We start from the raw sequence: 56,800 nt of genomic DNA on the forward strand, positions 1-56,800 counted from the left end.
GGACATCCGCGCCTTCTACCGGGCACTCTAGTAGGCAGTGTTTCAAAGTCCCGGCCCACGGTGCTCGCCTGGCGGCTGTGTTTCCAAAGCCCCGGTCACGGTGCTCGCCTGGCGGCTCGCACCGTGACCGTGCCTTGTGCGAGCGCGACATCGCTCCGCGATCTGCCCGGTGAGGCTCGCCCCCGGCATCGCCTCGCCGGCCAGGTAACGCGCTCGCGCGGTGGTTGAGGCCACTTTGAGACAGGCCCTAGGCAGAGGCGGCGCTGTCTGCTGAGGCCGGCGGGCGCTTGCTTTGACGTCAAGCTCAGTGACGATGCGATTCCTCGAAGGATGCCCCGGCCAGGCGTGCGGCGACCACGCTGCTGAGGCTGGGGCATTCGAGGATGTCTTCGTGCGGGCAGGCCAAGGCATGAGCGACGGCGGTGCGCGCCGCCTGGGCGTGGGCGATGCGCTGGTCCAGCTCGGTGAGCTTGCGTTGGATCAGTTCCCGCCGACCGTCGACGGCTGGTGTACGAGGGGCGAGGAACGCGCTGAGCTCGCGCAAGCTGAAACCGACGTCCCGCAAGGCCAGGATCACGCCGACCAGCTCAACGGCCGACCGCGGATAACGCCGCTGGCCCGAGACCCGTACCGGCGCCGGTAGCAGGCCGAACTCTTCCCAGTAGCGCAGGGCGGAGGTGGCGACGCCGGTACGGGTCGCCAGCTCGCCGATCGTCAACCGCTCTTCCGCCATCTTGACTTCAAGCGTACTTGAAGCCGTTCACTGGCGATCGTGACTGCCGATACGACTCTCAAGCAACGCGCGATCATGAAGCTGGTGCGCCAGTTCGGCCATCCCCGAGGCGGCGCTGGACGGCTCGTCGGTCGGGTCATGGCTCATCGCCGCTCCAACCGGCAGCGCAGCATCTGGGCGGTGTCGGTGCTGGAAATCCGGCCCACCGACCGGGTGCTCGAGATCGGCTTCGGTCCCGGCGTCGCCATCGCTGAACTCGCCCGCCGTGCCACCCAAGGGCAGGTGCACGGCATCGACCACTCCGAGGTCATGGTCCGGCAGGCGGGCCGGCGCAACGCCGCCGCCATCCGCGCCCACCGCGTTCGGCTCGCTCATGCCTCTGTGGACGAACCGCCGAGCTTCGACGAGCCGCTCGATGCCATCCTCGCCGTCAACTCCGTAGGGTTCTGGCCCGACCCGGTGGAACGGCTCCGCCGGCTACGCGGCCTGCTCCGTCCCGGAGGACGCATCGCCCTCGCCACCCAGCCTCGCTGCCCCGGCGCCACCCAGAGCACCACAGCCCGAGCCGCCCGCGAGCTCCAGGACATGCTCACCCAGGCAGGCTTCACAGAGATCCGAGTCGAAACCCTTGAACTCGACCCTCCGGTTGCATGTGTCGTGGCCGCCACTGCGAGTGCAGTGCCCGAGCAAGCCTGAGGCGTCAGTTGAATTCGCGGTCGGGGGCGGCTTCACCTGGGGCGGCAGCGTGGCAGTTGCCCGCCCCGGTGAGGTACGAGGAGCGGGGACCCTGCCGTTTCCGTAGCCTGCTTGCTCTCCGCCGCTCCGCGGCCTCCGCCGTGTTCCGGCCGAGGCGGGACTCGAACAGCAGGGCTCCCGTGAACACCACCACGATGAACGCGAGCAGTCCCACCGTCTGCAGTAATCCCTGCACCGTCTCGTTCACACGCGTCCCCAAAACGCCGATCCACGACCTTCCACTAGTACTTTCCCGATGTGCCTCTTCCCGTTCACGGCGATGGGCCTCGCGGTGATCAGCGTTCCGCGCCGACCTCGAACGGCGCGGGAACTCGCCCTAGCGACGCCAGGTTTCCAGGACGTCCTTCGCCGTCCAGACAACGTCGACCGCGCTGAGATCGGTGGCGGCCGCGGTACCGGACAAGGAGACGATGACGAGGCCGCTCGTACCCGGGTCGAAGCCCGGTACCTGGGCCGCTGAACGGCGGAGTTCCGCGAGGTCATGACCGTCGAAGGGGCTGGCGAGCCATTTGATCGAACCGGCGAAATGGATCCGCCGCGCGACGGGCCCGCGGTCCGCGCCGATCAGGTCGACCTCGGGCTCGAACGTCCGGTTCCACCATCCGCCGACCACCTCGGCCTCTGACCATGGCAGGGCTCCGGACAGCGCGGCTCGTTCCAATGCCTGGCGCACCAGCGGTTCGACGGCGCGCCCCCGCCAGGAGGACCAGCGGCGCTGGATCAGACGGAAACCGGCCTCGGGGTGGCCACGGCGTGCCTGTTCATGGGCACCGCGGAGGGCGGCCAGGTACAGGCGCAGGTTGCTGTCGGAGATGCGGTAGAGCGCCGGTTTGCCCGCTCTCGTGGACAGCGGCTCCTCCACCGAGAGGACGTGCTTGTCCGCTGTCAGGCGGCGCAGCAGCGGCGACAGGGTGCCCGATGGCAGCGACCCGTCGCGGCTGCCTGCCGTCGCCGCGATGTTGGCGTGGGTACGGTCGCCGGCGCCGACGGCTTCCAGGACCCGGCGGGACAGGTCAGGGTTCGGGAACTCGGCCATCAGCGCGGCCTCGGGTACACCGAAGACCGCGGCGGCCGGGTCCGCGGACTCGGCCTTCAAGAAGTCCAGTGCCGGCATCGCGTGCGGCCAGGTCCGTACGATCCCGGGAAGGCCACCGGACACCAGGTGCGCGTCGATCGCGTCCGCCGCGTCCAGCCCGAGGGCCTGCCCCGTGTCGGCCGGGTTCAGCGGACCGAGCACCATGTTGTCGGCACGTCCGTAGAACGGCCGGTCGTAGGCGGTCAGCCTCTCCATCATGTGCAGGTCGCTGCCCAGCAGGAGCAACAGGACCGGCTTGGACGACAGGAGCCGATCCCACCCGGTCTGCAGCGCACCGTCGAACGCCCCGTCCTGCTCGGCGAGCCACGGCAGTTCGTCCAGGACGACGATGCACGGCGTACCGGGCAGTGCTGACGCCAGGATCCGGAACGCGTCGGGCCAGCTGCCGTTCTCCAGAAGCGGCACCAACTCGTGGTCGGACGGCAGCACCGACTCCTTGAGGTCGTTCAGGAAGGTCGACACGGCCTCGACCGGCGAGGCGCCCTTCGTGGCCGCGGAGAAGACGTAGGGAACCCCGGCGCGATCACAGAATTCCTGGACGAGCCGCGACTTCCCCACCTGCCGCCGTCCGCGGAGGGCGACGGCAGCGCCCGAGCCGGTGGCGCGCACCCGTTCCAGCCGCTTCCTCAGGAGCGAGAGTTCCGCTTCCCGCCCGATGAACGCGGTCACCGGCCCCCCTAGGTGGATTGGATCTACGTAGATTGAGTCTACATAGAGTCCCTGCGCGTACAGGCGAGGCCCGCCGTCCCAGACGCGCCGGCCTGACCGAGCACCGCGCGCTTCACGCGAAGACGAACGAGAGGGTCAGTTGCCAGGAACGGTCGCTTGCAGAACGGCCTCGCTGAGTGCTTCCGTCCGGAAATGTGCCACGGCCTGAAAATCAGGGTCGGCGACCATCTGGGAGAACACCGCACGGGACGGATAGCGAACGAGGAGAACCGCGTCCCATGCCTGACCGTCCTCGGCCACCAGAGCGGTCGAGCCCTTGCCGTGGTAGAGGACCTCGGCGCCGTAGCGGTCGAGAATCGTCTCGCTCAGCGCCTTGGAGTAGCGCGCATAACTCTTCTGCCCGCCTTCGCGGAAGCGCAGCAGGTTCAGCATCACCACCGGACCGCCCGGGTCCTCGTCGAGAAACCGCTTGAGCCCCGTGCCGCTCGGATCGACCGCCATCGACCGCCTCCTCTTTCCGCCGTACGGGCATCACCTGTACGACGACAGTCCGGATACCGCGCGCGCATCCTACCCAGAGACCTCTTACCGGAGTGCGGGGCGCCACAGGGCTTGTGGGAGCCGATGCTGCAGGCAGTGACTGGCCCCACCTACGTCCGACGCGGACCAACCGCCTCTGACGAAACTCAACGAGAGTCAGGTGCTCCCACCGACCCAGCGGGTGAACGCCCTGTCAAAGAATGTGCCGCCCCTGGTCCTCCCGGCGCCTCTCGTTGCTCAACCGAGGATGAGGGCGAGCTGTCGGGCTTGGCAAACGTGGGTGCCGTCCGCGTCCCAGATGTCGAAGTCCTCTTCGAGGTAGCCGCCGAGTACCGTCCGGGTGGTGACCCGGCACGCGACCCAGCCGGGTGCCGGGCGGGCGCGAACATGGGTGGTGAGCGCGATCGTGACGGCCGGCGCGATGCCGAGTTCGAGCGCGGCCGGCGCCGCGGCGTCGACGAGCATGGGCAGGCTCATGGTGTCGGATGGCCGATCCCGAAAGCGCAACCAGAACTCCGCGGTCGCGTCCCCGGTGGGACGGCCCTCGAGCCAGCCGGGCGGCCTTGGATAGCGGAACTCGACCCGTTCGGTAATCGTCGCACCAGGGAACTCACGGCCGGCGCCCGGTTCACTCATGTCGGTCGGGTCCGGCAGTACGGGCGCCGGGGGCTGCGTGTCCCGCGCTTCCGGGTTCACGGCGCTGAGGTCGGCGAACGTGGCGGTGGTACGCGCCAGTTCTTTGCCGTCCTGGCGTAGGAGCGCCGTACCGGTCGAAGTGCGCCGTCCCGTCTTCGCCACATCGGTGCTGACCTCGATCGGACCGGGCTTGGCCGGTCGCAGGAACGAGGTGGACACGGCGAGCGGATCGGGGTGGCCCAGGACCTGCCGGAGGGACTGGAGCGCGCAGGCGACGACGTACCCGCCGTTGACCGCGCCGCCGAGCGAGTTCCACCGCCCGGTGAACGCACCGGTGAACGAACCGTCACCGACGGGTTCCATCCGAGTGTCGACATCGAAGGGGCGGTCGAGCGAGGCTTTCGCGCTTGCAGAGGGGAGTTGATCGCCCGCGTTGATCCGATCGAGCATTCGAGGACTCCTCGTTGAGGCATCCGGCGGCTCTCGCCAGAGCCATCCCATCCTCAGCACGACCGCATCGAATAGCGACTACCCGCCAGGTAACGCACGGGCGCCGAGCCTTCGGACTCTCGCCGGCCCGGCCGCCATCAAACCGTTCCACTCCGCGTCCTCGCCCAGAGCCACCGTCCCCGGCTACTGCGGTGACCGCCAAGATCCACCACACCGCCACCTACGTTGACTCGTGGCGTGTTCGCCTTCACAGGCGATGCCAGAGGCGAACACGCCACGAGTCAACGAGGAGAGCGCCGGCGAACCGGTTCGAGCTGATCGTGACCTCCGCTGGCCGTCAGGGCTGGATGTCGTGCGGCCGGTAATTGTCCCCCCGGGTCTCACCGGCCGCACGACCGGCGGACGAAATCCCAACCGCATTCGGCCAGGCTGCGCCCATTGCGGACACCGAGGACGTGCGTCAGACCAAACGCCTGATTTCACCGTAGGCACGGTAGAAGCCACCGCGGCCGGACGGTCGTACGCCCTCGACGACGTAACGGGCGCTGGGCTCGCGGATCTCCTTGGGGAACTGCACGTGCCATCCGGGCTCGTAGCCTTCGCTGATGACCCGTACCCGAAGCCGAGGCCCGTCCTGGTAGCACTCCAGGAGGACGGCATCCCCGGGCTGTGAAGCGGTCTCGAGCACCGTCACTGGCTCCGCCACAGGTAGCGACGCAGCGATCTTCACATCGACGGGCTTGGGGATGGTCCCTTGCTGCGCCGCCCGGATCGCCGTCTCGGACGCGTCGATGCACACCAGCGAGCCGTCGGTGGTGACGATGTAGAGCCGGTCGTCCACGAACTGCATCGAGTAGGCCGAGCCATAGCCGGTACCGAGCTTCCACAGCCGGGTCCCGGCTTCGTCGAAGCAGTAGACGGACGAATAATTGTCGCCGGCGAAGATATAGCGCCCATCAGACGAAGCGGCGCAGGAGAAGACCGCGGCATCGCAGCGATAGACCGCCTCGACCACACCGTTCGTCTTGGCCAGCCGGTAGACGTCGTTCCTGCCGGTCGCGGCGTATACCGACTGCTCTCCCTGCCAGCCGAAGAGTACGTTGCCGCCGACCTTGGTCTGCCAAATCGGCTTGCCGTCACCGGCCGCGTAGCAGCCCACGCCGCGCGAATGCCCGTGGAAGACGGTGCCGCCTTGGGCATCGCACCGCACCATCCAGGCCGAATCGCCATCGACATCGCGCGACCACTGGAACTCGTCCTCGTGGTCGACGGTCGTGAGGCGGCCGTTGCGGTCGGATACCCCGAGGACCGCGTCGTCGATGTCCAGCCAGTAGATGTCGACATCGGCGGAGATCTCGTACGCGACGTGCGGGACCTTGCCGCTCAGGTCGTACACCCTGCCGTCGTCACAGCCGGCGTAGATCCAGAAGTCGTCGGCGACGATGCACTTGACCCCGTCGGGCAGCCGGTAGCGGCTCGTCACCGCGCCGCCGGTGGTGATGGTGAAGACATCGCCGTTCTGGTTGCCGACCCAGCATCGGTCCTGGTCGACGAAGATGCCGAACGCGGCGGCCCCGCTCGCGAATCGCCAGAGCACCGGCGCCTGATTGGCGGTCGACCTGGCGCTGACGATGCTGCGCCTGCTGACGGGACGCGCCTGGCGCTGCCCCGGCACGGCCGGCGCGTAGCCCCTCCGGCTCTTTTCCGCGATCTTCTTGGCGGCCGCCGCCTCGGCCTTGGCCGGGGTCGCGAAGTCGGACACCTTCGTCTGGCCGGACGTACCGATGCGCCCGTAGGTGATCGTCACCCGCGTACCGGAACGGACCACGTTGTAGAACTTGTGCGCGCTGCCGGTGTCCTCGGACAACTCAAGGTACGTGCGGTGCTCCGCCATTCCGGCCTCTCTCGGTCCCCGAATCCGTGCTCGTCGCTCGGGCTATGCCGACCGTACGACTCGGGTCCGACAACCGAGAGAAGGAGGTGCATGCGTCCCACAGCGCCTAAGGCAGAGCCGTCCAGCAATCGGTAACGCCGGCGCCTTTGCTTTGGTGAGACGGCCGAAGGCGTTGAGGCTCGTCCAAAACCGGCCCGGCTTTGAGGCCCTCTCCCACCTAGGTTGCGCAGCGAGTCTGCTTTCCACGCCCCTGTCATCAACGCGATCCCGCTTCGGCCTCCCAGGCGGTGTGGCGGGAGCGCGCTTCGGTGAGAAGGAGCTTGCGCAGCCGTTCGCGGGTCTGGCCACGGGTCTTGATCGCGTGGCAGTTGGGGCATAGCGCGATCATCTGAATGGGATGGTCGCGGCCCCACGTCGAGCGGTCCTCGACGTGGTCGACTTCCAGGATGGGCTCGCCGTTGTCGGTGACGTCGTCAGGCTGGCCGGTGCACACAGGGTTCTCGCAGCGACCGCGCCCGCGCAGGAGCACGGCCCTGACCGCGGCTGCGGATCGTACGGGCCGTTCACTGGTCGTACGGGTGGTGCGGCCATGGTCGCCGCGCACCTCGGCGGCCTCGACGCTACGGCAAAGGCGCCGATAGGCCTCGAGGTCGTCGGACTCCTGCTGCGTGGGAAGGCTCATCTGTACGGGGTGGAGGCCGACATCGTCGAGCAGCGCCTGGGGGATCGCTCCTTCGAAGAAGCGTTGGCCGAGTTCCGCGATGGCCTCGGCGCGCGCATCTGCGGAAGAGGCTGCCAACTCGTACGCCCAGGCCTGCAGACCGCTGTACGGGTTGTGCTGCTCCATCCACCCAAAAGGCTCGCCGTGCGCGGTCGGGACGGCTCCAGCATGACCGTGCAGCTCCCACAAGTCGGTGTGGGCCAGGGCAAGAATGGGGAACTCCGGCCGAGGCCTCGACCGCGGCCGACCGTACTCACGCAGGAGCCCACGCAACTCGACCTGAGCCGCGTCCCAGGAAACGAGGCGCGGGGCGTGGTGAGCGGCGCGTCCCAGAGCCCACAGCAGGGTGATCGGCTGATGCCTGGCCGGTCCGTCGGCCGTACTGGCGACGCGCAGGCCCTTCAACTCCGCCAGAAGCCTTGGACCCGGTAGAAGCGGCTCGTCGATGACCACCTCGAACCCCAGTCGAGTAAGAAGGCGTCCGACGGTCTGGCGTCCGCCGGAGAACTCCCGAGCGGTCAGCGGCCGGCCGGCGACGGAACGATAGGCCACGCCCACGATGGCCTTGGAGTCGTAGTAGACGCCGTTGAAGTGCAGCAGGTATCGGCGCGCAGGGTCGAAGCCGTACTCCGCGAGGAAGCGGTCCCGGCCCAGGCGGTCGCACTCCGCGATCGCATCCAGCACCGCCTCACGCGTGATGGGCGAGAGATCCATAAATGGATGCTATGCCCGAGATTGCAAGGTCTGGTGGAGGCGCTGTCGACGGAGTACCACAGCCTGCGCGGGAACCTGGCGGCATTCACTCGTCACTTGAACACGCACTACGACAGCGACGCATGGCCGATGCGTGTCGTCGAGTCGAGCAGTGGCGCGATGCTCTATAGCCTCGATCCCGCAACGGCGGCACTCTGGAGATCCGTCCGCGGCTGACCGGCCGCCCGCACGCTTGGCCGGGCGAGTTCAGGGAGATCGCTGACAGTGGCGATGCGCGCGGTCCGGTTGCGGCTTAGGAGCCGAGGTAGGTCAGTACGGCCCGTACCCGCCGGTTGTCGTCGTCGGACAGAGGCAGGTCGAGCTTGGCGAAGATGCTCGTGGTGTGCTTGCCGACGGCCTTCTCGCTGATGAACAGGCGCTGGGCGATCGCGCTGTTGGACCGGCCTTCGGCCATGAGCTCGAGGACGGCGAGCTCCTTTTCGGAGAGCCGCGAGATGGGCAGATCCGGGCCTCGGCCGCCGAGCAGGTTGCGTACCACCTCGGGGTCGAGGACGGTGCCCCCGGCGGCCACCCGGCGGATCGCCTCGACGAACTGCTCCTCGTTGAACACCCGGTCCTTGAGCAGGTAACCCACCCCGCCCGCCTGGCTCGCCAGCAGTTCGCGGGCGTAGAGCTGCTCCACGTACTGCGACAGCACCAGGACCGGAAGGCCGGGCACCTGGGCCCGGGCCTCCAGTGCCGCGCGCAGCCCCTCGTCGGTGAACGACGGCGGCAGGCGGACGTCGACGACCGCGACGTCGGGACGGACCGTGACCAGCGCCCGCAGCGTTCCGGGGCCGTTGTCGACGACCTCCACGACGGCGAATCCGTGCGCTTCCAGCAGCCGGGTCAGTCCGTCTCTCATCAGGAACTGGTCCTCGGCTAGGACAACGCGCACGGCACCTCCAGAACGACCATGGTGGGCCCACCCGGCGGGCTGCTCACCGCGAGGATACCGTCGAAGGCCGAAAGCCTCCGTTCGATCCCGCGCAGGCCGGTGCCCCCGGACGGATCGGCGCCGCCGGCCCCGTCATCGGTCACCTCGGCGCGCAGCACTCCCCGTTCGTGCACCATGCGGATCCCGGCCCGGCTCGCCTGGGCGTGCTTGAGCACGTTGGTGAGCGACTCGGAGATGGCGAAGTAGACCGCGGACTCGACGGGAGCGGGCGGCCGTCCGGGTAGCCGGATGTCGACGTCGGTCCGCAGCGGCAGGTCCATCGCGAACGCGCGGACCGCGTCCGCGAGCCCGCGGTCGGCCAGGACGGGAGGGTGGATGCCGCGCACGAGGTCGCGGAGTTCGGTCAGGGCCTTGCCCGAGTTCTCCTTGGTCTCCAGCAGCAGCGCCTCGGCCGCTCCCGGGTCGTCGTGCATGAGGCGCTGGATGGCGTTCAGGTTCATGCCGAGTGAGAGCAGCCGTACCTGGACGCCGTCGTGCAGGTCGCGCTCGATCCGGCGCAGATCGGCGGCACTGGAGTCCACGGCCTCGCTGCGCGACTCGGTCACCCGTTCCAGCCGCCGCTCCAGCTGTCCCCGGGTGGGGCCGAGAAGGGCTTGCGTGAATCGTCCGTGCAGTTGCAGCAAGGCCGGTGTGCTCCACAGACCGAGGCCGATCACGACCATGCCCATGGGAACGGCGAGAAGGGTGCCGGTCGTGTTCGTGACCGACATGAAGAGGTAGTGGGTACCGGTGCCGGCCCGCTGGTCGATCAGCGGCCAGGTGACCGGCAGGATCACACCGCTCAGCCCGTACAGGACCAGTAGCGGGGCGAGCCCGGCCAGCGGCGCGCCGAGGACGAGGTTGAGTGGCAGCCAGGCCAGGTCGCGCCAGGTGGCTCGGTCGGTGACGATCCAGCGGGTCAGCGCCGCCTGCCGCAACGGCCAGGCGGGTGCCGGGTCGCCGAACCGCGGCCGGGGCAGGTACGGATCCGGTACGGCGCTGCCCAGCCGCCGGCGTGCCGCGCTCCGGTACCGTCCGGTCAGCTCCCTGACGGCGACCGTCACCAGCGGAATCACGAGCAGCCCCACACCGCCCGCCAGTGTGCTGGCGAAGGCGGCGACGCAACAGGCGAGCAGTATCGCTCCCGCGATCGCGCCTCCAGTGAGCGCCCCGGCGCGGCCGACATCCCGCCACCGCTCCACGAACCGTCCTCGCATGCCGGTCATCTTCCCTCTTCGCGCGCATGGTGCGACGTTCGCCGCTTCGGCTCGGTCCGTGTGGTGATCAGGTGAGACGGGTCTGCCGACATGGTGCGGCCATCCAGGTCTGCGGGCAACCGCGCGTACAGGGTGCGCAGCGGGGCGGGCGCCCACCAGTTGGCCCTGCCCAAAAGCGTCATCACCGCAGGCAGCAGCAGGCACCGCACCAGCGTGGCGTCGACCAGGACCGCGACGAACAGGCCGATACCCGTCTGCTCGATGTCGCCCATCGCGGCCGTACCGAACGCGCCGAAGACGATCAGCATGAGCAGCGCCGCGGAGGTGATGATCCGCCCGGTGTCCCGCAGCCCGTGCCCGATCGCGGTACGGGTGTCGCGGCCCATGCCGACGTGCTCGCGGATCCGGCCGATCAGGAAGATCTCGTAGTCCATCGAGAGCCCGAACGCGAAGGCGAAGATCACCGCCACCGAGAACGGCTCCAGCCCGCCCACGGTCAGCGTGTCCAGCGGACCCGAGAGCCATCCGTCCTGGAACACCAGAACCAGCGTCCCGAACGTGGCGCCCAGCGAGATCACCGCCATCGCCACCGCGGTCAGCGGCACCACCACCGAGCCGCTGAGCAGGAAGAGCAGCACCAGCATCGCGATGAGCACGATGCCCACGGCGAGCGGAAGCCCGTCGCGCAGCACCGTGCCGACGTCGGCGAGTTCGGCCGCCTGCCCCGCGACCCAGGACCGTACCTCCGGCGGCCGGTCGGCGCGTACCCGTCGCACCAGCGCGCGCGCCTCCGGGCTCTGCGGCTCACCGCGTACGGCGAGCACCACCGTGGAAAGCCCCGGGCCGCCGGTACGGGCGTCCTCGACCCCCGCGACCGCCGGATCGCCGTTCCACCGGAGCGCCCACTGGGACAGGGCGGCGGGATCGGTCCTGGCGACGACGATGACCGAGGGCCGTTCAGTACGCCCGTACTTGGTGGCGAGCACATTGGTGACCTGCACCGACTCCAGCTCAGGCGGCAGGATACGGGTGCCGGACAGCTGGATCCTCGCACCGAGAAGCGGAGCGCCCGCGCCCAGCAGCAAGGCGCCGATCACCAGCGCGATCGGCAGCGGCACCCGCTGGACGGCCCGGGTCATGCCGGTGAAGAACCCGCCCACGCGGTCGGTGCCTTGCAGCGCTCGCCTGGACGGGTGAATCCGTCCGCCGAAGACCCTCAACAGCGCCGCCACCATGGTCAGCGAGATGGCCATGGCCACCAGCGAGGCCGCGATACCGCCCGCCGCCACCGCCCGCAGATTCGTCGCGTCGAACGCGAGGAGACCGCTCAACGCCGCCGCCACCGTCAGCGCGCTGTACATGACGGTCCGGCCGGCCGTGGCCCAGGCGCGCTCGACCGCCGCGGCGCGGTCCGCGGGAGTGACCGTCCGCCGCCCGCCGGCCGCGGCCTCGCGGTACGCGGGGACCAGTTCCTCGCGGTAGCGGCCGACCAGCAGCAGACCGTAGTCGATCGAGAGCCCCAGGCCGAGCAGCGTCACCACCGTCGTGACGTTGCCGTCCAGCGGTACCGCCCGGGACAGCGCCAGCAGCACCGTGAACGCCCCGCCGACGCTGACGATCGTCGCGATCAACGGCACCCCGGCCGCGAGCACGCCGCCGAACACCACCACCAGCGCAGCGAAGGTCAGCGGCAGCGCGATGAGCTCCGCGTCCCGCATGTCCTTCTGAGCCGCCAGCCTGGTCTCGTACCGAAGCCAGGCGTCCCCTCCGATCCGGATCTTCGCGCCGGGCAGCTCGGCGCGGACCGTCCGGAGCCGGTCGGCGACGCGCTTCGCCGCGTCGTCCTCGCCTGATCGCGTGATCTCCACCGCGAGCAGGACCCCGCTGCGGTCGGTGGCGGTACGAGGCGGTTCCACGGCCGTGACGCCCGGCACCTTCCGAGCGTCGGCGGCCACCCGCCGCAGCGCCGTCCCCGTTCGGGCCGCCGCCGGGTCGACACCCTCGACCAGCAGGACGATCTGCGCGCCGGTCTTCCCGAGAAGCTCTCTCACCTGGAGTGATTCCGGGACGTTCGCCTGCTTCACCGCGGATGCGCCACCGACGACGGAGCCGGCGCAGGCGAACCCGGCCACCATCAGCAGCAGCGAAACGGCGATCACTTTCCAGCGGTGCCGGAAACAGAACCTGCCCATCCATCTGGTCATGGGGTCCACGATCCAAGCGCCGACCGCCCGCGTCAGTGGGTCAGGACCTCGGCTTCAGGGGGTCTGGACCTACCTGCGCCGGCGCTGTCGCGCGGTACGCGTGCCCTGGAGAACATCGCCGATCCCGGACCGGGTCGCCACGGCTCGGAAGATCGAAAAAGGGCCCCGGAGTAGCTCCGAGACCCTCTCTCACCTGCTGTTCACCGGTCGGGGTGGCGGGATTTGAACCCACGACCTCTTCGTCCCGAATCGATGATCATGTACATCCTTCGACGCGCGATCAACGTCGTTCACGGTAAAATCCCAGGTAGATGGCCTGCTTCGTTGTCAGTGAGTGATGGCTAGAATCCTGCTATCACTCACAGTCCGGGGTCAAGCGAGGGTCAGATGATCAAGCCTGGGAGGTGGGTAGCCCCATGGGGCAGACACGCAAGAGAGTCGGCAAGGACGGCAAGCCTCGCTACACGGCCTACTACGACGACATAAGGGGCCAGCGGAGATCGGCCGGAACCTACGCGAGCAAGAAGGAAGCAGAAAAAGCATGGCAACGCGCCGAAGTAAAGGTCTCCGAAGGCAGAACCGGAGAACCCGCACGCGGAAGGCAGCGCTTCAAAGACTACGTCGAGAACGCCTGGCTCCCGAACCATGAAATGGAGGCCAGCACCCGATCGGGGTACACCTACACCATCTACAAGCACATCATGCCGGAGTTCGGCCCCATGCGGATGGTTGACATCCTCCCTGAGCATGTCCGCGCCTGGATCGCCAAGCTCAAGAAGCAGGGCATGACGCCCGTGACCATCCGCTGCACCAAAATCATCCTCAGTGCCATCTTCACCACGGCGCTGGAGGACCAGGTTACGTTCCTACACCCCTGCCGCGGAGTGAAGGCCCCACCCGTCGTCCGCAAGCCGCTCAAGATCGTCACACCGGAGCAGTTCGACGACATCTACCACGCGCTCTCCGAGGGGACCTTCCGCCTCCTCACCGAAACCGAGATCGAGAGCGGCCTCCGCTGGGGCGAACTCAGCGAGTTGCGTCCCAAGGACCTCAACCTCAGAACCCGCATCCTCACGGTCAGCCGCACGGTCGTGGAGCTCAACCCGAAGTTCCACCCGGACGGCGGCCACTTCCTGGTCAAGGACTACCCGAAGGACAAGGAGTACCGCCGCTTCAAGCTCAGCACCCAGATGGCCGAGAAGCTCGAAGACCACATCAGGACGGAGCGGCTTACCCAGGACGACCTCCTCTTCCACATGCCGCCCCAAGACGAGCCCCGCGCCCGCATCACCGAGATTCCTGACCCGGCAACCCTCGGCCACACCGAACCCAACGACAAGGGCCGTACCTACAACCACGGCACCCTCAGCGCCTACACCGCCGGCAGATGCCGCTGCGACTACTGCCGCGGAGCCTTCGCCCTCTACCGAGCCGCCCGCCGCTCCAAAGGCAAGGACAGTCCCCGCCCCCTCCGCACACGCATGACGGACGGCCACATCCCCAACGACTGGTTCCGCCGCAATATCTGGTACCCGGCCATCGCCGCCGCAGGCCTCGACTTCAGACCGACAATGCGCGACCTACGCCACGCCCACGCTTCCTGGCTCCTCAACGGTGGCGCCGACCTCCAGATAGTCAAAGAACGCCTCGGCCACGCCTCCATCGCTACAACCGAGCGCTACCTACACACCCTCCCCGACGCCGACGAAACAGCCCTCGAAGCCCTCGCCAGAACCCGCAACCGCTCCACCCTCCGATAGCCGAGAGATGTTGGCGAGAAGCCGAAACCCTGCCCTTCTCGCTCCACGACACAACGAGGCGGAGCAGGCGAAGAGCGCCATCACCGATATATGGCACCTGGCTGCCCCGGCGACTCAGCTTGCCGTCATCTCAGCTCTGCACCGCCTTGCGTCACCGCCCGGGTGCGTTCCGGCGTGTCGTACAGCAGCCTCGCCGTACGGGCCGGGGTAGTGGGGCTGCGGCCCGCAGCGTCGGCCGTCAGGCCGTCGTGCGCGAGCGAAAGGGCCCTCGGGCCAGTCGGGAACCGAGGAGAACGTCGCGCGGTAGACGGTGACAGCGGCGTGCCGGCCCGGTCTCGTCATCAGTGCTGAGCCTCCATGTGGGGGAGCGGCACAGCCGTGCCTCCTTGTCGTTCGCCGGTCCGCAGGGCTAGGAGTCCCGGCGGGTGAGAACCGCCGGGAAGATGCCGCGGTGATGATTCTCGTAGGGGTCTTCGGCAGAGCCGGGGCGGCGGGGAGCCAGCCAGTCGTCGATGAGGCCCCCGTCGTTGCCGGGGCGTTCGATCAGTTCGAGGCGTTCCGCCGCCGGGATGAGACGCCATTTGCCGCCGGCCGCGTGCAGCGTGACATGGTCGTCGCCGGCCGTGCGCTTCGAGAACAGGACGGCGCCCGGTGCGTTCGCCAGCAAGTTCCAGTGGTCCGTCCTACAGCGGACCGGGATCTCGGCGGGCCCGTCCCAAGGTTGGAGCGTGCGCGAGGCCATGTGGGCCGAGGCGCGCCGGTGCGTCGGGTCGATTTCCAGCGCCTGAGGCGCGTGGGCAATGCAGTGCTCGAAGAAGTGGACGGCGTCGTGGAGGGCTTCCTCCCCGTCCAGGCGGGTGCCGGTCTCCACTCCGCTGTACAGGCCGTGGTTGGCGTCGAAGTTGGCAGAGAAGAGGGCGCCCTTGCGGGAGTCGGCGATTGCGCACTTGGCGTGGGTCTTGTCATCGCCGTACACCTCGACGCCCAGCTCGGCCAGCGCGGCGGCCTCCGCGCGGGCGGCGGCGAACGAGCGGGAACGGACGAGCAGCCGGACGCGCACACCGCGGGCCATGGCGGCGCGCAGTGGTTCGTGTAGGAGGTCGGGGTCGTCCATGAGGCCTGCGAGGGAGAAGGACGCCAATAGCAGGTCGTGCTGGGCGTGGTCGATGATGTGGTGGATCGTCCGCAGAATGACGGGTTCGTCAGGGCTCGTCCATATCAGCCCGGAAGCGTTCCCGACAGCGGGTTCCGGTACGGTGCACGGCGATGGGCTCGGCCTGCGGCGAAGGTTCTGGTAGGCGCGTCCGGGGGCGGCGTCCCAGGTGCACTGCTCGAACCACAGGCGGGTGAAGAACCGGCCGAGGAGGGACGCCTGACCAGCGTCGTCGACGACGACGCCGTTCTCGCCCGTCACGGTCCACGCGCCGGTGCTAGCGAGTGCCCGCCATTCGAGATTCGCGCTGCTCACCAGGGCAATTTCGTCGTCCACGACGAGGAACTTCGCATGGAAGTCCTCGAGGCCGCGCACCCAGATCCCCGAGGTGACCAGGTCGGCGTAGCGCTTCTTCTCCTCCTCCATGTTGACGCCGCCCGCGGCGGCCGCCTCGTCTTCGTAGTCCTCGTAGGGGTCCTCGATCTCGGCGCGCATGTCCCGGTCGTTGATCGCTGTGACCACGTAGACGCCGCCGCAGAGCCGGTCGGCCGCCTTCTTCAACGCCTCGCGCAGGTCGGGGTCGATGAACCGGAAGCTGGCCAGAAAGATCTTTCGCCGCGCACGGCCGATGAGCTCGAGCGCGGCAGCCTTGATTGTGGAGTCGGAGTCCTCATAAGAGAAGCAGTGCCGGTAGCGGCCCGCGCCCACGTCCGGGCGCGGCCGGTAGGGGGAGCGCCGCCGTCCGGTGCGCATCCAGTACGCGCCGGGCAGGGGGCGGGATCCGACGTCGAACCGGTCAGCCGTAGCCGAAGTCATCGTCCTCCCTCAGCCGGTAGACGGCCCGGTAGTAATGCAGCCGCCACATGCGGCGCACCACGGCCTCGGGGGTCACCTGGTCCGACCGGGCGGCCGCCACCTCGTCTTCCAGAGACGACGGGGACTCGGTGTTCTGGCGCGCGGCGATAAGGTCGATGGCGAACAGCGCCTCGGCCTCGGCGTCCGCCGGTTCCAGGGCCAGCCTTACCCGGACGGTGCCGCGCTCTCCGCGCAGCTTCAGCCCGCGCGGCTGGTAGAGCAGCTTCGTCCCCGTGGCCAGGAGGCGGGCGGCAGGCCCGGGCAGCCGCAGCAGCCAGGCGGACCGGGTGCCGGGCGTCTCCTCCAGGACGAGCCCCGCCGGTGGGTCCTCCTGCCGACGGGACGGCCGGAGCGCCCCCCACACCAGCGGGGTCACCGAAGGATGCGCGAGCACGCCAGCGAGATCCCACCAGATCTCGGCCAGTTCGTCGGCCCCGGTGAGCCTGCCTTCGAACGAGTCCGCCCCCTTCGCGCCGGTCAGCCGGAACGTGACCTCCGCCGGGCCGGTCCCTTCGACGACCACGTTCTCGGCCCGGTAGACGGGGCACACCGGCGCGCTCGTGACCGGGTCCACGTTGCCTATGCTGACCTGTTGCTCCTCTGTCTGCAGCACCTGGACGATGTCGCGCGGAAGCGTCCCGTCCTCGGCGAGACGCTCGTCGATGTACTCGGAGCGGGTCTTGCCGTCGTAGGCGGCCGGGAGCGGCATGTTCAACACGGGCCTCACCCGTGCCTGCGCCATCCGCCCGATCCAGCCGGCCACATGCTCGTGCGGTGCCGTCAGCTCGCCGGTCTCCGGGAGGAACACGAAACTCTGCCGGCCTTCCCTGTGCACGACGACCTCCTCTTGGAGGAGCGTCCGCTCGGTGAGCGGGGTCGCGCGGTACCCGGTTGCGGTGGGCTGAAGCGCGTCCGCAGCCACGAGCGATCGGGCGATGGCGGTCAGCGCCTGCGGGGGCAGCCCGACGAGCATGCCGAACTCCTCGGTGGTGAAGTCCTCCAGCTCCGCCGCCATCTCCAGCACGAACCGCTCGATGATCGAGAGCCGCTTGCGTTCGGCCCGCAGTACCGGGAGGTTGGGCCAGACGAACATTGGCAGCAGTGCCTCGTCCAGACACAGCCGCGTCCCTTCTCGGGGCGGCGGTGGGGCCTGCCGGGCCGGTTCGACCGTGACGGTCGCCGTCAGTCCGCGCGCGGTGGTGACCGTGCGGGCGGGTCGCGGGGCGCGGCGGCCGCTGGAGCGGCGCGCGGCTCCCCGCCGTCCGGTGGCCGGATCGCCGGAGCGGCCCGGCTGCGCGGCTCGTGCGGTGCCCTGGCTCACAGCTTCGCGTCCTCTGCCAGGGTCATCTCCGGCCGTGTCTCCAGGGATGCGAACAGGTGGCGGTAGAACGCCTGGGCGTCGGGCCGGCCGCGCAGGTTCCGCAGTGTGCGCGCGTGCCCGACCATGATCAGTCCGCGGCGGGCACGGGTGACGGCGACGTTGAGCCGGTTCAGGTCCTGGAGCCACAGCCCGTACGCCGGGCCGGGTTTGGCTTTCCGGCGGCGTACGAAGTCGATGACGACCAGGTCGCTCTCCTGCCCCTGGATCATGTCGATCGAGTTGACGACCGGGTTGCAGAGCTGTTCGAAACCGTCCTGGCCGATCTCCCTCCGGATCAGCCGGGCTTGTGCCTTGTAGAAGGTGAGGATAGACATGGTCACCGGTTCGGTGACGGAGGGGTCGGCGGCGAGTTCGTGGTCCCAGCGGCGGCACAGGTCGGCGATGAAACGGGCCTCCCAGGGATTGCGGAACCCGTTTCCGTTCTGCTCCTCGACTGCGGCGGCGTGGCGGTGGGTGTCGAAGAAGACGACCGGCGTTCGGAAGGTTTCGCTCGTCAACGGGGTAATGCCGTGGTCGCGAAGGGTCCGCTCGTCGGGCGAGGTGTAGGCGCCGCTGTAGACCGGTTCGCTGACGAGGGACGCGATGGGCTCGATCATCCGCCGCTGCACGGTCAGCCGCCGGCGCAGGTGCGCGGCGGCTGGATCGGCAACGCATCTCTCGAAGAGGCTGGTGACCATGCGCCGGGACAGCGACTGCAGGAGTTCCCGCGCCGGATCGATCTCCCGTTCTCCGTCGGCGAGGAGTCGGACGTTCAGGCCGGTGAGCTCCTTGGCGAGTGCTGGCCGGTAGTGTCGGCCCCAGGAACCGTCTTCGAGGAGTCTCTGCGCCGTTGCGAGCACCGTGGTCTTGCGGAAGGTCCGCTGCTCGGCCTCCTCCTTCCACTGCTCCCCGATCCGTTCGACGGCCCTTTCGAGATCGGTCGCCGCGGTCGCGTGGTCGTGCAGCGCGAGCAGTGCGTGGACGAGATGCTCGGCCTCCTGGGCGACGTATGGCGGCAACTGGCGCTCGTCGCCCACGAGGATCCAGCGCCGCGCGCGGACGGCGGGGACGAGGAAGGCGCCGTCGGTCACACGGCTGGCCTCGTCCACGATCAGGGTGTCAAAGTCGGCGTACCGGGAGACGTCGCGGCCCGCGATGCCCTCGACCGTGGCGCACACGACGTTGGCGGCCTGGAGGACGGCGGTCGTCACCAGCTCGACGGAGTCGCGGTTCCGCTGATCGCCGGCCTGAGTGAGCTCCTTCCAGCGCTCCTGCAGCCGCTGGTACGACCGGAGCCGCCGGATCTCCCGGTCCAGCGCGTCCGCCTCGGGTTCCGTCCCGTTGAGCGCGGCGGCCGCCGCTTTGTGCGCGGCGCGCGCCTTGGCGAGGTCCGCTTCCTTCTGCTCGCATTCTGCTTCGCTCGTGGCGATGGCCGTCCGCAGTTCGGCGAGGACGCTGGCGCGTCTCTCCTGGGCCATGGTCAGGGCCGCGGCCGCCTGCTGGTGCGCGTACTGGAGGGCGCGATGGTCGCGGTACGTGCGCCGCAGGCTCTCGGCGGCTCCGGCTTTTTCGCGCTCCGCCGTCTGGAACGCGTGCATCGCCTTCTCCACTGCGGCGACGGACTCATCATGGCGCGCTGCGGCGTCGGTCCGACGCCGCGCTGTCCGGCCCAGGATCTCGCTTTGCGCCCGGCACTCCACGCGCAGCCGTTCGATGGCGGCGAGGACGACCGGGACCTCCTCCTCGTTGGCGGCGGTACGGCGCTCCAGCCGGTCGATGGATGTGCGGAGGCGTCGGGCCCCCTTCGCGACCTCGTCCGCCCTTTGGGCGGCGTCCACCCACGCCGCCCGGGCACGCTCCGTCTCGGCCGCGAGGCGGCCGAACTCCCCCATGGCGGCCCAGGACATGAGCCGCCCCCGCCATCCCTGCTGCTCCCTGTACTCCTCCTGCCGCTGGGCGGCGAGTTCGGTCTCGCGCTTCCACCCCTCCGTCGCCTGATGCGCCAGGTGCAAGTCGCGTTCGGCGGCCTGAACGAGTCGACGGAGCCGTGGAAGGTCCACGGCCGCCTGGTCGCGCTGCCTGTCCAGGGACTCCACGCGGTACTCGGCCGCCATCAGGTCTCTCCGTGCTCCGTCGAGCTGCCGGCGTTGCTGGTCCTCCTCCTCCGTGACGGCATCGGCTTCGGCGCGATCCCGTCCCGCCCGTTTCTCGGCCCGCCTCAACTCTGCAAGGGCCTGCTCGTGGACGGCCCCGGCCCGCGCGAGTTCGTCCTGTGCAGCTCGGCTTGCCGCAGACGCGTCGTCCAGCCGGGCGGGGAGCCCGGCGGCGAACTGCTCCACCTCTTCGACCGCCTGCCTTGTGGCGGCGTCGCGCCGGGCGTATTCCCGCTCGGCCGCCTCTTTCAGCAACTCAGCATCGGTCAGCGCCTTCTCCGCTGCACGGCGGGCGTCGAGGGCACGGTCGAGCCGGGCGACGGCCTCTGCCTGTTCCGTCAGCAGCGCGAGGCGGCTCGTCCACTCGCCGGTGCGGTCGCGGCCGTCGTCCTGCAGCCGCTCGACGACGGCCGCGCGGAGCCGGTCCTCGTGGAACCGGCGGACTTCCGGACGCACCTTCTCGACATCGGCAGCGACGCGTATCGGCAGCAGCGCGCCGTCACCGAGGCGGCGGAGGACCTCATCGACGGCGACGTTCATCGGCGCGACGAGCAGGACCCGCTCCCCCTCGGCCACCAGCCGGCGGATGGTCTCCACGATCACGGTCGACTTGCCGGTGCCGGGCGGGCCCTGGATGAACAGCGCGTGCGGCGCATTAACTGCGGCGCGCGCGGCCTCCGCCTGCTCGGCGCTGAGCCTCTTGTGCGGGGTGGCCCGGTCTCCGCCCGGCGGCGGGCCCTGGAGCTCGTGCGGTCGGCACAGGACCCGGGCGAGCGCCGACCAGTCACCGACGACGTTGCGCTGCGCGAAACGGGTGAGCGCGGACCGCTGCTGCCGCTCGATGACCGCGGTGTCCCCGGTGACGGTCACCTCGCCGCCGAGGGCGAGGACCTCGGCCGCCCGCCTTGCGGGACCTCGGGGCCGCAGCCGAATGCGCCCGTTCTCGCACGATGCCACGGTGGCGCCGCACTCCCCGCCGTCCCCGGACACCGTGACGCGGGCGTCCTCGGGGAACGGGGGTCCGTCCCCGCTCGCCAGGACGACGGTCAGCCCCTCCTCCTCGGCCTGGGGATCGTCGAAGCCTTCGAGGCGTCCGCCCGGGCGGACGACCACGGTCCCCTCGGCGCGCAGGGCGGTGGTCAGTTCCTCGTGCTTCTGCCGCAGTCTGAAGACCGCCTCCAGCGGGGCGAACAGCCGCTCGCACTCGTCCGCGAGGCGCCGGTCCTCTGGCGCGGCCTCGGTCACGCGGCCGAGGACGTCCCTGGCGGTGTTCCACGCGTCGTTGAGCCTGGTCTGCCGCACGGTGAACTCGTCGAGCACGGCCTCCAGGTCGCAGGGAGCCTCGTCCCACAGCGGGTGGCGCCGCACGTGGACGCGCGGCACCCTTCTCGGCTCAAGCGTCGTCCGGCGCCGCACGGCCACGATGACCGCCATCGACTGGAGTGTCTCCTTTCCCGTCCGCGGGGCGACCACCAGCGTGAACTCGGGGGTGACGATATGGCAGACGAACGCGAAGGGGCCGTCCTTGTTCCCCGTCCTCCGGTCGAGGCCGATGACGTGCTCGAGTTGCGTGTCGAGCTCGCGTCCCGTGGCCCGGCACTGCTTCAGCAGCGGCTCGAGCCGCCGCGGGTCGTACGACAGGTCGAGGAGGATCGGCCGATCGTCGTCCCCGGTCGGGGCCGGGGCAGCGGCGAGCAGGCCGTCGATCCACTCGAGGGGTGCCTCCATGCGCCTCCTCACGGTTCATGGCGTCCACGGTCAGAAGGGGGCCTTGATGAAGATCAACTCCTTCTGGCGGACCGCGATGCCCACGCCGGTGCCATTCTGCTCCCAGAAGGCCCCCAGCACGGTCCTGGCCATGTGCCGCAGCCGAGCGGTGTCGGCCTTGGTGATGCTGGTGGAGCCGTGCGCGAGGACCGAGCGGTTGCGGATCACGCTGACATTGCGCAGCTCGCCGAGCTGCTTGGGAGAGCGCAGCTTGGCGGGCCCCATCATCGGGTCGTCCAAGACCGCGAGCAGGAGTGCCGCAGCGAAGGATCCGACCGCGTGGGGGAGGCTTGCCGACTCTGGTATCCCCGCCTCCCGCTGCGTGCGCCGGTAACCGTCGAGCACGAAATCGGCACCCCTCGGGAACCGGGCGTAGTCGGGAGCCGAACAGTCGAAGCCCGGGACGGCCGTTTCGAGGCGCTGGCTCAGCGCGCCCTCGATGGTCCGGTAGAACAGCAGGGCGGCGAAATCCCGGCGGCCCATGTCGTCGTAGTGCTGACCCAGCAGGTAGAAACAGAGGACCAGCTCGGCGGGCGAAGCGCCGCCGGGCAGCCGGCCGACGAAGTCGAGTTGCGCATCTAGCTTCCGGCGCTCGGTGACGCTCAGGTCGGTGTCGACGCCCTTCATCGTCGTGCGGACGGCCTCCGCCAGTTTGGGTAGCTCGGCGAGATTAAGATCGCACCATGCTCCGTAGAGCCTGCTGAGGGCCAGCATGAACCGGGCCCGCTGCGGATCCGGCACGCTTTGCGCGAGCTGGTCGTACTGGGTGGCGGCACCGTCGAACGCCCCCGAGTCGAACATGACGTTCGTCCGGACCATGGCCTGGTCGCCGAACAAGGCCTCGGGGTTGTCCAGCAGCATGAGGCGGTCCTTGCCCGGGAGGTTCTGCTTCAGCTCGGGGCTGTAGTCGCCTTCCAGGTAGCACAGGCGCAGGTTCAGCTGCCACGCCGCGAGTGCCGCGGTCGCGCTCATGACCTTCCGGCCGCCAGTGATGTCGATGACGGCGTTCGGCGTGGCCCGCCCGGCGGCCGAGCCGCCCAGTTTTTCCTTGACGACGCGGTAGATGGAGCGCGGATCGGTCGGCATCACCGATTCGTGCATGAAATCGCTGTGCCGCAGACCGTCTTTTCCTATCAGTTCATCGGCGATGACGTCGATCGAGTTCCGGGACGCTTCGGAACTGATGACCAGGAGGCGCCTGGGACGGAGCAGCTTGAAGGTGAGGATCGTGGTGATGGGCGAGAAGCCGCTCAGGCTGACCAGCAGATCCACCGGCTTCTTCGGTAGGGCGTCGGCGCTGTTCTGTCGGGCCCGCTTGACGATCTCGTCGAACATCTCGGTGAGCTGGAAGATCCGGGCCTGGTCGCCTCGCGACAGGTTCTCCGGCCCGTACGTCTCCTTGCCTTCCAGGATCCGCCGGAGCCGCTCGAGCTTCTCGTCGAATCCGTCCAATACCGCCTCCTTGACCGGCCGTGAATGTCGATCGCCATGGTTTCACCATGAAGCCACGCGCAGTGCGTATTTTCGCACAGAACATCGAGGCGTGCGCTTCGCGCATGTTCCGTGCCATTTCGGAGATGCCGTCAGGCTGCCGGAAGCGGACTGGGGGTCACTGCGGTACGTCGCGCCGGTCGGCCGGGGACGGCTGTTGGCGGGCAAACTCGGCGCCGTAGCGGAAGAAACCGATCTCGACCAGGCCGTGGAGCTCCTACGGCGGCGCTACCCCCGCCTGTGCATCTATTGGGGCGAGTACACCGGCTCCCTTTGGGCCCTGCTGCCTGATCAGCTGGTCGAGGCGAAGACCGCCTTCGACCTCGCCAGACGCCTCGATGCGATCCTTGAGTGCTCCAACACCTGGAGTGTCGGAGACCGCCATGTCCAGTGCGAGAGACCGGCCTCTCGGGCAGCGGACGGGACCTGGGCCATGCCGGAAAGGAAGGCGCCTTCCACAGCAGGTCAGCCCCGACGCATTGTCTCGGCATCACGCCGTCGGCGTAGCAGCCTCCTCCGTCGCGTCCTGGTCAGTTGCCATCGCATCCTGGCAGGACAGTCGAAAGTGGCGGCTCACCCCTGTTGAAGCGCCGCCACGAGGTGGCGGCTTCTTCGCCCCTCGGAGCCGTGACCAGACCTACGGTTGACATGCCGGGGTGAGGTAGAGGGCCGTGACCAGGAGGAACGGCCATGACGGTTAACAGGAACCCGGCCTCCTCAAGGCTTTGCGTGACTCGATCGCCTTCGAGCTTGAGGTTGAGGGCATCGCAGGTAACACCCTCCGAAGCCGCTGGCATCCATCGGGTACCGGAACCCGTACTACTCGGCGTCTCGGCCGAACGTCCTGGCGATGAGGTATACCGCATCCGGGGACGCAATGCCTGCTTGCTGTTCACCAGAGAACTAGCGTCGGCGAGTTGAACGGCGCTTTTGTATTCGAGGAGAGCTAGCCTGTTGGCGGCATCTCGGAGGCCTGAATTCTGCATAACTCTGCGGCAGGCCCCGGCCCGCCGCGACAGTGTAAGGGATCGAGAGTCACGCGCTGGCACATTTGTCCACCGCAGTGATTAGGGGCTGCAAGGTAGGACCGTGTCGCGACACGTTGTGGATTCATGGGAATCCACCGCGCACACTCAAGTGGTGCGGAACCGAGCGCGGTCCTGAACGAGTCGATCGGAGGTGGAGCGACGAGCGACGAGCAGCTCAACCAGCCTCGCAAGCTGCAGCGACGTTCGCAGCTTGGCGGAGGACGTCGACGAGACCGAGAGATGAGGTTCCGAGTTAGCGACCAGGAGTACACGGAAATCCGTGCAGCAGCCCAACGAGCAGGATCCGCCTACGGAACCTTCATCGTCAACACCCTACAGGCTGCCACCCGGCAGAAAAGATTGGGACAGCAGCCGACCGAAGAATTGTGTGAAGAACTACGCGGCATCGCGCGGCAATTGAACCGAATCGGAGTGAGCCTTAATCAGCTGACGCGCATCGCGAACGCGACAGGACAGGCGCCTCGCGAACTGACTGCTGCATTGTTGTATCTGGAGAGCGTCCTACACAGAGTGGACGCATCATCGGTCGAGATCGGTCGGCTCCTACGTTGATCGGCAAGGTGACCCGCGGCCAGGGCGTCGCAAGGCTGCTGTCCTACCTCTACGGCCCTGGTCGCCGCAACGAGCACATCGATCCCCACATCGTCGCGGGTTTCCGACTCCCCATGGCCCTGGAACCCGGCACCGACGCCAGAGGCGACTGGGACTTCCGCCACCTGGTCGGTGTCCTGACCTCCCCGCTCGACACCCTCCGACACACGCCCCTGGCGTTGCCAATCTGGCAGTGCTCGATCCGAGCAGCCCCCGCAGACCGAACCCTGTCGGACGATGAATGGGCTGACATCGCCGAGGAGGTGATGCACCGGACCGGGTTCGCGCCGCGGGGCGATGACGAAGCATGCCGCTGGATCGCAGTGCGGCATGCCGATGACCACATCCACCTCGTCGCCGTCCTGGCGCGCGAGGACGGACGCAACCCCAACGTCCACCGCGACTACTACAAGGTCGCCGACGCCTGTCACCTTGCCGAGAAAGGCTTCGATCTCACCCGAACCGCGCCCGCCGACCGCACAGCAGCACCCCGACCGACCCGAGCCGAGACGGAACTCGCCCACCGCCAGAACTGGCCAGAGCCGCCTCGCACCACCCTCCGCCGTCGGGTAGCCACCGCAGCCGCCGGAGCCGAGAACGAGCGCGACTTCTTCGCCGCGCTCGAGCATGCCGGAGTGCTGGTGAAGGTTCGCCATAGTGCCCGTACACCCGGGGAGATCACCGGTTACGCCGTTGCGCTCCCGCATCACAACAACAAACAGAACCAGCCAGTCTGGTTCTCCGGCGGAAAGCTCGCCCCCAACCTCACGCTCCCCAAACTCCGCAAGGGCTGGTCGGCGCCACAGGAAGGCAACCGCTTCGACCGCCGGCCGTTCGGCGGGGTGGAGCTGACCCACGAGGAGCGATCCGCCGCCTACCAGCAGGCCGCCCGAGCCACCGCGACTGCCACGTGGCAGATGCGCCATATCCAGGACCCGGCCGTCCGCGCCGACGTGGCTGCCGCGACCTCCGACGTCCTGCACGTGACTGCGGCCCTCACAGGCAACCGGGAACTCGCCCGTGCCGCCGACTTCTACGTCAGTGCAGCTCGCGAACCCTACGGACGCCAACCACCCCTGACTCCCTACGGCACGAACCTCCGCACGGCTGCCAGAGCACTGGCACTATCCGGTATCCGAGGACAACGCGGTAACCGTCCCAGCCTCGCCGGCGTCCTATCCCACCTGGTCGTGCAGCTCGCCGCCCTGATCGAGGCGATCGCGGAGCACCGGCAGTTGCAGCAACGCGCTGCCCAGGCAGCTGCTGCACGCAAGGCCGCCGCTCAGCTCAGCAGACTCAGCCGACCAACTCTGCGGCCACCCTCTCCAACGCTGCCACCGACACCACCGAACTACACGGCGGAGCAGAACGCGGCACGCCTCGCTGGGACGGGCTTTCCAATACCCCTCAGCCACCAGCTCGCAGACAGCCCATACCGAATCAGCGCGCCCACGCCAACGCCCCCTGGCCCTCACCGTCGCTGTGGTCCATCGCGGTAACCCGATCACGCAAACCCCGGCGCCACGCCGTCACGGTCGTGGCGCAAAGATCAGCGCCTCTGCATACTAACGGAGCGTAAACAGCGCCAACGATGCGCAAGCAGTGCATTGGTGCAGCGTCCGCGCAGGTGGAGCTGCACCATCTCACGACCGACACGCAAGAGAGGCGAAGCCATGACCGACCACAGCCCCCAAGCGGGCCTCGTATCCACAAGGACACATTCACATGACCGACTACAGGCGGGCTCCCGCTACCGCTCGTAACGACGACCAAACGGTCGATCTCGCGAGCACCCTCTACAAACACGTCCGCCAGCTCAACGGCGCCACGACTGGCCCTCCGAGTCTCACCCTCCCCGGCACCGCGTACGCCGTCCTCGGCAACCTCAGCGCAGCGACCTACGGCCTCGATCAGCTCCTCGTCCAGATCAACCGCTTCTTCCTCCGGGAGCTGCAAGCCGACCGTCTCGGCCACGACCAGGCCGAAGACCTCGCTGACGTCCTGAGCCGTCACGGCCAAGCAGTAGCCGAAGCCAGACAGCACGCCCGAGCTCTCTGCGCGGCCCTCAGCGATGCCCAATCAGCCATCAACGCCGTCCACTCTCGCGCCACCCACGGACGCGAAGCGCCCCCAACCACCGAGGGCAAAACCCGCGTGGACGATGCCGGAGTAGCCGCGGCGGCCAACGACTTCCCCAGACCGATCACCGATCCAACGCTCCACGCACCACCTCCCACCGGCGTTCGAAACCGCTTCACCCACACTCGCCGCGCGAACGCTCCGGAGGCCTGAGTATGGAGCCGATGACCCACGAGGAGCTCGCCGCCCTCCCCACCACAACAACCATCGAGACCGCCGCCCGAGCCCTCGGGCTCGGCCGAACCCGCGCCTACCAGCTCGCCCGCGAGAACCGCTTCCCCTGCAAGGTCATCCGCATAGGCACCACCTACCGAGTAGTCACCGCCGACCTGCAACTCCTCATGGCTAGTACGGGCGGCAGTCCGTAGGGACTTGTCGCAGTGCGCGTACGCGGGCGACCGCTCGCGGGGGATTGATGCCCCTATGGATGTCAAGCCGCCATTGGTGCTGTGGTGCTGTGGCGCTGGGTGAGCGGGTGATGGGCTGGAAGATCTCCCGGCGACGTAGCGTTTGAGGCATCTGGTGGCTTCGCGTCGGGTTTTGCCGTTGGTGCGTAGTTGGACGTAGTCGCGGGCGCGTTGGTCCCAGCGCGGGCGGGACAGGACGATGGTGTGCAGGGCGCAGTTGGCTTGCCGGTCGCCGCTGCGGTTGAGGCGGTGTCGTTGTGTCCCTCCCTGACACGACGCGGACAGCCGCCCGACCGTTCGCGGAGCCGGCGGCCAAGAGCCACTCAAGGGCGCCGCCAGGGGATGGCGGCGACATTGGCTACCTGGGCGGCGATGTGCGCCTGAGCCTTGGCTAACAGTTCGTCGCGGTCGTGGGTGGTCGCACCGTAACTACGGTTTCTACCGGGGTGGACGGTGTCCCATTTGGTGCGCGCGCTCTTGCGGGTTGTGGATCCCTGCTCGTTGCTGCCGAACCCGTTCAGGATGGCGTTCCAGACGGGCTGGTAACCGACGCGCAAGCCGTTCTCTCCCAGGTCGGCGTGGACGTCCGGCATGAGGAGTAAGCGGACCCCGAACTCGGCTGTGGACAAGCCGCCGCCGGCGATCGACCGGGCGTGCCCACGGAGCCTCAGCCAAAGCGGGTTCTTGCTTCGCGCGGCGGTGCCCGTCGCACTGTTGTGCGACAACGCCTGACCGGCGTAGACCGGAACCATGTGGGGCGTCAGCGGTGCGTAGAGCGGGTGACTGTCCCCGGCATAGTAGATCGCGTAGAGGCCGGAGCCCTCGAACCTGGTGATCTCGGGATCGAGGGGCACGAGTGGCTGTCGCTCGAGTTCCCGGCACACGACGGCGGTGATGTTCTTGGTGTCCATCGGGTCGAAGGCCGCAGGTTGGTATTCCGGCATGAAGCGGAGGCTACTCGGTAAGGTTCCCGCCCTTGGCCAGGACCTGCGAGGCGGCGCGATGCCGGAGCCGGTGTGCGCCTATCCACGGGGATCCCGGCGCAAGCGGAGGCGTTCCGGGGGACCATGACCACCGACTGGCGAGCCATCGGTCCGTCCGGGCCGCACGAACGCAAGAACACCTCCCGGCATGCCGAGGCGCGTCGGCCTGCCCGCATATAGTCGACGAGGGCAGCGCCCACGTCCGTGGGCAGCGGCATCCGGTCAACCCTGCCGCCCTTCCCATGGATCACCAGTTCGCCGGATCGCCAGTCGATGTCGTCCAAGCACAACGCGGCCACCTCCCGGGCCCGCAGCCCCATCCGCGCCATCAACATCAGCACCGCGTAGTCCCGGCACCGACCTTGGTGGTCCGGTCACAAGCAGCCAGCAGGATGTTCACCGTGTCGGTGTCAACGCCTGTGGGCAGGGCGCTCATCCGCTAGCCGGTGACCGACGGCACGGCCCCTGCCAGGTCCCGATCGAGGACCTCGGTGACGGACAGATAGCGCAGCAGCGACCGCATCGAGCTGGTCGTGACCTTCATCGACGCGGCCGAATACAGCTGTGATTCCTCGACGATGAAACCGATGACCGCAGCGGCATCCAGCCGCTCCAGCCGCAGCTCACTGTCGACGATCAAGGTCCACTGGAACCGCTGTCAGCCGTCGTCGTCCGTGCTCACTCCCGGCGGACGAGGAGAGAGCTCGCCCTTCCACTACGGTACTGGACGAGATCAAGGTGGTGGGCCGGCCAAACTCCACCTATGCGGCGTCGAGATCTGGCTCCGCAGCCTCCCGCCTTCCGGCGCCCTTTGCAGTGAGCGGCCTTCTCAGACCATGTTCATCCGAAAATACTTTCGGATGAACATGCATGGTCAGCAACTCCGCGGTACGCTTCCAGTATGCTTGAGCAGCGACAAGAGGTGGACCAGGACCGAACCGGCGTCGAGTTGTTCGCTGGCGGTGGCGGGCTGGCCATGGCCGTTCACCGCGCGGGTTTCCGGCCGTTGCTGTTCAATGAGTTCGCCAAACGGGCGTGTGAGACCCTTCGTGCAAACGGAGCGGTCCCGGTGGAGGAGGGGCAGATCCCCCCTATTCCCGCGCCAGGGGAGCCCTGCCCGATTCGAGAGGGCGACATTCGCAAGGTCGACTTCGAGTATCTGAAGGGGTGCGTGGATGTCCTGGCGGGAGGACCTCCGTGTCAGCCGTTCAGTCTGGGTGGCGTCGCCAAGGGTGATGAGGACGAGCGGAACATGTTCCCGGAGATGTTCCGCGCCATCCGGCAGATCGAGCCCAAGGCCGTCATCTGCGAGAACGTCCGCGGACTCCTACGTCCATCGTTCAAGCCGTACTTCGACTACATCCTCCGGGAGCTCGCCTTGCCGTTCGAGGAGCGTGACGAGAGCGTTACGTGGCAAGAGCATGACGCTGTCCTGCGGCGCGTCCTGGACAAGGGAACCGCCTCGGCCGGCCGCCGCTATCGAGTGGTGGTGACCGCAGTCAACGCCGCGGACTACGGTGTCCCCCAGGTCAGAAACCGGATCATTATCGTCGCGTTCCGCGAGGATTTGGGTGTCCACATTGACAAGTTCAAGGAGTTGGTCGAGCCCCGGTACTCCGAACACGCTCTCTTCCGATCGATGATCGAAGGCTCGTACTGGGAGCGCCACCCGAAGGTGCCGAAGAAGGTGCGCGATCGAGTGATGGCGAGGGTACCCAAGGAGATGCCCGTACCAGATGAGACGCTTCCTTGGCGCACTCTGCGCGACGCGATGGCCGGTATCGACGAGCAAAAGCCGCTCCCTCCGATCCCTGCGAAGTATCTCGACCGCAAGGAACGCAACCTCGGTGGCTTCACCGACCATATTGGCTGGCCGAACGCCCGGATCTACCCTGGACACACGCCCAACGAGCTCGATCGACCTGCCAAGACGGTTAAGGCCGGTGTCCACGGTGTGCCAGGAGGTGAGTCGGTAATGCTTCTCGACGACGGAACCCATCGCTACATGTCCGTGCGGGAGACCGCGCGCGTCATGGCCTTCCCCGACGATTGGAAGCTTGCGGGTCCTCGTGGAGAGAAAATGCGTCAACTAGGCAACGCCGTCCCGGTCGCCCTCGGCGAGATCTTCGCCAGAGCCGTCGCCACCGTGCTTCACGACGCGGAGAGCAAGTGACGGATCCAGCACGTGCCACCAAGGCTGGGCTTTGGAAGGACAAGCCACCTCCTGACAAGGCGTGGAAATGTCGGCCTGGACAGAACCGAACCGCCAGTACCGCAGAGCAGGACCGTGCTGCTGGCGGACGTGAACGCCGCCTGGTCGACCTTGGGGATGGCCTGACTGCGTGCGCGTCAGTCGAGCTGAAGCTCTTCGATAAGCGCAGGCGGATCCGTAGCTACTTGAGATGGTCGGACAGGGGGAAGACCAAGAACAAGTACCTGGGCGAGGTCGACAAGGACACCCGCGCCGAGAACCTGGCGGAAGGGTGGAGGCTAGCGGCGGCTAAAGGTCTGGTGCGAGAAGCGCCGGAAACGAAGTCCTGGGCGAGCTCTCCAGCCGTTCGCTCTGTCATGAAGGCGAACCGCGGCCGCGACACCAAGCCGGAACTCGCTCTTCGATCGGCGGTACACGCTCTTGGACTCCGCTACCGCGTCGACCAACGCCCAATCCCTCGGCTTCGTCGTCGCGCTGACCTGGTGTTCGCCACGGCCAAGGTCGCGGTCTTCTCCGATGGCTGCTATTGGCACGGCTGCCCGGATCACTACCGCCCGTCGAAGAATAACAGCGAGTTCTGGAGCGATAAGATCCAAACCAACCATGCCAGAGACCGCGAGACCGACCGGATTCTCGTTGATGAGGGCTGGATCGCGATCAGGGTTTGGGAACACGAGGCCCCGGGCCCAGCAGCCGAGCGGATAGCCGAGGTAGTGCGTTCCAGAAGCGGGTAGCTCTCAGCTCCCGATGCACCACGGTCACTGCTGACGGCTTGTCCCGCCCTGTCCGAGTAAATCGTCCTCCGAGCTCAGCACATGCGACCAACCTGGCCGCCCGGCTGGCGCATCTGCCCGATCCCCGCGGTTAGGTGAATGGGCCCTGCCCGCGCCGCAAGACGCTCAGGCCAGCCCGGATACTCGCACCATCGCTGTCCCCAGCCTGCGTGCGGCACTTTCCACCGTGTCCATCCGCTGCGTGGTCATCGCCGCATCCCCGGAAATTCGGCTAACCTGTTGGGCACCGCCGCCAGAGTCGGCACGGTGAAAGTAGCGGTAGCGGCGGTGAGACCTGTCGGGGTTCACGCACCGGCCGCAACCGGGACATGCACCTGCCAGCCACCCTGGCCGACGAGTAGGTCTTGCCTCATACCCGTCGCCGACAAGACCACCGCCGCGGTCACACCGCCCCTAGAGGGCCAACCCCCATCTCCCGCCTCGATGGCCCCACTCTCATACCTCGTCGCCCTCTTCCTTGGGCGGCCGGTGGATGAGCCGGTGGAAGAACTCGTAGGTGGGGATGCCGAGGGCGAGCGGGACCGCCGCAGGCGGGTAGATATAGGCAAGAACCACTACCACCCCGGTAGTTCCGATGAGGGCCACACGCCGCGGCCAACGCCGTCGGCGGGTTGGCTCTGGTGGGGTTTGACAACCCTCCCGGCAGGAAGGCATGTTCATGAGGCTGACCTCCGGTCGTCATAGCTGCTGGTGGTCGGTCGTTCGGGCGGCCCTCCGCTGCAATCGGAGGGCCGCTTTCCGTTTCTGGTGAGCTGATTTCCATGTCGCCGCGCGAGGATTCGTCTACGTGCCGAGCCGCCCGAAACGGAATCGACACTCTCGGCTGTTCGGAGGTGGGTGTGTTCAAGTTCCACCTTCACTCCGCGACGATGATGAATCCTTACCGCATAATCCTCCCGTGGACTCCGGCGGCCAGGTATCTACTTCTCTTCGGCAGCACAAAGCGACGACGCTGTCCGTGCGGCATAGAGCCACGCCGGTCGCGCGGAGCGCTTATCGAAGTGTCGATCACTTTAGCCACCGCTATCTTAGCGGCACACAGCACCTCCATTCAGGAAAATAGGCAAGCTCCTCCCCTATGTCGACACTGTTCCTCCCCATGCCGCCGATCACTTGCCGCTACCCATAAACCAGGGCCAAGAATATCGAAAAAACGTGAACCTGGAGATGGTGATTTGCTTATTGGTCGCTCCGCGTGTATCCGGGGGGTGCCAGTTTCACGCGTGGAAGATGTGGGTGGCCGGCTCCGCTCCCGCGGGCAATCGTTCAGGCTCGTACGGAAGGATCTCTTTTGCCTGGGAGTTCGGGCGGCACGGTCATGGGGAGGGAATCCCTCTACTCATCGTGGGATGGAGGCGCTCCCGCACCGGGCAGGCGTCGGCGCGACAGGCGTGTCGCAAGTAGGCGGTCCCCTCCCGCAGGCGCAACACGATCGCCAAGAGGCAGTTGTGAGTCAGCCCCATGGTGGTGGCGTGCACGCGGAGGCTGGATATCTGCGCGGCGCTGGTGTTACGGGTGATCGATAGCCTGCCAGGTGGGTCGAGCGGGGTGGCGGTCATGGCCGGGTCGAAGGGGTCGATCAGTTCGGTTAGGTCGAAGGCACGAGCCATGGGAGCCTGGCGCAGACCCAGATACCAAGTGATCCAGCGATGGATGATCACTCCACTGCCGCGCAGAAGATCGGCGTCGATCGTGAGGGTGAAGGCCAAAATCGCGCCGGCGGTGTCGAGCGCGACGTGACTGGGACGAGTGGGTTCCCTGTCCTCTAGTGGGGCGGCGCCCCGCTCGACGAGGTCGACTCTGCCGTCGGCGGTGATTCCGACGCGGTCGTCGATTAGGCACTGGGTGACACGGGAGAGGCTGACGGGATAGCGGCGCTGGGTCTCGTGGATGAGGCGGCGCTTGGAGATGGGGCCGAGTTCGGTGATGACGTCCAGGACGGCGTCGATGGCGGTGCCGTAGTGGGCGGTTTTATCGTGCGGCCATTCAGTCAGGCCCCAGGTACCTTCAGGGCGAATCAGACGAAAGCGGCCATCCCGGCGCAGTGACTCGCGGACGGCTCGCCGTTCCCCGCCGACCGCGTCGGCGATGTCTTCGACAGTGCGAGGACTGCCCTGCTCGGCGAGCCACAGGTAGGCGACGTCGCGGCCCCGCGCGTTGCGACTGACCCATGCGCCATCGTCGTTTTGGACAAGGGGACTCTTGTCGTGGGAGGCGATCTCTTCGATCGGTAGTGCGTCGGGGATCCCGAGGGCGGCGCCACGGAAGCGGAGTTCAGCGGGACGGTAGGGGGCGTTAGCGGCGAGTTCGCTCAGGAGTGTGGCGAGCAACTTGGGCTCGCGAGTCCAGAAAGCGCGCTGGACGCCGGCCCAGGTGCGGGGGTGCTGAAACCCGAGGGCGTGCAGCAAAGCGTAGCGGGCCGCTCCGCCGGGATCGGGGAAGATCTCGGCGAGGGCATGGTCGGCGACGGCGGCGGCGTCATGGAACAGTTCATCGAGCTGGTCGCGCCAGGTCTCCTCGATGCTCTGGGCGATCATGAGCAGGGACTGGCCAGCGTCCCGGATAAGCTGGCGAGCGCGTTCGCGGGTGAGGTAATGGGCGCGGCCGATCGCCTCAAGGGTCTGGTCGCGGTGGCGGCGGACGAGCATGTCGCGTGCGCGGGGGTCCATACTCGCCCATGCCACCTGGAACCAGTGGGGGATGTCGGCCTGTGGGGCCGGAGGTTCGGGCATTAGACACCTTCCACATGGACCACTTGCAAGCCGCAGCGCTGTCCGACCCGCAGGTGGAACGCCTTGACATCCTCAGGGACGGGCTTCTCGAAGGACGCGGCAACGCACAGGATCCAGGGGGTGGAGGCACCGTCGGCCTGTTCCTTGAGCGCGGCCCAAACCAGGTGTTTAAAATGGTTGTAGTCGTCCACCCAGGCGAAGATCGCCTCCTCTCCTTCGTCGCTATAGACGCGCAAGCGAAGGGGTTTGATCGCCATGGTGTCCATGTCGGCGTCCCAGCCGTCTCCGAGGGCACTGGTGATCAGGTCGGTGACGGCAGCGCTGGGGTTGGGGACATGCTTGGCGAAGTTGCCGACGCCGAAGCGGGCGCGGGCGAACTCCTTCATAGGACCGTCCTTGATCCAGACCCTGGCCTGCTCAACGGGCACGAACTCGGTGAGGCGCCCGCCGATCTGAGGGTCTTGGACCCATTGGTTGTACATCTCCGTGCGCTGCTGGAGGCTGAGGCTAGGCCAGTGAACCTTCTCGGCCTGTTCGAACAGCAGGGCGACGACCTTGTCTTGAAGTTCTTTGCTGATGGCCATGTAGGTCCTCCTAGAGTGCTGGGGGAAATTGCAGGCGAACCTCATCGGCGGCGGTCTCCAAGCTCGCGGCGTCCTGGATCCAGTGGTCGAGCAAGGTTCCGGCGGTCTCATCGTTGAATTCGACGCGGGAGCCGGAGGGCAGGCGGAGCCGTAGGTGCTCGGCTTCGACGGCCTCCAGCGAGCGCTTGAGATCCAAGGTGGCGGCGACGCGCCGGATGTCGGTCACGAAGTCCAACACCTTGAGGGCCTTCTTTCCCGGGCTGAGCCGCAGACCGCGTCCGAGTTGCTGTACGAAGATGCGTCTGCTGTGAGTGACGCGTAGGAAGGCGATCAGGTTGACGTCAGGGACATCGACGCCTTCGTTGAAGACGTCGACACAGGTGATGATGGGGATGCGGCCGAGGCGAAACTCATTGAGCAGGATCTGCCGGCGCTGGCGTGGCAGGCCGCTGTGCAGAAATGATGCGCGGCGCCAGGCGCTATCCGACAACGAAAACAGGGTGGCGACACGCTCGGCGTGTTCGATGGTCTGACAGAACACGATGGCCCGCGGGTCTGGGGTGGCGCGCCACGTCTGGCGGAACTGTTCGACGATCTCTTCGTCGCGCTGGGGCAAGAACAACGCACGGTTGAGTTCCTTGATGGAGTAACCGTGCTCGCTGGCCTTGCGGACCATCTCCCAGTCAAGATTGTCGACGAAGAGACGGTAGTCGACGGCGGACAGGTGTCCTTGCGCCATTCCCTCGGCGATACCCATACGCAGACTGGGGCGGCCGAACCGTGAGGTGATGTCGAACTTGTCGCCACGCCAAGGGGTTGCCGTCACACCGAATTGGTGAGCATCGCAGCACAGATCCAGCAGATCCGCGAATCTTCCGTTGTCGCCGACGTGATGGGTCTCGTCGATCATGACGAGGCTGGGCCGCCATCCGGCACGGACCACGCCCAAGACCGATTCGACGGTGCCGACCAAGACACCGTTGTGGGCGGGAGCCTTGGTCTCGCCCGTGACGAGCTGGGTGGAGACGGATTTGTCCAGGTGCCGCCACAGAGCGCGTTCGAGCTGCTGGACCAATTCCTTCATATGCGCGACGACCAGGACCTGGGCGGTGGGGTCGGCGGTCAAGTACCGGCGGATGACCTCACCGCCGATGACGGTCTTACCGAGTCCGGTCGCCAAGACGAGCAGCGCTCGGCCGTGGGACTTCAGGTCGGCCGAGATCGCGTCGGCGGCGGCGAGTTGGTAGTCGCGCAGTTGGTAACGCGCGGGGACACGTTCGGGCATCCGTTCGAAAATGGCGGCCAGGGTGGGGCCGTCCCACGCTGAGATCTTGACGCCGATGGCCTCGAGTGCGGCGCGGCGTTCCTGCGCGGCCTTAGTGAGGCCGGTGTTGGTGACCAGGACCGCCTTGTCAGCGCCATAGCGGGTACGGGCCCGCTCCAGATCGTCGACGCCCTGGCGGTCCACGGGCCGGTTGGCCGACCATTTGCATTGAAAGACCCATTGTTCGCGGTTGCGGACAGCGAGCAGGTCGGCACCGCCGTCGCCGGCTCCGTCCACGATGCGCACATCGACGAAGCCCAGGTGCCACAGCGTGCGTTCCAGGGCGTGAGGTAGGCCCCGGGGCCCACCGTCGAGCAGTGCTTGGAGGGATAGGAAGCCGTCGGTCATGCCTCGGCCACCAGTTCGTCGGCCAGCAGTTGGATGCTGAGCCGGGTGCGCTGCAACTGCTGGGGGCCGCGCTCGGCGGTGAAACTGAGGAGGGTGGCGATGTCGTTGAGGTAGCCGGAGACTTTGGCGACACTGAGGCGGCGTGCCGAGAGAGAGGACACCGAGGCGTAGGGGCCGGCGAACACGTGGCCATCCATGAACGCCTTGGGCCATTCTTCCAAAAGCCTGACTACGAACAAGGGGGGCGCGTAGAGCAAGAACTCCCCGGTTTGGCCGAGCGCCTGGGTGTGAGTGACCTGCCCGTTAGCGATCATCTCGTTCTCGGTGGCGGTGAGCTCGTCGGGCGACAGATACTGAAATGCGCGACCAGGGTCGGCGTCGATCCGCAGGGCCATCATCCGGCGGACGTCGCTGAGCAGTTCGCGGGCTTGGGCGAAGACCACGTCCATCCGGGGGGCGAGGTCGAGCAGGCAGTGCGCGCGCAGCAACGCGATCAGTTGAGCGTGAGTAAGGTCGCTCTCCGCCTTGACCTTCATTACTGTGGCGATCTCGACGAGCAGGAGTTCGGTGGGGTCGGCGCCCAGCTTGGCGAAGACCTCGTGGGCGGGGTCGACGAAAGCGGTGCCGGTGCCGCCGGGACCTTGGACCAGTAGCACGGGGGTGGGCTGGGCCGCCGTGTCGCACAGTGCGACCGTGGATAGCCTGCGGGTTTCGACGCGCAGGTCACCGACGCGAGGGATCCCGAAGTCGCGGGTGAGTTCGGGGACGATAGTGGAGTCGGCGCGGTAGCGGGCGATCCGTTCCTGGAAGGTCTCCTTGGCGGGCTTGACAGCGGGAGGTTCCGGCACACTTGCCGGCGCCTGGCCGGTGAGGGACGCGGCGTCGGAGGTGACCCCAGACGTATCGGACTCGCCAATGGCAACGCCGAGCGCATCTAGCACCGCCGCCTCATCGGGCTTGTATGGGGCGGCGCCCTCGGCCTTGGCGAGCTTGGCGGCCTTGCTGAGTTCCTCGTGGTTGACGACGGCGTCCCACCATCGTTGGTCGTCCTGATAGTCGGCGTCGCCTCGGTGGAACAGCTGTGCCCAGCGGCGGGTCTCGTCGTGAATGGGGCCCTTGCCGTCGCCGGGAATCAGGCAGCGCAGCCCGGCGGCGTTGCGGCGGTAACCCCGATATAGCTGGGCTAGCGGGCTGTCGTTGACTGGGTAACCCAGTCGTTTGGCCTTCTCGGGCTGCATGGGTCCTACGCCCCGCAGGTAGTCGATGGTCGCTCGCCAGCCGCGGTCGCTGTATTCAAAGGCGTTCTTTTGGTAAGTGACAGGAACGTGGTCGAGATGGATCTCCCCGATAAGTCGACCGCCCTGGTTGGCCAATTCGATCGGGTACTCGGTATCCACAGCGCCGGTGGCCGGGTCGTTGGGGTTCTTCCAGTCGAACAGGCGCTTGTCCCACTGGAGGATCTTGCGGCCGTTGCGTAGGAAGTCGATCCCGAACTCGCGCTTGTGTAGGTGCCGCTGGACGCCGAGCCAGCCATGGATGCGGCGTTCGCGTAGGGTGAGTCGGTCGCCGCCGCACTGCTCGCATGTGCCCTTGTCTGGAACCTGCCAGTTTCCACAGTTGGTACAGGCCTCGGCGGGGTCAAAGGTTTCGTCGATGGCGATGTAGGCCGGGATCCGTTCGGCGGAGGCTCCATGCCCGAAGGTCACGGCACGATCGTCGCCCCACCGACAGTGCAGCCGAGGTCTGACTCGCTGGCCTTGCACCCACAGTTCGAAGGGCTTGTTGTCCAGGATCCAGGAGTAGGTGCGTCCCAGGGTCTCGCGCAGGTTGCTGGCGTTGCGGCGCAGCCAGTCCGCGCGGTCGGGGTGCAGGCCGCTGATCTCGATGCGGGTCCCGTGCTCGTTGGGGTCGGTCTTTGACTCTTCGATGTCCTGGGCCTCGAAGTCATCGCCGATCCGATCCAGGTCGATCTCCACGCCGATCCACCGGTCGTCGCCGCGCCGAGTGGTCAGCACCCGGGTACGGCGCCCCAGCCGGGCGGTGCTGACGTTGAAGCCCATGCCGAACAAGCCAAGCTTGTCGAAGCGGTCATTGCTGGACCAGCCAGCGCGGACCGACTGCTCTAGCGTGTCGTAGCTCATGCCGCGCCCGGTGTCGGAGACCTTCACGACCGCGTCAGCGAGCTTGGCTTTGGGGCTGGGCAGCGACACGGAGACCTTGAAGCCTCCCGCCCAGGGGATGCCGTCGCGCTCGATCTCGGAGAAGTCGTCCAGAGCGTTGTCCACCAGTTCGGCGATGCACTGCCATTCGTCGAATTCGATCTCTCCCAGCATCCGCAGGATGCGAGAGGACGGCGTGATCTTCATCGGTCCCCTATCGCCCATACTTCGGTGAACACCCAACGACCCGGCGTCACGTGGCCGCCGGGCGAGGTGATCAAGCTGACATTAATGGTAGGTGCGGACGCTGGTCCGCAGTGGCAATACTTGCTTATTCGTACAATCTGTGTTACAGAAAGTAATGTCTCACTCGTGTCTCGTGCCGGTGAGCTCTTCCGCGGGACCTTCACATCGCCCGGAAGAGGAGACGTGGATTTGGCATAGGCGTTCGAGCCATGTGGTGGCAGTGCTGGCTACGAACGCCTGCACGCGTCCCCGATCCGTTCGGTGGGTGCCGTCCGGAGCCCAATGCGCGCCGGATCATAGATGCAGGCCTGGTGCGGCAAGGCCGCAAAGGTGGCGGCCCACCGCCATCCAGTCAACTACGCCACCGAGTCAACGAGGTGCTGGCGGGGTGGATGCTGCGGTCCAGTCCGGCCCGCTTCGGCACTGATCCGATCAGGTGATCGTCACTAAGGCCTACTGGCGGTGGAGCTTCGTGGTCTTCACCGTCCTTGCTTTCGGTGGCAGCCAGGTCCGCGAGGCCTGCGCCACAGGTGTCGACCGGATCGATTGGACGGGCAGTGCGCTGTTCGTCGCGGCGCTGGCATTGCTGATGTTCGCGCTCCCGGAGGCGCCGACCCTCGGCTGGCAGCACCCGGTCATCGTGCTTACCGGGGTCGCCGGCTTGGCGGCCCTGATCATCTTCGGCATCGTGCGGCGGCGCAGTACCGCACTGGTACTGGCGCCCGCCCTGGTCGCCAACTGCGGTTTCCTGGGGTGGAGTCTGGCCACGCTGACGACTTCCATCGGCTTCCTCGGGGGGCTGGTCTTCCTCCCCACCTACCTGCAGGCGGCGGCTGGCCTCACGCCTGCGGCGGCAGGGGTGACGATGCAGCTGCTGACCGTCCCCGTGCTGATCACGCCCACGGTCGCCGTGACCCTGATGAACAAGGGCGCCCCCGCCCTGCTACTGATCATGATCGCCCTGCTGCTGGTCGTGGCCGGGAACCTGTGGCTGGTGAGGTTGCACGCTGACGATGCGGTCGTGACGGTCGCGGCGCCTCTGGTGATGATCGCGTGGGCATGGGAGCGTCCTTCGGAATCACCGACGGGCGGCCATGGCGCTGGTGGATGGTGACACGGTTGGCATGGCTGCCGGGTTCCTCAACCCCCTGCGGGGAGCGGCCGAGGCACTGGTGATCGCCGCCTAGAGCGCCTCCCTCGTCGGCCTCCTCACCTCCCGGCTCGGCGATGCCGCCCGCGCCGCCGAGGTCGGCGCCGGCCGCCTCACGGGCGGAGCCGAAGGAATGCAGTTGGACGCCTTCACCTGGTCCTGGCGAGTGGCCCAGGCGGGTGTCGGTCTGTCCTGCCTGGCCTTGTCGGTCGCTGTCGGTGCCCTGATCCACGGCCGAGCTGCGGCTCCCGCGGCACCACCTGAGCAGCATTTCTCCGACCCGAGCAGGAGCAGCGCCGTGCACGCCAGCCCAGACGATCACCTCACGATCGGCGAGGTCATCCGCCGGACCGGCGTGTCGGCCTCAACCCTGCACTTGTCGGCGGCCAACGTCCATGACAGCCAGGCGCTCAAGCCGCTGGTGATGGCATTGCCGGCGATCCGGTCCCGGCGGGGGCCGCGCCGGCGCAGGCCGGTCAAGATCCGCGCTGACCAGGCTCACAACTCGCCGAGCATCTGACCTGGCTGCGCAGACGCGAGACTGTCCCGCAGATCGCCTGAGCGGGCGTCGAATCGAGCGAACGCCTGGGTCGCCACCGCTAGGTGATCGAACGGACGCTGGCCTGGCCGTTCGGCTACCGGCGCCTGACCGTCCGCTGCGAACGCGACAGCCGCCTGTTCAACGCCTTCCTCGTTCTCGCAGCCGCCATCACCTGCTACAAGAAGCTCGTGAAACTCGCCACGTAAGACACGTTCTTACGCCCGTCCGGGCGCTGTCAGATCTCGGTCACTGTGCTCGTTGGGGCTCCGCAGCCGCCCGAACTTGAGCTGGTGGGTGATGTGCCATCGATTGGTCAGCACCCGGAATCCGGCCGAAGCTGCGGTTTAGATGAGGTGTCGGAGGGCTGAGATTTGGCCACGGGGTGATGGTGCGTGACCCTGGGTGTTGCGGGGTCGCGTTCAGGGGCGGGGTCAAACGAGGGTCAAACGATCAAGAGGCCGGATTCCCTGTCTGGGAACCGGCCTCTGACCTGGCGGTTTCTGTCGGGGTGGCGGGATTTGAACCCACGACCTCTTCGTCCCGAACGAAGCGCGCTGCCAAGCTGCGCTACACCCCGGTGGTGGCTGCCCGGGAGTCGTACGTGCCTCCCGGCGCCTCGTCCACTCTAGCGGATGGCGGAGGGTGGTGCGTCCCGATTAACGGGGGACCAGGGTGAGGAGGGACGCTTCGGGCGGGCAGCAGAAGCGGATGGGGGCCGTCGGGGAGGTGCCGAGGCCTGCGGAGACGTGCAGCCAGGAGTCGCGGTGGCGGTGCAGGCCCTTGACGCGGGGACGGTCGATGCCGCAGTTGGTGGCCAGGGCGCCGTAGAAGGGGACGCAGACCTGGCCGCCGTGGGTGTGGCCGGCGAGGAGGAGGTCGTAGCCGTCGGTGGAGAAGCGGTCGAGGTTGCGGGGCTCCGGGGAGTGCATGACGCCGAGGTGGACGTCGGCCTGGGGGTCGACGGGGCCGGCGATCTTGTCGTAGCGGTCGCGGTTGATGTGGGAGTCGTCGATCCCGCCGAACTCGACGTCGAGCTCGCCGACCTTGAGGCGGCCGATGCGGTTGTTGAGGTCGAGCCAGCCCGCGGCCTGGAGGGAGGAGCCGAGCTCGCGGTACGGGAGGTCGGGCTCGCGGCGGCGCTTCTTGTAGTCGGCCTGGCTCGTCCGCCAGACGTAGCGCAGCGGGTTCTTGAAGATCGGCGAGTAGAGGTCGTTCGAGCCGTACACGAAGGCGCCGGGGCGGTCCAGGAGGGGGCCGAGGGCGTCCAGGAACGGTCCGATGGCGTCGCGGTGGGAGAGCGTGTCGCCGGTGTTGATCACCAGGTCGGGTTCCAGGGCGTCCAGGGAACGGACCCAGCTGATCAGGTGCTTGCGGCCCGGGGTGAGGTGCGCGTCGGAGATGTGCAGGATCTTGACGGAGGGGCGGTCGGGGGGCAGCACCGGCACGTCGAAGCGGCGCAGCCGGAACCAGTTCCGCTCGATGACGGACGCGTATCCGAACGTGGCCGCGCCCGCACCCGCCAGTCCCAGAGGTACGGCGTAGAGCTTTCGCACGGTTCTCCCTCCAAGGGCCCAAACCCGACGCCTCATATGGTCCCAGAACCGGGCAGTGCCGCGTAACGCCTGGGACGCCGCCGGTCGGCGCGGCGTAAACATGTGGGAGTCGGTGGGTCGTACGGGCATGATTGTGGCCATGAGTGCCCTGAAGGAGAAGCTGGAAACCGACCTTTCCACCGCGATGAAGGCCCGTGACGAACTGCGGCTGCGCACGTTGCGGATGGTTCTCACCGCGGTGAAGAACGAGGAGGTGTCCGGCAAGCAGTCCCGCGAGCTCTCGGACGAGGACATCGTCAAGGTGCTCGCCCGGGAGGCCAAGAAGCGCCGCGAGGCCGCGACCGCGTTCGAGGAGGCCGGTCGTACGGAGCAGGCGCGGGCGGAGCGGGACGAGGGCGTTGTACTGGACGACTACCTGCCCGCGCAGCTCGGGGACGAGGAGCTGGTGGCGCTGGTCACGGCCGCGATCGCCGAGACGGGGGCCGAGGGTCCGCGGGCGATGGGGCAGGTCATGAAGGTCGTGAACCCGAAGGTGGCGGGGCGCGCCGAGGGCGGCCGGGTGGCCGCGGAGGTCAAGCGCCAGCTGGCCGGGAAGTGAGGAAGGGCGCCCCCGGCCGGGGGCGCCCTTCGTTCAGTCTTGCCAGGGCCAGCGGAAACCGTCGTCGCCTGGACGGGGTTCGGCTCCGCCCCTGCCGCCGCGGCCGTTGCTGATGTAGAGGATCACCGTGGTGCCGGGGCTGACCTCGCCCCCGCCCGGGGGCGAGGTGGAGGCGACCGAGCCCTTGGGCGCTTCGGAACGGATCGGGCGCGGTGAGACGCGTACCTGGAGCTCGGCGGCCTTGAGCCGGGCCGTGGCGGCGCCGACGGTCATGCCCTTCAGGTCGGGGACCCGGATCGTGTCGCCGAAGTTGTTGGTCGGCCGGGCGAATCCGGGGGCGGGCTTGCCCGCCAGCGCGTTCTGCATGCTCTGCTGCCACATCGCGCCGGGGATGCCGGCTCCGAAGACCCCGTACACCTTGTACTTCCAGGGCCCGCGGAAGTCGTAGTAGGCGGTGGCGGCGGCCATGTTCGGGGTGTGGCCCGCGAACAGGGCGCAGGTGTGCGCCTCACAGGTACCGGTCTTGGCGGCGGCGGGACGGCCGATGCCGCGCCCTCTGGCCGTGCCCTGGCTCAGCGTGCCCTGCATGATGCTGTTGACCTTGTCGGCCACGTCCTCGCTCACCGCCTGGTGGCAGTCCTGCTTGGGCAGCTTGACCGGCTGGCCCTCGGGGCTGACGATTTCGCTGATCGACTTGGGCGAGCAGTACTTGCCGCGCGCGGCGATGCCCGCGTACGCGGCGGCCAGGCTCACCATGTCGACCTCGTTCGCCCCGAGCACCTGGGACGGAACGGGCGCGAGCGCGTTGCCGTCGGAGCGCTTCATGCCGAACTTCTCGGCCATCTTGACCGAGTCGCAGACCCCGACCCGCTTCTCCAGCGCAGCGTAGAACGTGTTGACCGAGTGCCAGGTACCGGTCTTGAGGTTGAAGTTGCCCTTCTCGCTGTCACCGGCGTTGGAGACGGTCCAGGGTCCGCCGCCGCCCAGCATTTCGTTCTTGTACTTCTTGCCGCCGTACGTGCCGGTGTACTTGCAGGGCTGGAAGCCGGAGATGGTCGCCGTCTCCGGCGAGTTGATGGTGGTGTTGACCGGGATGCCCTCGTCGAGCGCGGCGAGCAGCGTGAAGACCTTGAACGTCGAGCCCGCGGAGACGCCGGTACCGCCGCCGTGCGCGGAGTTGGCCGGCAGGTTGATGGTGGTACGGCCCTTGCCCTCGCCGAACCGCTTGCTCAGCCCGATGGCCCGGACGTTGCCGGTGCCCGGCTCGACCATCGCCTCCGCGCCGACCCGGTTGCCGGCCGGGGGAACGGCCGAACGCAGCGCCTTGTCGACGGCGTTCTGGGCCTTCATGTCGAGCGTGGTGCGGATCGTGTAGCCGCCGCGATTGAGCTTCTTGACGATGTCCTGCTGCTGCTTCGGCTTGAGCTGCCAGTACTTGCCACCGGACAGGGCCTGCAGCGCGTCGTACTTCGCGTACTCGCAGAAGTACGGTGCCTTGCTCGTCTCGCAGCCGCCCTGCGGCTGGGTCTCGTTGAGCTCGATGGGCTTGGCGGCGGCCGCGTCAGCCTGTGCCTTGGTGACGTGCCCCAGTTGCGCCATCCGGTAGAGAACGGTGTCGCGCCGCTCACGGGCGGCTTTGGGGTTACGTGTGGGGTCGAACGCGGTGGGGTTCTGGGTGATGCCCGCGAGCAGGGCGGACTGCTCGAGGGCGAGCTTGTTGGCGGGCTTGCTGAAGTAGCGCTTGGACGCCGCCTGCACGCCGTAGGCGCCGCCGCCGAAGTAAGCGATGTTGAGGTAGCCCTCAAGGATCTGGTTCTTGGTCATGCGCTGCTCGACGTCAAGCGCGTAGCGCAGCTCGCGGAGCTTGCGGCCGACCGTGGGGGCGGTGGCGTCGAGGTACTCCTCGTCGGTCTTGGCGCTGTCGACGAGGAGGTTCTTGACGTACTGCTGCGTCAGGGTCGAGCCGCCCTGGGTCTGCTCCGAGTTGGCGTTCGTCGCCAGCGCGCGGATCGTCCCCTTGAGGTCGAGCGCACCGTGCTCGAAGAAGCGCGAGTCCTCGATGTCGATGATCGCCTGCCGCATCACCGGATCGACCTGGTCGAGCCGGACCGACTCGCGGTACTTGTCGAAGAACCGGGCGATCTCCTTGCCGTTGACGTCGTACATCACCGTCTTCTCCGACGGTGGCGACGTCTTGAGCTCGCCCTCCATGTCCTCGAAGTTGTTGGCGGCGTCACGCGCGGTCATCCCGGCGCTGCCGACTCCGGGCAGCGCGATGAGCGCGACCAGCACGCCCGCGGCGACCCCGGCACCGAGCAGACGGAAGAGGGTGACGATGGCCTGCCGCCGATTCTCTTTGACACCGTGCACGCGCTCTAGGGTACGCGTGGATGACCAGTGCATACGGGACAGGCGACCCAAGCTGGGCATAACGCGCCGCCTGTTCGTGCCCCCACATCCCTGGGCTGAGCTGTGGATACGTCGGTACGACGGGGGCCGGCAAGGGGCCGATCACCGGATTCTCCGGCGCGCCGGGCCGGTGGTGCGGGACGATGGCGTCCCGGCGGCGGCGAGACCGCAGACCGAACGATCCTCGGTTTGCTGACAACCACGGGTACGGCTCGGACGTCAACTAGAGATAACTAGTCCGTTCCGGCGGTATGGCCCCGGAGGGCTATATCGAGAATGGGCCCATCGGGGTCTGTTGAATCCCCCCTCGCTTCCGTAAGTTCTTCCCCACGGCTTTCGTTTGCCGGCCCGACGACCGCGCCCGTCTGGCCAAGGAGCGCAAATCGACACAGACCCTGGGGAGTGGGGCCAAGATGTGGATCACGGATTGGACCGCCCGCGCCGCCTGTCGTAACGCGGATCCAGACGCCCTGTTCGTGCAGGGAGCGGCGCAGAACCGAGCCAAGCTCATCTGCCGCGGCTGCCCGGTGCGCACGGAGTGTCTTGCCGACGCCCTCGACAACCGCATCGAGTTCGGCGTCTGGGGCGGCATGACAGAGCGCGAGCGGCGAGCCCTGATGAGGCGGCGCCCAGATGTGCGCTCATGGCGTGACCTGCTGGAGACCGCCAAGGAGGAGTACGAGCGTACGGTCGAGCCCGACGAGAGTGAACTCGTCGCCAGCTGACCGGACCTTCCTGAAGCGGACACCGGCCCGGGGCAAGGCACGACGCCCATGGCCGACCGGCAAAGTTTCATGGTCTTGACGAACGGCCGCAGGCCCGAACCCCTTCACCGGGTGTCGGGCCTGCGGCCGTTTCGGCATCGATCACCCGCCGCGATATCGGTCACCCGATTCCTGTGAACTAGCCGATCCCTAATCCCGTTGGCCGGATCCGGCCAACGCCCCATCGTTTAGTCCAAGGTGACCGTTTGATCCACTTTTGGTGAGGCGATGCGCGGGATCACCGCCGTGCCGCTCGCTTCCGTTGACTCGTGGCGTGTTCGCCTCTGGCCATGTCGTTTTAGGCGAACACGCCACGAGTCAACGCCCCGGGCACGCGGTGAACGTGGGCCAGCCCGCCTGCTCAGGTGGTGCGCGCCCCAGGCGTTGCGAGCGCGTCCGAAGGCAGGTTCGAGCGAAGCGAGAACCTGATCGCGGAGCGAGCCGCCAGGCGAGTTCGGAGCGATGCCAGCGCGAGCCGCTTTCGCGACAAGCGACGAGCGCTAGCGAGGAGCGCCGCTCGCGGAAGCAACAGACACGGCCAGATCGGCGCCTACGCGGCGGAGGCCTTCCAGGTCGTGGACGTCTTCGGCCTGGGCCGGTACGGCCGTGGTCGGGACCGTGGGGTGCGCGGACGCGAAGTGCTCGCGCAGGCGTTCCTCACGGGCGGCCAGCTGCATGCGGCCGGTGTGCATGCGCAGCAGGGCGGCCGTCAGGGTGTGCTCGCCGCGTTCCTCGAGGGTCTCGGCGGCGGCCTGGCTGCGGGCGGCGGACAGGGCGTCGCCGGTGGACTCGTGGACGCGGTTGACGACCAGGCCGGCGAGCGGCATGCGTTCCTCGGCGAGGCGCTCCACGAAGTACGAGGCCTCGCGGAGGGCGTCGGGCTCGGGGGCGGCGACCACGAGGAACGCGGTGCCCGGGGTCTGCAGGAGCTGGAAGGTCTTCTCGGCGCGTTCGCGGAAGCCGCCGAACATCGTGTCGAAGGCGGCCACGAACGTCTGGACGTCGCGCAGCAGCTGGACGCCCAGGACCTTGTTGATGACGCCGGTGAACATGCCGAAGCCGGCGCTGAGCACCTTGACGCCGAGCCGGCCGCCGGTCTTGGCCGGGGCGGCGAGGATCTTCATGAAGCGGCCGTCGAGGAAGCGGCCCATCCGTTCGGGGGCGTCCAGGAAGTCCAGGGCGTTCCGGGACGGCGGGGTGTCGACGATGATCAGGTCCCAGGCGCCGGACCGGTGCAGCTGGCCGAGCTTCTCCATCGCCATGTACTCCTGCGTGCCGGACAGGCTGGAGGACAGCGACTGGTAGAAGGGGTTGGCCAGGATCTGCCTGGCCCGGTCGGGGTCGGCGTGCGCCTCGACGATCTCGTCGAACGTGCGCTTCATGTCGAGCATCATGGCGTGCAGTTCGCCGTCGCCGTCGATCTCGATCCGGCGCGGGTTGTTGTCCAGCTCGGACAGGCCCATCGACTGGGCGAGCCGGCGGGCCGGGTCGACGGTCAGGACGACGACGTCACGGCCGCGCTCGGCGGCGCGCACGCCGAGGGCCGCGGCGGTGGTCGTCTTGCCGACGCCGCCGGAGCCGCAACACACGATGATCTTCGTACGGGGGTCGTCGAGCAGCGCGTCCACGTCCAGGGCGGGCGGGGTCTTACCGCTCAGGCTCTTGCCGCCCGGGGTCTTGCCGCCCGTGGTCTGGCCGCTCGGGGTCTTGCCGGTGGGGCTCATCTCAGGCGGCCTCTTCCGTTCGCCTCCGGGTGCCGGCGGGCCGGCCGCCCCGTTCCTGCGTTCCATCGCCGGTGGGCGGGCTCGTGCCGCGCCGTCCGGACGAGTTCCAGCTCACGCCGCGCGGGGTGCCCGCGTTCATGCCGCGCTGTATGCCCATGCCCATGCCCATGCCCATGCTCATGCCGCGCCCTGGGCCCGCAGTGACTCGGCCAGGTCGTACAGGCCGGCGAGGTCCATGCCGTCCGACAGCAGCGGGAGGGTGTAGCGGGGCCGGTCGATCTTCTCGAGTTGTTCCTTCTCGCGGCGCTGCAGAGCGGTACGGCGGGCGTGCTCGGTGGCCTCGGCGGACAGTGCGGCGGCGATCGACTCGGCGTCGTGCTCCAGGCCGGCGGCCTTGACGCCGCGGACGATGCCGTCCAGGTCCAGGGTGCCCTCGGCGGCCGCGGCCAGATCGTCGGCGGCCAGCATCGGCGGATGCTCCATGTTGATCATGATGCCGCCGACGGGCAGCCCGACCTCGGTCAGATCGTGGACGCCGTCGGTCGTCTCCTGGACCGGCATCTCCTCCAGGAGCGTGACGAAGTGGACGGCCGTCTCGGGGCTGCGCACCACCCGCATGACCGTGTCGGCGTGGTTGCGGACCGGTCCCACCTTGGCGAGGCCGGAGACCTCGTCGTTGACGTTCAGGAACTTGGTGATCCGGCCGGTGGGCGGGGCGTCCATGACGACGGCGTCGTACACGAACGAGCCGTCCTTCTCGCGGCGCCGCACGGCCTCGCTGGTCTTGCCGGTGAGGATCACGTCGCGCAGCCCGGGGGCGATGGTGGTGACGAAGTCGACCACGCCCAGCTTGGACATCGCCTTGCCGGCGCGCTTGAGGCTGTAGAACATCTCGAGGTACTCGAGCAGCGCCTCTTCGGTGTCGATGGCGAGCGCGTACACCTCACCGCCGTCCGGGGCGACCGCGACCTTGCGTTCCTCGTACGGCAGCGGCGGGCAGTCGAAGAGCTGGGCGATCCCCTGGCGTCCCTCGACCTCCACCAGCAGCACCTTGCGGCCACCGGCGGCCAGCGCCAGCGCCAGGGCGGCGGCGACCGTGGTCTTGCCCGTACCGCCCTTGCCCGTGACCACATGGAGGCGTACGCCGTCCCAGTCGGTGTCTCTCGCACTCACCCGATCGACCATATCGTTCGCTCGGCAAGGACTTGAGAGCGCGCCCTCCCTCATGCAAGTGATTCCTGACACGGTGTTCCCGCTCTTACGGAACGTGACGCGCTGGACCGTTGTTTCGGCCGTGCCCGCGGGGTTAGCTGGAAAACATACGCCCGGTCGCCGGGCCGGGCCTCCTGGGCCCCGTTACGGGCTCAGCTCACCCTGGTGTGAAGGAGCCGTGATGGAAGTGGGCCTCATCCTCATCGTCCTCGTCATCCTCGCCCTGATCGGCGTGGCGGCGTCCGTACGGGTCGTCCAGCAGTTCGAGCACGGGATCGTCTTCCGGTTCGGCCAGGTGCAGCGGGGCGGCGACCTGCGCTCCGGCGCGGTACGGCGGCCCGGCCTGACGTTCATCGTCCCGATCATGGAACGGATGCAGAAGGTCAACCAGCAGACCGTCACGATGAACGTGCCGGCGCAGGAAGGGATCACCCAGGACAACGTGAGCGTCCGGGTGGACGCCGTCGTCTACTTCCGGGTGATCGACCCGGTGAAGGCGATCGTGAACGTGCAGAACTACGGCTACGCGGTGTCCCAGATCGGGCAGACGTCGCTGCGCTCGGTCATCGGGCAGACCGACATGCAGGAGCTGCTCGGCGAGCGGGAGAAGATCAACCTCCGGCTGCGCGGGATCATGGACGAGATCACCGACGCGCCCTGGGGGGTCCGGATCGAACGGGTCGAGATCAAGGACGTCTCGCTGCCCGAGGGCATGAAGCGCTCGATGGCCCGGCAGGCCGAGGCCGAGCGGGAGCGGCGGGCCCGGATCATCACCGCCGACGGCGAGTTCCAGGCGTCCAAGCGGCTGGCCGCGGCGGCCGAGATCATGTCGCAGGACCCGGGCGCGCTCCAGCTCCGGCTGCTGCAGACGGTCGTCGAGGTGTCCGCCGAGAAGAACAGCACGCTGGTCATGCCGCTGCCGGTCGAGCTGCTCAGGTTCTTCGACCGGATGACCGGCGACGGTCCGGGCGGGAAGACCGAGCGCGCCGAGGCCGACAAGCCCGGTCTCGGTGAACGGCTCGCCAAGGCCGAGCAGGAGCTGGCCAAGGCCGCCGAGCAGCCCTCGCCGCTCGATCCGGCCGAGACCGTCCCGCCGGTGATCGGGCTGGACGAGCCGAAGCGGAGCAAGGACAAGGACCCGCGCGGCCTCGCCTCCGGCGACCAGCGGCCACCGGAGAGCGAGTCCTGACCCGCGTCCGGAGCTCCAGGCCTGACCCGCGTCCGGAGCCCCGAGGCCTGACCTGGGGTACAGGACCTCGTGGCTAGTCGCCCGCTGCCGTTGGCGTGGTGGTGAGATCGCTAGGCTGGGTGGCATGACGAAGTGGGAGTACGCGACCGTTCCGCTGCTGGTGCACGCGACCAAGCAGATCCTTGACAACTGGGGCCAGGACGGGTGGGAGCTCGTCACGGTGCTGCCGGGGCCGAACCCCGAGAACCTCGTGGCCTACTTCAAGCGCGAGTTGGAGAAGTGAGCCCGGTATGAGCACCCCTGAGGAGCGCATCCGGGAACTGGGGCTGGAGCTGCCCGAGCCCGTCGCGCCGCTGGCGTCGTACGTGCCCACGAGGCGGACCGGCTCGCTGGTCTACACCTCGGGGCAGGTCCCGTTCGTCAAGGGCGAGCTGCACGTGCTGGGCAAGGTGGGCGCGGAGGTCACCCTGGAGCAGGGGGCCGAGCAGGCCGCGATCTGCGCGCTCAACTGCGTGGCGGCCCTCAAGTCCGAGCTCGGCGAGCTGTCGCGGGTCGTACGGATCGTCAAGGTCCTCGGGTTCGTGGCCAGCGCGCCGGACTTCTACGGCCAGCCGAAGGTGATCAACGGGGCCAGCGATCTGCTGGCCGAGATCTTCGGCGACGCCGGGGTGCACGCCCGCAGCGCGGTGGGCGTCTCGGTGCTGCCGAACAACGTCCCGGTCGAGGTGGAGCTGATCGCCGAGGTCTCCTGACCGGCGCGTCCACCCCACCGGGCCGCCGGCGCGTCCACCCCGCCTGACCGGGCGTCCCGCGCGGGTGACCGGCCGGCCGTACCCTTGACGGAATGGCATTCGGTATGCCCGAATTGGCCGTCATGAGGATCACGCGGTGGGGTGGACGATGGTGAACGGTTTGAAGCTGCCCCAGAGTTTCCGGGAGCGGCTGGAGGAGATGCGGGCGGGCCGGCTCGAGCCGGTGCCCGCACGGCACGCGGCGACCGTCGTCGTGCTGCGCGACCACGACGAGCACGGGCTGCAGGCCTTCATGCTCCGCCGGGTCGCCTCCATGGCCTTCGCCCCCGGCGCGTACGTCTTCCCCGGCGGGTCCGTCGACCCCCGGGACGGCGAGATCGCGCCCGGCTGGTCCGGTCCGTCCCCCGCCGAGTGGGGCAAGGCGTTCAACGCCGACGAGACGCTGGCGCGCGAGCTGGTGTGCGCGGCGGTACGCGAGACGTTCGAGGAGACGCTGGTCCTGCTGGCGGGCCCCACCGGCGGGACGGTCGTGGACGACACCCGCGGCGACGACTGGGAAGCCGACCGGCAGGCGCTGCTGGACCGGTCCCAGTCGTTCGGCCAGTTCCTGGAGCGCCGCGGCCTCGTGTTGCGCTCGGACCTGCTGCGCCCGTGGACGCACTGGATCACCCCGGCGATCGAGCCCAAGCGGTACGACACCCGGTTCTTCGTGGCGGGGATGCCGGCCGGGCAGCGGGCCAGGGACGTCAGCACCGAGGCCGACCAGGTGGCGTGGGTCCGTCCCGCCGAGGGGCTCGAACGGGCCGCCGCGGGCGAGTGGTTCCTGATGCCGCCGACCCTGGCGACGCTGTCCGAGCTGGCCGGGTACGAGACGGTCGCCGACGTGCTGGCCGCGCCCCGCGAGATCGTGGTGCACGAGCCGATCGCGGAGGTCATCGACGACGAGGTCTACCTGATCCTGCCGAAGGGCACCGAGAAGTTCTATCCGGGAGGCTGAGCCGGATGCCCCCGCGCCGCCGTGGCCCGTCCCCGTCCCATGTCGCCATGCGCTGGCTGGCGGGGACGTCCGCGCTGCGCCATCTGGACCGGCTCGGCCGCTGGAACCCGGCCCGCAGCCAAGATCGGCGGTTGGGCAGTATGGGGGACATGAGCGACATTGACGGGATGGGCACGGAACGGGCGCGATGCTGGTTGGCGCCCAACCCCTCCGAGATGACCCTGACCGGGACCAACACGTGGGTCATCGGCGAGCCCGGCGCCGAGGAGGTCGTGGTCGTCGACCCCGGGCCCAAGGACGGCGTCCACCTCCGCCGCGTGGTGGACGGGATCACGGCCTCAGGCCGCAGGGTCGGCCTGATCCTGCTCACGCACGGGCATCCCGACCATTCGGCCGGGGCCGCGAAGTTCTCCGGACTCGCGGTCGCGGCGGCGGGCGGTCGCGGGACCGTGCCCGTACGGGCGCTGGATCCCCGCCACCGGCTCGGCGACGAGGGGCTGGGCGAGGGGGACGTGGTCACCACCGGCGGCCTGGAGCTGCGGATCATGGAGACCCCGGGCCACTCCGACGACTCGCTGACGTTCTGGCTCCCGGCCGACCGTGCCGTACTGACCGGCGACTCGGTGCTCGGGTACGGGACGACGATCGTCGAGGGCAGGCTCGGCGACTACCTGACCTCGCTCGACCGGCTCCGGGCGTTCTCCGAGGAGCGCGAGGCCGCCACGATCCTGCCGGGCCACGGCCCCAAGCTGGACGACCCGATCGGCGTGCTCGACTACTACATCACCCACCGGCGCGAGCGCCTGACGCAGGTCGAAGCCGCCCTCGCGGCAGGGGCCCGTACAGCCAAGGACGTGGTCGCGACCGTTTACGCGGACGTGGACAAGTCGCTGTGGGGCGCCGCCGAGAAGTCCGTCCAGTCGCAGATGGAGTACCTCGAGGAACGCTCGTGAGGGCGTGTCGGGCGTGAGGGGACTGCGGCGGCCACCAGGGGGAGCCGTCGGGCCGCCGCGATGAAGCCGGGGTCGAGGGGGACGGGGCCGCCTGGGCCCCCGGGGGTCACTTGGAGCGCTTGCGGAGCCGTTCGATGTCGAGGATGACCACAGCGCGCGCCTCGATCCGCAGCCAGTTGCGCTGCGCGAAGTCGGCCAGGGCCTTGTTGACGGTCTCCCGGGAGGCGCCGACGAGCTGCGCCAGCTCCTCCTGGGTGAGGTCGTGGTGCACGTGCAGCCCCGCCTCGGACGGCTGCCCGAACCGTTCGGCCAGGTCGAGCAGCTGCTTGGCGACCCGCCCGGGAACGTCGGTGAACACCAGGTCGGCCATGACGTCGTTGGTCCGGCGCAGCCGCTGGGCCAGCGCGCGCAGCAACTGGACGGCCACCTCGGGGTGACCGGTCAGCCAGGGACGCAGATCGTCGTGGCCGAGCCCGGCCAGCCGGCACTCGGTCACCGCGATCGCGCTGGCGGTGCGCGGGCGCGGGTCGAACAGCGACAGCTCGCCGAACATCTCGCTCGGGCCGAGCACGCTGAGCAGGTTCTCCCTGCCGTCCGGCGCGGCCCGGGTCAGCTTGATCTTGCCGTCCAGGACGACATAGAGACGATCACCCGTCTCCCCCTCGTTGAAGAGCGTCTGGCCACGTGCCAGCCGCACCTCGGTCACGTTGGCGCGCAGCGCCTTGGCGCCCTGCTCGTCGAGTGCCTCGAACAGCGGGGCCCTACTCAGAACGTCCACGTCGCGGTCGGTCACGCTTCTCCTCCTCGAACACCTTCATGCTTAGTGTGACGTACGTCCCACCGCGTACGTGAGGGTAGGCCCCGCGGCGCGCCGTACGACGGCGGCGGAGGACGTACCCTTGCCCACGTGCCTCGCAACGGTAGCCCCGCCTCCGTGACGGCGCCCCGCAAGCCCCGGCCCCGGGCGGAGACGCGCCTCGCCCTGGTCCGCCGTGCCCGGCGGATCAACCGCGAGCTCGCCGCGCTCTACCCCGACGCGCACTGCGAGCTGGACTTCACCAGTCCGCTCGAACTGCTGGTCGCCACGATCCTGTCCGCCCAGTGTACGGACCGGCGGGTGAACGCGGTCACACCGGCTCTCTTCGCCCGGTATCGGTCGGCCGAGGACTACGCCGCCGCGGATCGCGACGAACTCGAACGGCTGATCCAGTCGACCGGATTCTTCCGGGCCAAGACCAACAATATTATGAAACTAGGCCATGACCTGTGCGAACGCTTCGGCGGGGAGGTCCCGGGCACCCTGAGCGACCTCGTCACGCTGGCGGGCGTCGGCCGGAAGACCGCCAATGTCGTGCTCGGCAACGCGTTCGACGTCCCCGGGATCACGGTCGACACCCACTTCGGGCGGCTCGCCCGGCGGTTCGGCTGGACGGACGAGACCGACCCGGTGAAGGTCGAGCGGATCGTCGGCGAGCTGATCCCGCGCAAGGACTGGACGATGCTGTCGCACCGGCTGATCTGGCACGGCCGCCGGATCTGCCATGCCCGCCGTCCCGCCTGCGGTGCCTGCCCGCTGGCCCGGCTGTGTCCCTCGTACGGCGAGGGCCCGACCGACGAGGCCGTGGCCGGGAAGCTGGTCAAGGAGGGCCCGTTCTCGTGACCGCACCGGGCGCACCGGGCGCGGCGGCCGGCTCCGCCGGAGCTGCCGGGGCTTGCGGGACGGGCCGGGCGGCCGGTGCGGTTCGGGTGGCGCGGGAAGGTTCGGCGGCGTGGCGGAGTTGGGTAAAGGCGTGACCGACATCCCCTCAACTCATCCCCTCTGGCTGGACCGCTTCTGTACGGCCGCCCCTCGGATCACCGTGCCGCCGTTCCTGCGGCCGGAGCCCGATGCGCGCGCCGCGGCGGTCCTGATCCTTTTCGGCGAGGGCCCCGGGGGACCGGACATCCTGCTCACCGAACGCGCCGCCACTCTCAGCAGCCACGCCGGGCAGCCCGCGTTCCCGGGCGGCCGCATCGACCCCGAGGACGGCGGCCCGGTGGACGCCGCACTCCGCGAGGCCTGGGAAGAGGCCGGGGTGCAGCCCGCGGGCGTCCACGTCCTGAATACGCTCCCCGAGCTTTACCTGTCGCGCAGCCGCCACCGGGTGACGCCGGTGGCCGCCTGGTGGCGCGAGCCGTCCGACATCGCCCCCGGCCACCCCGGCGAGGTCGCCACGGTGGCCCGGGTACCGATCGCCGAACTGGTCGACCCCGCCAACCGGATGATGGTGCGGCACCCGTCCGGGATGACGCTCGGCCCTGCCTTCCAGGTACGCGACATGCTCGTCTGGGGATTCACGGCGGGCCTGCTGATCCAGGTGCTCGACGCCGGAGGCTGGAACCGTCCCTGGGACACCGCTCGCGTCGAGGACCTGCCGGCCAAGGTGCTCGATCTCGCCTCCCGTGACTGAACGAGCCGTACGGGCCGGCTGAACGAGCCGGACGGGCGTGCGAACCGGGCCGTCCGGGGTGGTCTTGATCACGTGAACGTGCGGTTTGGCGTGTCGCGGCCGGTAATCGGGGGGACCGCGTGGACGGTCGCGGTACGTCCGTGAACCGTCCGCATCCGCCCGGTGACCGGCGATCTCGTACCGTACGCGGACGGGAGCCGTCGCGCATCGCACCCGACGGCTAGATATGGACGCACAATCTGGTACACCGAGGGGACGTGCGCAACGGTCCCCGCGCTATACGGTGAAGCGGTGCTGGGCGACCACCTTCTGGACCTGATTCTGCTCGTGCTCGTCGTGCTGTTCGCGGTCTCGGGCTACCGGCAGGGCTTCATCGTGAGCCTGCTGAGCTTCGGTGGCTTCGTCGGCGGGGGCGTCATCGGCGTGCTCATCGCGCCGCCGATCGCCGAGGCCGCCGTGGACGGCGCCGCGCAGCAGGCGCTGCTGGCGATCGTGATCGCGTTCCTGTCCGCGACCCTCGGGCAGCTGATCGCGTCCTCGCTGGGCGCCGTGCTGCGCAACCGGGTGACCGGCGACAACGCCCGCGCGGTCGACGCCGCCGGGGGCTCGGTGATCAGCGCGCTGTCGCTGCTGATCGTCGCGTGGTTCTTCGGCACGCTGGTGGCCAACTCCGAGTTCCGGCCGGTCCGGACGCAGGTCAAGGCCTCAACGATCATCAACGGCATCAACGACATGATGCCGTCGCAGGCGCAGACCTGGTTCGCCTCGTTCCAGGGGTTCGTCAAGAGCAGCGAGTTCCCGCAGGTCTTCAACGGCCTGGGCGGCGAGTCGGTCGTCGAGGTGCCGCCGCCGGACGACGCGATCCTGGACACCCCGGCGCTGCAGGCGGCCAAGCGCAGCATCGTCAAGGTCGTCAGCACCGCCCCGCAGTGCCAGCGCAAGATCGAGGGCACCGGGTTCGTGTACGCCAAGGACCGCGTGATGACCAACGCGCACGTGGTGGCGGGCGCCCGCGGGCAGTCCGTGATCGCCTCGCTGAGCGGCTCGCGCGACCGGGGCCGGGTCGTCCTGTACGACCCCAAGCGCGACATCGCCGTGCTGCACGTGCCGGGGCTGGACGCGCCGCCGCTGAAGTTCTCCGGGCCCGCCCGGGTCCGGGACGACGCGATCATCGCCGGCTTCCCCAAGAACCATCCGTTCACCGCGAGCGCCGCCCGGATCCGCGCCCGGCAGACGGCCAAGGGACCGGACATCTACCACGCCGGCCAGGTCAGCCGCGAGATCTACGCGATCCGCGGCACGGTCGAGCCCGGCAACTCCGGCGGCCCGCTGCTCGCCCGCGACGGCAGCGTCTTCGGCGTGATCTTCGCGGCGGCCCTGGACGCCCCGTCCACCGGCTACGCGCTCACCGCCGAGGAGGTGGGCCCGGACGCCCGCGCGGGCGCCGGCGCCACCACCCCCGTCTCCACGCAGAGCTGCTCCGACTGACCCGGCCCTCACGTTGACTCGTGGCGTGTTCGCCTCCACGGGCGACGCCAGAGGCGAACACGCCACGAGTCAACGAGGAGAGCGCCCGGTTCGGGTGAGGCGTAGGGAGATGGCCAGGTTCGGCCCATCTTCGGCGTGCGCGGCGATGCGGCGGGCTTCCGTGACGATCCCGTCGGCGTCGATGCCGTACGGAGCGTCGGCCGAGTGGGCCGCTATGCGGTCGGCGGCCCGTTCCAGTAGCGCTTGTGCGCCACGTGCGTTGCCGCGCCGTACGTGAGTGATCCCGACCGCGACCTGGGCGAGGCCA

Annotated in this window: 50 protein-coding genes, 1 tRNA gene and 1 pseudogene (2 of these 52 cut by a window edge); 22 read left to right on the top strand and 30 right to left on the bottom strand. The window is 68.4% G+C overall.

Going from position 1 to position 56,800, the window contains the following annotated elements:
• Window positions 1-31, top strand: the end of a protein-coding gene (locus ACH34Q_RS28205; RefSeq protein ID WP_395986096.1) for an epoxide hydrolase family protein. It extends 1,043 nt beyond the left edge of the window; only the last 31 of its 1,074 coding nucleotides appear in the window; its start codon lies beyond the left edge, outside the window; its stop codon occupies window positions 29-31.
• A 273-nt stretch (window positions 32-304) separates the two neighbouring features.
• Here ACH34Q_RS28205 and ACH34Q_RS28210 read toward each other — a convergent pair whose 3' ends face one another.
• Window positions 305-733 carry a MerR family transcriptional regulator gene (locus ACH34Q_RS28210; RefSeq protein ID WP_395986097.1) on the bottom strand — a complete coding sequence of 143 codons (429 nt, stop codon included), beginning with the start codon at window positions 731-733 and terminating at the stop codon, window positions 305-307.
• A gap of 39 nt (window positions 734-772) precedes the next feature.
• Here ACH34Q_RS28210 and ACH34Q_RS28215 point away from each other — a divergent pair, with 39 nt between their 5' ends.
• Window positions 773-1,429 carry a class I SAM-dependent methyltransferase gene (locus ACH34Q_RS28215; protein ID WP_395986098.1) on the top strand — a complete coding sequence of 219 codons (657 nt, stop codon included), beginning with the start codon at window positions 773-775 and terminating at the stop codon, window positions 1,427-1,429.
• 4 nt (window positions 1,430-1,433) lie between these two features.
• On the opposite strand, the gene ACH34Q_RS28220 is transcribed toward ACH34Q_RS28215, so the two are convergent.
• The 9 genes from ACH34Q_RS28220 to ACH34Q_RS28260 all read right to left on the bottom strand — a co-directional run bounded on the left by ACH34Q_RS28220 (window position 1,434) and on the right by ACH34Q_RS28260 (window position 12,606).
• Window positions 1,434-1,676, bottom strand: a complete 243-nt coding sequence (locus ACH34Q_RS28220) for a hypothetical protein (RefSeq protein WP_395986099.1) — start codon at window positions 1,674-1,676, stop codon at window positions 1,434-1,436.
• A 129-nt stretch (window positions 1,677-1,805) separates the two neighbouring features.
• A complete protein-coding gene (locus ACH34Q_RS28225; RefSeq protein WP_395986100.1) occupies window positions 1,806-3,254 on the bottom strand; it encodes an ATP-binding protein in 1,449 nt (482 codons plus the stop codon).
• A 135-nt stretch (window positions 3,255-3,389) separates the two neighbouring features.
• Window positions 3,390-3,755, bottom strand: coding sequence for a DUF1330 domain-containing protein (locus tag ACH34Q_RS28230; protein ID WP_395986101.1), 366 nt, complete (start codon window positions 3,753-3,755; stop codon window positions 3,390-3,392).
• 276 nt (window positions 3,756-4,031) lie between these two features.
• Entirely contained in the window at window positions 4,032-4,880 is an 849-nt protein-coding gene (locus ACH34Q_RS28235; RefSeq protein ID WP_395986102.1) for a thioesterase family protein, read from the bottom strand.
• 460 nt (window positions 4,881-5,340) lie between these two features.
• On the bottom strand, window positions 5,341-6,774 hold the full coding sequence (locus ACH34Q_RS28240) for a WGR domain-containing protein (RefSeq protein ID WP_395986103.1): 1,434 nt from the start codon (window positions 6,772-6,774) through the stop codon (window positions 5,341-5,343).
• A 256-nt stretch (window positions 6,775-7,030) separates the two neighbouring features.
• Window positions 7,031-8,209 (bottom strand): HNH endonuclease, encoded by a 1,179-nt coding sequence (locus ACH34Q_RS28245; RefSeq protein ID WP_395986104.1) that lies wholly within the window; start codon window positions 8,207-8,209, stop codon window positions 7,031-7,033.
• A 292-nt stretch (window positions 8,210-8,501) separates the two neighbouring features.
• Entirely contained in the window at window positions 8,502-9,146 is a 645-nt protein-coding gene (locus ACH34Q_RS28250; RefSeq protein ID WP_395986105.1) for a response regulator, read from the bottom strand.
• Complete coding sequence (locus ACH34Q_RS28255; RefSeq protein WP_395986106.1) at window positions 9,131-10,411, bottom strand: sensor histidine kinase; 1,281 nt, start codon at window positions 10,409-10,411, stop codon at window positions 9,131-9,133. Before ACH34Q_RS28255 ends, ACH34Q_RS28250 begins: the two co-directional genes overlap by 16 nt.
• Window positions 10,408-12,606, bottom strand: coding sequence for an MMPL family transporter (locus ACH34Q_RS28260; RefSeq protein ID WP_395986107.1), 2,199 nt, complete (start codon window positions 12,604-12,606; stop codon window positions 10,408-10,410). Before ACH34Q_RS28260 ends, ACH34Q_RS28255 begins: the two co-directional genes overlap by 4 nt.
• 416 nt (window positions 12,607-13,022) lie before the next feature.
• Here ACH34Q_RS28260 and ACH34Q_RS28265 point away from each other — a divergent pair, with 416 nt between their 5' ends.
• On the top strand, window positions 13,023-14,366 hold the full coding sequence (locus tag ACH34Q_RS28265; protein ID WP_395986108.1) for a tyrosine-type recombinase/integrase: 1,344 nt from the start codon (window positions 13,023-13,025) through the stop codon (window positions 14,364-14,366).
• 409 nt (window positions 14,367-14,775) lie between these two features.
• On the opposite strand, the gene ACH34Q_RS28270 is transcribed toward ACH34Q_RS28265, so the two are convergent.
• Genes ACH34Q_RS28270 through ACH34Q_RS28285 form a run of 4 tightly spaced genes read right to left on the bottom strand, consistent with a single transcriptional unit; the run spans window position 14,776 to window position 23,106 of the window.
• On the bottom strand, window positions 14,776-16,335 hold the full coding sequence (locus ACH34Q_RS28270) for a phosphatidylserine/phosphatidylglycerophosphate/cardiolipin synthase family protein (protein ID WP_395986109.1): 1,560 nt from the start codon (window positions 16,333-16,335) through the stop codon (window positions 14,776-14,778).
• Entirely contained in the window at window positions 16,316-17,695 is a 1,380-nt protein-coding gene (locus ACH34Q_RS28275) for a hypothetical protein (RefSeq protein ID WP_395986110.1), read from the bottom strand. Before ACH34Q_RS28275 ends, ACH34Q_RS28270 begins: the two co-directional genes overlap by 20 nt.
• Entirely contained in the window at window positions 17,692-21,615 is a 3,924-nt protein-coding gene (locus ACH34Q_RS28280) for a DEAD/DEAH box helicase (RefSeq protein WP_395986111.1), read from the bottom strand. The genes ACH34Q_RS28275 and ACH34Q_RS28280 overlap by 4 nt, the downstream gene beginning before the upstream one ends.
• Before the next feature lie 30 nt (window positions 21,616-21,645).
• Entirely contained in the window at window positions 21,646-23,106 is a 1,461-nt protein-coding gene (locus tag ACH34Q_RS28285) for a hypothetical protein (RefSeq protein WP_395986112.1), read from the bottom strand.
• 1,151 nt (window positions 23,107-24,257) lie between these two features.
• Between ACH34Q_RS28285 and ACH34Q_RS28290 the strand changes: the two genes are divergently transcribed.
• The 4 genes from ACH34Q_RS28290 (at window position 24,258) to ACH34Q_RS28305 (ending at window position 27,292) form a co-directional block, all read left to right on the top strand.
• Window positions 24,258-24,746 (top strand): plasmid mobilization protein, encoded by a 489-nt coding sequence (locus ACH34Q_RS28290; RefSeq protein WP_395986113.1) that lies wholly within the window; start codon window positions 24,258-24,260, stop codon window positions 24,744-24,746.
• Entirely contained in the window at window positions 24,743-26,284 is a 1,542-nt protein-coding gene (locus ACH34Q_RS28295; protein ID WP_395986114.1) for a hypothetical protein, read from the top strand. The genes ACH34Q_RS28290 and ACH34Q_RS28295 overlap by 4 nt, the downstream gene beginning before the upstream one ends.
• Before the next feature lie 226 nt (window positions 26,285-26,510).
• Window positions 26,511-27,077, top strand: coding sequence for a hypothetical protein (locus ACH34Q_RS28300; protein WP_395986115.1), 567 nt, complete (start codon window positions 26,511-26,513; stop codon window positions 27,075-27,077).
• 11 nt (window positions 27,078-27,088) lie between these two features.
• Complete coding sequence (locus ACH34Q_RS28305) at window positions 27,089-27,292, top strand: DNA-binding protein (protein ID WP_395986116.1); 204 nt, start codon at window positions 27,089-27,091, stop codon at window positions 27,290-27,292.
• Between the two features lie 362 nt (window positions 27,293-27,654).
• Here the strand turns inward: ACH34Q_RS28305 and ACH34Q_RS28310 are convergent, their stop codons facing one another.
• The 3 genes and pseudogenes from ACH34Q_RS28310 to ACH34Q_RS28320 form a co-directional block, all read right to left on the bottom strand.
• The gene (locus tag ACH34Q_RS28310) at window positions 27,655-28,275 is read right to left on the bottom strand and encodes an Eco29kI family restriction endonuclease (RefSeq protein ID WP_395986117.1); all 621 of its coding nucleotides are present in this window, start codon (window positions 28,273-28,275) and stop codon (window positions 27,655-27,657) included.
• A gap of 104 nt (window positions 28,276-28,379) precedes the next feature.
• A pseudogene (locus tag ACH34Q_RS28315) lies at window positions 28,380-28,661 on the bottom strand (tyrosine-type recombinase/integrase); the annotation flags it as partial.
• Between the two features lie 92 nt (window positions 28,662-28,753).
• The gene (locus ACH34Q_RS28320) at window positions 28,754-28,954 is read right to left on the bottom strand and encodes a hypothetical protein (RefSeq protein WP_395986118.1); all 201 of its coding nucleotides are present in this window, start codon (window positions 28,952-28,954) and stop codon (window positions 28,754-28,756) included.
• Window positions 28,955-29,215: 261 nt separating this feature from the next.
• On the opposite strand from ACH34Q_RS28320, the gene ACH34Q_RS28325 reads away from it, so the two are divergent.
• On the top strand, window positions 29,216-30,487 hold the full coding sequence (locus ACH34Q_RS28325) for a DNA cytosine methyltransferase (protein ID WP_395986119.1): 1,272 nt from the start codon (window positions 29,216-29,218) through the stop codon (window positions 30,485-30,487).
• Window positions 30,484-31,260, top strand: a complete 777-nt coding sequence (locus ACH34Q_RS28330) for a very short patch repair endonuclease (RefSeq protein ID WP_395986120.1) — start codon at window positions 30,484-30,486, stop codon at window positions 31,258-31,260. Before ACH34Q_RS28325 ends, ACH34Q_RS28330 begins: the two co-directional genes overlap by 4 nt.
• Before the next feature lie 495 nt (window positions 31,261-31,755).
• Here the strand turns inward: ACH34Q_RS28330 and ACH34Q_RS28335 are convergent, their stop codons facing one another.
• The 5 genes from ACH34Q_RS28335 to ACH34Q_RS28355 form a co-directional block, all read right to left on the bottom strand.
• Entirely contained in the window at window positions 31,756-31,881 is a 126-nt protein-coding gene (locus ACH34Q_RS28335) for a hypothetical protein (RefSeq protein WP_395986121.1), read from the bottom strand.
• A gap of 755 nt (window positions 31,882-32,636) precedes the next feature.
• Entirely contained in the window at window positions 32,637-34,052 is a 1,416-nt protein-coding gene (locus tag ACH34Q_RS28340) for a hypothetical protein (protein WP_395986122.1), read from the bottom strand.
• Window positions 34,052-34,636 (bottom strand): hypothetical protein, encoded by a 585-nt coding sequence (locus tag ACH34Q_RS28345; RefSeq protein ID WP_395986123.1) that lies wholly within the window; start codon window positions 34,634-34,636, stop codon window positions 34,052-34,054. Before ACH34Q_RS28345 ends, ACH34Q_RS28340 begins: the two co-directional genes overlap by 1 nt.
• Window positions 34,637-34,646: 10 nt before the next feature.
• The gene (locus tag ACH34Q_RS28350; RefSeq protein ID WP_395986124.1) at window positions 34,647-36,308 is read right to left on the bottom strand and encodes a DEAD/DEAH box helicase family protein; all 1,662 of its coding nucleotides are present in this window, start codon (window positions 36,306-36,308) and stop codon (window positions 34,647-34,649) included.
• Window positions 36,305-38,674 (bottom strand): ATP-binding protein, encoded by a 2,370-nt coding sequence (locus ACH34Q_RS28355; RefSeq protein WP_395986125.1) that lies wholly within the window; start codon window positions 38,672-38,674, stop codon window positions 36,305-36,307. The genes ACH34Q_RS28350 and ACH34Q_RS28355 overlap by 4 nt, the downstream gene beginning before the upstream one ends.
• Before the next feature lie 511 nt (window positions 38,675-39,185).
• On the opposite strand from ACH34Q_RS28355, the gene ACH34Q_RS28360 reads away from it, so the two are divergent.
• From ACH34Q_RS28360 to ACH34Q_RS28370, 3 genes are all read left to right on the top strand, one after another.
• Entirely contained in the window at window positions 39,186-39,827 is a 642-nt protein-coding gene (locus tag ACH34Q_RS28360) for a hypothetical protein (RefSeq protein ID WP_395986126.1), read from the top strand.
• Window positions 39,828-40,002: 175 nt separating this feature from the next.
• On the top strand, window positions 40,003-40,383 hold the full coding sequence (locus ACH34Q_RS28365; RefSeq protein ID WP_395986127.1) for a hypothetical protein: 381 nt from the start codon (window positions 40,003-40,005) through the stop codon (window positions 40,381-40,383).
• A gap of 83 nt (window positions 40,384-40,466) precedes the next feature.
• Window positions 40,467-40,610 carry a hypothetical protein gene (locus ACH34Q_RS28370; RefSeq protein WP_395986128.1) on the top strand — a complete coding sequence of 48 codons (144 nt, stop codon included), beginning with the start codon at window positions 40,467-40,469 and terminating at the stop codon, window positions 40,608-40,610.
• Window positions 40,611-40,907: 297 nt separating this feature from the next.
• Here the strand turns inward: ACH34Q_RS28370 and ACH34Q_RS28375 are convergent.
• Both ACH34Q_RS28375 and ACH34Q_RS28380 read right to left on the bottom strand, forming a co-directional pair.
• Window positions 40,908-40,981: transfer RNA gene (locus ACH34Q_RS28375), tRNA-Pro, on the bottom strand.
• A 79-nt stretch (window positions 40,982-41,060) separates the two neighbouring features.
• Window positions 41,061-41,957: a metallophosphoesterase gene (locus tag ACH34Q_RS28380; protein WP_395986129.1), complete on the bottom strand. Its 897-nt coding sequence runs from the start codon at window positions 41,955-41,957 to the stop codon at window positions 41,061-41,063.
• A gap of 139 nt (window positions 41,958-42,096) precedes the next feature.
• Here ACH34Q_RS28380 and ACH34Q_RS28385 point away from each other — a divergent pair, with 139 nt between their 5' ends.
• The gene (locus ACH34Q_RS28385) at window positions 42,097-42,555 is read left to right on the top strand and encodes a GatB/YqeY domain-containing protein (protein ID WP_395986130.1); all 459 of its coding nucleotides are present in this window, start codon (window positions 42,097-42,099) and stop codon (window positions 42,553-42,555) included.
• 33 nt (window positions 42,556-42,588) lie between these two features.
• Here ACH34Q_RS28385 and ACH34Q_RS28390 read toward each other — a convergent pair whose 3' ends face one another.
• A complete protein-coding gene (locus tag ACH34Q_RS28390) occupies window positions 42,589-44,925 on the bottom strand; it encodes a penicillin-binding protein (RefSeq protein ID WP_395986131.1) in 2,337 nt (778 codons plus the stop codon).
• 452 nt (window positions 44,926-45,377) lie between these two features.
• Between ACH34Q_RS28390 and ACH34Q_RS28395 the strand changes: the two genes are divergently transcribed.
• Window positions 45,378-45,689 (top strand): WhiB family transcriptional regulator, encoded by a 312-nt coding sequence (locus ACH34Q_RS28395; protein ID WP_395986132.1) that lies wholly within the window; start codon window positions 45,378-45,380, stop codon window positions 45,687-45,689.
• Window positions 45,690-46,228: 539 nt separating this feature from the next.
• Here the strand turns inward: ACH34Q_RS28395 and ACH34Q_RS28400 are convergent.
• The 3 genes from ACH34Q_RS28400 to ACH34Q_RS28410 are packed head-to-tail and all read right to left on the bottom strand — an operon-like array spanning window position 46,229 to window position 48,625.
• Window positions 46,229-47,452 (bottom strand): ArsA family ATPase, encoded by a 1,224-nt coding sequence (locus ACH34Q_RS28400; protein ID WP_395986133.1) that lies wholly within the window; start codon window positions 47,450-47,452, stop codon window positions 46,229-46,231.
• Between the two features lies 1 nt (window position 47,453).
• Complete coding sequence (locus ACH34Q_RS28405) at window positions 47,454-47,633, bottom strand: hypothetical protein (RefSeq protein ID WP_395986134.1); 180 nt, start codon at window positions 47,631-47,633, stop codon at window positions 47,454-47,456.
• Window positions 47,630-48,625 (bottom strand): ArsA-related P-loop ATPase, encoded by a 996-nt coding sequence (locus ACH34Q_RS28410; RefSeq protein WP_395986135.1) that lies wholly within the window; start codon window positions 48,623-48,625, stop codon window positions 47,630-47,632. The genes ACH34Q_RS28405 and ACH34Q_RS28410 overlap by 4 nt, the downstream gene beginning before the upstream one ends.
• Window positions 48,626-48,845: 220 nt before the next feature.
• Here ACH34Q_RS28410 and ACH34Q_RS28415 point away from each other — a divergent pair, with 220 nt between their 5' ends.
• From ACH34Q_RS28415 to ACH34Q_RS28435, 5 genes are all read left to right on the top strand, one after another.
• A complete protein-coding gene (locus ACH34Q_RS28415; protein ID WP_395986136.1) occupies window positions 48,846-49,853 on the top strand; it encodes an SPFH domain-containing protein in 1,008 nt (335 codons plus the stop codon).
• Between the two features lie 124 nt (window positions 49,854-49,977).
• Window positions 49,978-50,136 (top strand): DUF4177 domain-containing protein, encoded by a 159-nt coding sequence (locus ACH34Q_RS28420; protein ID WP_395986137.1) that lies wholly within the window; start codon window positions 49,978-49,980, stop codon window positions 50,134-50,136.
• Window positions 50,137-50,143: 7 nt separating this feature from the next.
• Window positions 50,144-50,605 carry a RidA family protein gene (locus ACH34Q_RS28425; protein WP_395986138.1) on the top strand — a complete coding sequence of 154 codons (462 nt, stop codon included), beginning with the start codon at window positions 50,144-50,146 and terminating at the stop codon, window positions 50,603-50,605.
• A 199-nt stretch (window positions 50,606-50,804) separates the two neighbouring features.
• Entirely contained in the window at window positions 50,805-51,602 is a 798-nt protein-coding gene (locus ACH34Q_RS28430) for an NUDIX hydrolase (RefSeq protein WP_395986199.1), read from the top strand.
• 5 nt (window positions 51,603-51,607) lie between these two features.
• Entirely contained in the window at window positions 51,608-52,555 is a 948-nt protein-coding gene (locus tag ACH34Q_RS28435; RefSeq protein ID WP_395986139.1) for an MBL fold metallo-hydrolase, read from the top strand.
• A 106-nt stretch (window positions 52,556-52,661) separates the two neighbouring features.
• Here ACH34Q_RS28435 and ACH34Q_RS28440 read toward each other — a convergent pair whose 3' ends face one another.
• The gene (locus ACH34Q_RS28440) at window positions 52,662-53,348 is read right to left on the bottom strand and encodes a Crp/Fnr family transcriptional regulator (protein WP_344594623.1); all 687 of its coding nucleotides are present in this window, start codon (window positions 53,346-53,348) and stop codon (window positions 52,662-52,664) included.
• Between the two features lie 114 nt (window positions 53,349-53,462).
• On the opposite strand from ACH34Q_RS28440, the gene nth reads away from it, so the two are divergent.
• The 3 genes from nth to ACH34Q_RS28455 all read left to right on the top strand — a co-directional run bounded on the left by nth (window position 53,463) and on the right by ACH34Q_RS28455 (window position 56,493).
• Complete coding sequence (nth, locus tag ACH34Q_RS28445; protein WP_395986140.1) at window positions 53,463-54,215, top strand: endonuclease III; 753 nt, start codon at window positions 53,463-53,465, stop codon at window positions 54,213-54,215.
• Between the two features lie 109 nt (window positions 54,216-54,324).
• Window positions 54,325-55,005 carry an NUDIX hydrolase gene (locus ACH34Q_RS28450; protein ID WP_395986141.1) on the top strand — a complete coding sequence of 227 codons (681 nt, stop codon included), beginning with the start codon at window positions 54,325-54,327 and terminating at the stop codon, window positions 55,003-55,005.
• 291 nt (window positions 55,006-55,296) lie between these two features.
• The gene (locus ACH34Q_RS28455; RefSeq protein ID WP_395986142.1) at window positions 55,297-56,493 is read left to right on the top strand and encodes a MarP family serine protease; all 1,197 of its coding nucleotides are present in this window, start codon (window positions 55,297-55,299) and stop codon (window positions 56,491-56,493) included.
• Window positions 56,494-56,562: 69 nt separating this feature from the next.
• Here ACH34Q_RS28455 and ACH34Q_RS28460 read toward each other — a convergent pair whose 3' ends face one another.
• Window positions 56,563-56,800, bottom strand: partial view of a DUF309 domain-containing protein gene (locus ACH34Q_RS28460; RefSeq protein WP_395986143.1) — the 3' portion only. It continues 125 nt past the right edge of the window; only the last 238 of its 363 coding nucleotides appear in the window; the start codon falls outside the window, past its right edge; the stop codon is at window positions 56,563-56,565.

The sequence above is a fragment of the Actinomadura sp. 9N407 genome (assembly GCF_044326315.1).
Classification (GTDB): Bacteria; Actinomycetota; Actinomycetes; order Streptosporangiales; family Streptosporangiaceae; genus Spirillospora.

What these genes read in the sequence shown, in the direction of transcription:
- ACH34Q_RS28210 (WP_395986097.1), bottom strand. Translation starts at nt 733, where the DNA reads ATGGCGGAAGAGCGGTTGACGATCGGCGAGCTGGCGACCCGTACCGGC.
- ACH34Q_RS28230 (WP_395986101.1), bottom strand. Translation starts at nt 3,755, where the DNA reads ATGGCGGTCGATCCGAGCGGCACGGGGCTCAAGCGGTTTCTCGACGAG.
- ACH34Q_RS28235 (WP_395986102.1), bottom strand. Translation starts at nt 4,880, where the DNA reads ATGCTCGATCGGATCAACGCGGGCGATCAACTCCCCTCTGCAAGCGCG.
- ACH34Q_RS28240 (WP_395986103.1), bottom strand. Translation starts at nt 6,774, where the DNA reads ATGGCGGAGCACCGCACGTACCTTGAGTTGTCCGAGGACACCGGCAGC.
- ACH34Q_RS28245 (WP_395986104.1), bottom strand. Translation starts at nt 8,209, where the DNA reads ATGGATCTCTCGCCCATCACGCGTGAGGCGGTGCTGGATGCGATCGCG.
- ACH34Q_RS28255 (WP_395986106.1), bottom strand. Translation starts at nt 10,411, where the DNA reads ATGACCGGCATGCGAGGACGGTTCGTGGAGCGGTGGCGGGATGTCGGC.
- ACH34Q_RS28260 (WP_395986107.1), bottom strand. Translation starts at nt 12,606, where the DNA reads ATGACCAGATGGATGGGCAGGTTCTGTTTCCGGCACCGCTGGAAAGTG.
- ACH34Q_RS28265 (WP_395986108.1), top strand. Translation starts at nt 13,023, where the DNA reads ATGGGGCAGACACGCAAGAGAGTCGGCAAGGACGGCAAGCCTCGCTAC.
- ACH34Q_RS28270 (WP_395986109.1), bottom strand. Translation starts at nt 16,335, where the DNA reads ATGACTTCGGCTACGGCTGACCGGTTCGACGTCGGATCCCGCCCCCTG.
- ACH34Q_RS28280 (WP_395986111.1), bottom strand. Translation starts at nt 21,615, where the DNA reads ATGGAGGCACCCCTCGAGTGGATCGACGGCCTGCTCGCCGCTGCCCCG.
- ACH34Q_RS28290 (WP_395986113.1), top strand. Translation starts at nt 24,258, where the DNA reads ATGGGAATCCACCGCGCACACTCAAGTGGTGCGGAACCGAGCGCGGTC.
- ACH34Q_RS28300 (WP_395986115.1), top strand. Translation starts at nt 26,511, where the DNA reads ATGACCGACTACAGGCGGGCTCCCGCTACCGCTCGTAACGACGACCAA.
- ACH34Q_RS28305 (WP_395986116.1), top strand. Translation starts at nt 27,089, where the DNA reads ATGACCCACGAGGAGCTCGCCGCCCTCCCCACCACAACAACCATCGAG.
- ACH34Q_RS28310 (WP_395986117.1), bottom strand. Translation starts at nt 28,275, where the DNA reads ATGCCGGAATACCAACCTGCGGCCTTCGACCCGATGGACACCAAGAAC.
- ACH34Q_RS28325 (WP_395986119.1), top strand. Translation starts at nt 29,216, where the DNA reads ATGCTTGAGCAGCGACAAGAGGTGGACCAGGACCGAACCGGCGTCGAG.
- ACH34Q_RS28340 (WP_395986122.1), bottom strand. Translation starts at nt 34,052, where the DNA reads ATGCCCGAACCTCCGGCCCCACAGGCCGACATCCCCCACTGGTTCCAG.
- ACH34Q_RS28345 (WP_395986123.1), bottom strand. Translation starts at nt 34,636, where the DNA reads ATGGCCATCAGCAAAGAACTTCAAGACAAGGTCGTCGCCCTGCTGTTC.
- ACH34Q_RS28350 (WP_395986124.1), bottom strand. Translation starts at nt 36,308, where the DNA reads ATGACCGACGGCTTCCTATCCCTCCAAGCACTGCTCGACGGTGGGCCC.
- ACH34Q_RS28355 (WP_395986125.1), bottom strand. Translation starts at nt 38,674, where the DNA reads ATGAAGATCACGCCGTCCTCTCGCATCCTGCGGATGCTGGGAGAGATC.
- ACH34Q_RS28385 (WP_395986130.1), top strand. Translation starts at nt 42,097, where the DNA reads ATGAGTGCCCTGAAGGAGAAGCTGGAAACCGACCTTTCCACCGCGATG.
- ACH34Q_RS28395 (WP_395986132.1), top strand. Translation starts at nt 45,378, where the DNA reads ATGTGGATCACGGATTGGACCGCCCGCGCCGCCTGTCGTAACGCGGAT.
- ACH34Q_RS28400 (WP_395986133.1), bottom strand. Translation starts at nt 47,452, where the DNA reads ATGAGCCCCACCGGCAAGACCCCGAGCGGCCAGACCACGGGCGGCAAG.
- ACH34Q_RS28405 (WP_395986134.1), bottom strand. Translation starts at nt 47,633, where the DNA reads ATGAGCATGGGCATGGGCATGGGCATGGGCATACAGCGCGGCATGAAC.
- ACH34Q_RS28415 (WP_395986136.1), top strand. Translation starts at nt 48,846, where the DNA reads ATGGAAGTGGGCCTCATCCTCATCGTCCTCGTCATCCTCGCCCTGATC.
- ACH34Q_RS28420 (WP_395986137.1), top strand. Translation starts at nt 49,978, where the DNA reads ATGACGAAGTGGGAGTACGCGACCGTTCCGCTGCTGGTGCACGCGACC.
- ACH34Q_RS28425 (WP_395986138.1), top strand. Translation starts at nt 50,144, where the DNA reads ATGAGCACCCCTGAGGAGCGCATCCGGGAACTGGGGCTGGAGCTGCCC.
- ACH34Q_RS28430 (WP_395986199.1), top strand. Translation starts at nt 50,805, where the DNA reads ATGCGGGCGGGCCGGCTCGAGCCGGTGCCCGCACGGCACGCGGCGACC.
- ACH34Q_RS28435 (WP_395986139.1), top strand. Translation starts at nt 51,608, where the DNA reads ATGCCCCCGCGCCGCCGTGGCCCGTCCCCGTCCCATGTCGCCATGCGC.